Source organism: Lacinutrix mariniflava, from assembly GCF_001418015.1.
In the GTDB taxonomy this organism is placed as follows: domain Bacteria; phylum Bacteroidota; class Bacteroidia; order Flavobacteriales; family Flavobacteriaceae; genus Lacinutrix; species Lacinutrix mariniflava.
Genome location: NZ_LIQG01000015.1, coordinates 57,672 through 115,342, shown reverse-complemented (window position 1 = coordinate 115,342; position 57,671 = coordinate 57,672). Strand labels below are relative to the sequence as shown.

The 57,671-nt window shown below is 31.5% G+C and carries 39 protein-coding genes and 1 pseudogene (2 of these 40 cut by a window edge); 16 read left to right on the top strand and 24 right to left on the bottom strand.

Annotation, left to right across the window (positions count from 1 at the left end):
- From ASC44_RS00570 to ASC44_RS00535, 8 genes are all read right to left on the bottom strand, one after another.
- A protein-coding gene (locus ASC44_RS00570) for a hypothetical protein (RefSeq protein ID WP_055445678.1) crosses the window boundary here: on the bottom strand, positions 1-1,392 show its 5' portion. Its footprint begins 288 nt before the window's first position; 1,392 of the gene's 1,680 nt are visible here — the first part of the coding sequence; the start codon lies at positions 1,390-1,392; its stop codon lies off the left edge, out of view.
- Positions 1,393-1,409: 17 nt separating this feature from the next.
- A complete protein-coding gene (locus ASC44_RS00565) occupies positions 1,410-3,179 on the bottom strand; it encodes a RagB/SusD family nutrient uptake outer membrane protein (protein ID WP_055445677.1) in 1,770 nt (589 codons plus the stop codon).
- 18 nt (positions 3,180-3,197) lie between these two features.
- Entirely contained in the window at positions 3,198-6,236 is a 3,039-nt protein-coding gene (locus ASC44_RS00560) for a SusC/RagA family TonB-linked outer membrane protein (protein ID WP_241491379.1), read from the bottom strand.
- A 60-nt stretch (positions 6,237-6,296) separates the two neighbouring features.
- The gene (locus tag ASC44_RS00555) at positions 6,297-8,183 is read right to left on the bottom strand and encodes an alpha-1,3-galactosidase-related protein (RefSeq protein ID WP_055445675.1); all 1,887 of its coding nucleotides are present in this window, start codon (positions 8,181-8,183) and stop codon (positions 6,297-6,299) included.
- A 155-nt stretch (positions 8,184-8,338) separates the two neighbouring features.
- A complete protein-coding gene (locus ASC44_RS00550) occupies positions 8,339-10,684 on the bottom strand; it encodes a glycoside hydrolase family 2 protein (RefSeq protein WP_055436933.1) in 2,346 nt (781 codons plus the stop codon).
- A gap of 95 nt (positions 10,685-10,779) precedes the next feature.
- On the bottom strand, positions 10,780-12,309 hold the full coding sequence (locus ASC44_RS00545) for a sulfatase family protein (RefSeq protein WP_055436932.1): 1,530 nt from the start codon (positions 12,307-12,309) through the stop codon (positions 10,780-10,782).
- Positions 12,310-12,354: 45 nt separating this feature from the next.
- On the bottom strand, positions 12,355-13,977 hold the full coding sequence (locus ASC44_RS00540) for a T9SS type A sorting domain-containing protein (RefSeq protein WP_083476207.1): 1,623 nt from the start codon (positions 13,975-13,977) through the stop codon (positions 12,355-12,357).
- An 11-nt stretch (positions 13,978-13,988) separates the two neighbouring features.
- Positions 13,989-15,365, bottom strand: coding sequence for a sulfatase (locus tag ASC44_RS00535; RefSeq protein ID WP_241491378.1), 1,377 nt, complete (start codon positions 15,363-15,365; stop codon positions 13,989-13,991).
- A 226-nt stretch (positions 15,366-15,591) separates the two neighbouring features.
- Here ASC44_RS00535 and ASC44_RS00530 point away from each other — a divergent pair, with 226 nt between their 5' ends.
- On the top strand, positions 15,592-15,885 hold the full coding sequence (locus ASC44_RS00530; RefSeq protein ID WP_055445673.1) for a CREC-EF hand family protein: 294 nt from the start codon (positions 15,592-15,594) through the stop codon (positions 15,883-15,885).
- A 119-nt stretch (positions 15,886-16,004) separates the two neighbouring features.
- The gene (locus tag ASC44_RS00525) at positions 16,005-18,737 is read left to right on the top strand and encodes an outer membrane beta-barrel protein (protein ID WP_055445672.1); all 2,733 of its coding nucleotides are present in this window, start codon (positions 16,005-16,007) and stop codon (positions 18,735-18,737) included.
- 1 nt (position 18,738) lies between these two features.
- On the opposite strand, the gene ASC44_RS00520 is transcribed toward ASC44_RS00525, so the two are convergent.
- The 11 genes from ASC44_RS00520 to mgrA form a co-directional block, all read right to left on the bottom strand.
- A complete protein-coding gene (locus tag ASC44_RS00520; protein WP_203458116.1) occupies positions 18,739-20,268 on the bottom strand; it encodes a sulfatase family protein in 1,530 nt (509 codons plus the stop codon).
- 31 nt (positions 20,269-20,299) lie between these two features.
- Positions 20,300-21,640 (bottom strand): hypothetical protein, encoded by a 1,341-nt coding sequence (locus ASC44_RS00515; RefSeq protein ID WP_055445670.1) that lies wholly within the window; start codon positions 21,638-21,640, stop codon positions 20,300-20,302.
- A 96-nt stretch (positions 21,641-21,736) separates the two neighbouring features.
- Entirely contained in the window at positions 21,737-23,248 is a 1,512-nt protein-coding gene (locus ASC44_RS00510) for a sulfatase family protein (protein ID WP_083476206.1), read from the bottom strand.
- A 61-nt stretch (positions 23,249-23,309) separates the two neighbouring features.
- A complete protein-coding gene (locus ASC44_RS00505) occupies positions 23,310-24,839 on the bottom strand; it encodes a sulfatase (protein WP_055445668.1) in 1,530 nt (509 codons plus the stop codon).
- A 5-nt stretch (positions 24,840-24,844) separates the two neighbouring features.
- Positions 24,845-25,741, bottom strand: coding sequence for a sialate O-acetylesterase (locus ASC44_RS00500; protein ID WP_055445667.1), 897 nt, complete (start codon positions 25,739-25,741; stop codon positions 24,845-24,847).
- A 3-nt stretch (positions 25,742-25,744) separates the two neighbouring features.
- Entirely contained in the window at positions 25,745-27,559 is a 1,815-nt protein-coding gene (locus tag ASC44_RS00495) for an alpha-1,3-galactosidase-related protein (protein ID WP_055445666.1), read from the bottom strand.
- A 74-nt stretch (positions 27,560-27,633) separates the two neighbouring features.
- Complete coding sequence (locus tag ASC44_RS00490; protein ID WP_055445665.1) at positions 27,634-29,106, bottom strand: sulfatase family protein; 1,473 nt, start codon at positions 29,104-29,106, stop codon at positions 27,634-27,636.
- A 182-nt stretch (positions 29,107-29,288) separates the two neighbouring features.
- On the bottom strand, positions 29,289-32,129 hold the full coding sequence (locus tag ASC44_RS00485) for an outer membrane protein assembly factor BamB family protein (protein WP_055445664.1): 2,841 nt from the start codon (positions 32,127-32,129) through the stop codon (positions 29,289-29,291).
- Between the two features lie 196 nt (positions 32,130-32,325).
- A complete protein-coding gene (locus tag ASC44_RS00480; protein ID WP_055445663.1) occupies positions 32,326-33,075 on the bottom strand; it encodes a T9SS type A sorting domain-containing protein in 750 nt (249 codons plus the stop codon).
- A gap of 121 nt (positions 33,076-33,196) precedes the next feature.
- A complete protein-coding gene (locus ASC44_RS00475) occupies positions 33,197-37,318 on the bottom strand; it encodes a hybrid sensor histidine kinase/response regulator transcription factor (protein WP_055445662.1) in 4,122 nt (1,373 codons plus the stop codon).
- Between the two features lie 164 nt (positions 37,319-37,482).
- Positions 37,483-38,493, bottom strand: coding sequence for an L-glyceraldehyde 3-phosphate reductase (gene mgrA / locus ASC44_RS00470; protein WP_055445661.1), 1,011 nt, complete (start codon positions 38,491-38,493; stop codon positions 37,483-37,485).
- A 57-nt stretch (positions 38,494-38,550) separates the two neighbouring features.
- On the opposite strand from mgrA, the pseudogene ASC44_RS17655 reads away from it, so the two are divergent.
- A pseudogene (locus tag ASC44_RS17655) lies at positions 38,551-38,835 on the top strand (aldehyde dehydrogenase family protein).
- A 316-nt stretch (positions 38,836-39,151) separates the two neighbouring features.
- Here ASC44_RS17655 and ASC44_RS00465 read toward each other — a convergent pair.
- On the bottom strand, positions 39,152-40,105 hold the full coding sequence (locus ASC44_RS00465) for an ISAon1 family transposase (protein ID WP_055445660.1): 954 nt from the start codon (positions 40,103-40,105) through the stop codon (positions 39,152-39,154).
- A 25-nt stretch (positions 40,106-40,130) separates the two neighbouring features.
- Positions 40,131-40,484: an ISAon1 family transposase N-terminal region protein gene (locus ASC44_RS00460; protein ID WP_055445659.1), complete on the bottom strand. Its 354-nt coding sequence runs from the start codon at positions 40,482-40,484 to the stop codon at positions 40,131-40,133.
- Between the two features lie 67 nt (positions 40,485-40,551).
- On the opposite strand from ASC44_RS00460, the gene ASC44_RS18235 reads away from it, so the two are divergent.
- The gene (locus ASC44_RS18235; protein WP_206542774.1) at positions 40,552-40,713 is read left to right on the top strand and encodes a DNA alkylation repair protein; all 162 of its coding nucleotides are present in this window, start codon (positions 40,552-40,554) and stop codon (positions 40,711-40,713) included.
- Positions 40,714-40,935: 222 nt separating this feature from the next.
- On the opposite strand, the gene ASC44_RS00455 is transcribed toward ASC44_RS18235, so the two are convergent.
- On the bottom strand, positions 40,936-41,235 hold the full coding sequence (locus ASC44_RS00455) for a hypothetical protein (RefSeq protein ID WP_055445794.1): 300 nt from the start codon (positions 41,233-41,235) through the stop codon (positions 40,936-40,938).
- A 346-nt stretch (positions 41,236-41,581) separates the two neighbouring features.
- The gene (msrA, locus tag ASC44_RS00450; RefSeq protein WP_055445658.1) at positions 41,582-42,124 is read right to left on the bottom strand and encodes a peptide-methionine (S)-S-oxide reductase MsrA; all 543 of its coding nucleotides are present in this window, start codon (positions 42,122-42,124) and stop codon (positions 41,582-41,584) included.
- 177 nt (positions 42,125-42,301) lie between these two features.
- On the opposite strand from msrA, the gene ASC44_RS00445 reads away from it, so the two are divergent.
- From ASC44_RS00445 to ASC44_RS00425, 5 genes are all read left to right on the top strand, one after another.
- Positions 42,302-44,740, top strand: a complete 2,439-nt coding sequence (locus ASC44_RS00445; RefSeq protein WP_055445657.1) for a DUF5916 domain-containing protein — start codon at positions 42,302-42,304, stop codon at positions 44,738-44,740.
- A 59-nt stretch (positions 44,741-44,799) separates the two neighbouring features.
- Positions 44,800-45,459, top strand: a complete 660-nt coding sequence (locus tag ASC44_RS00440) for an ABC transporter ATP-binding protein (RefSeq protein ID WP_055445656.1) — start codon at positions 44,800-44,802, stop codon at positions 45,457-45,459.
- A 48-nt stretch (positions 45,460-45,507) separates the two neighbouring features.
- Positions 45,508-47,205 (top strand): DUF8201 family protein, encoded by a 1,698-nt coding sequence (locus tag ASC44_RS00435; RefSeq protein WP_055445655.1) that lies wholly within the window; start codon positions 45,508-45,510, stop codon positions 47,203-47,205.
- The gene (locus ASC44_RS00430) at positions 47,205-47,969 is read left to right on the top strand and encodes a TIGR02757 family protein (RefSeq protein ID WP_055445654.1); all 765 of its coding nucleotides are present in this window, start codon (positions 47,205-47,207) and stop codon (positions 47,967-47,969) included. The genes ASC44_RS00435 and ASC44_RS00430 overlap by 1 nt, the downstream gene beginning before the upstream one ends.
- A gap of 173 nt (positions 47,970-48,142) precedes the next feature.
- Positions 48,143-49,348 (top strand): sensor histidine kinase, encoded by a 1,206-nt coding sequence (locus ASC44_RS00425; protein ID WP_055445653.1) that lies wholly within the window; start codon positions 48,143-48,145, stop codon positions 49,346-49,348.
- Between the two features lie 100 nt (positions 49,349-49,448).
- Here ASC44_RS00425 and ASC44_RS00420 read toward each other — a convergent pair whose 3' ends face one another.
- The gene (locus tag ASC44_RS00420) at positions 49,449-51,356 is read right to left on the bottom strand and encodes a M61 family metallopeptidase (protein ID WP_055445652.1); all 1,908 of its coding nucleotides are present in this window, start codon (positions 51,354-51,356) and stop codon (positions 49,449-49,451) included.
- A 128-nt stretch (positions 51,357-51,484) separates the two neighbouring features.
- Between ASC44_RS00420 and ASC44_RS00415 the strand changes: the two genes are divergently transcribed.
- The 7 genes from ASC44_RS00415 to ASC44_RS00385 all read left to right on the top strand — a co-directional run.
- On the top strand, positions 51,485-52,492 hold the full coding sequence (locus ASC44_RS00415) for a glycosyltransferase (protein ID WP_055445793.1): 1,008 nt from the start codon (positions 51,485-51,487) through the stop codon (positions 52,490-52,492).
- Between the two features lie 51 nt (positions 52,493-52,543).
- Positions 52,544-54,472 (top strand): vWA domain-containing protein, encoded by a 1,929-nt coding sequence (locus tag ASC44_RS00410; protein WP_055445651.1) that lies wholly within the window; start codon positions 52,544-52,546, stop codon positions 54,470-54,472.
- Positions 54,469-55,719: a dihydroorotase gene (locus tag ASC44_RS00405; RefSeq protein ID WP_055445650.1), complete on the top strand. Its 1,251-nt coding sequence runs from the start codon at positions 54,469-54,471 to the stop codon at positions 55,717-55,719. Before ASC44_RS00410 ends, ASC44_RS00405 begins: the two co-directional genes overlap by 4 nt.
- Before the next feature lie 19 nt (positions 55,720-55,738).
- A complete protein-coding gene (locus ASC44_RS00400) occupies positions 55,739-56,020 on the top strand; it encodes a hypothetical protein (RefSeq protein ID WP_055445649.1) in 282 nt (93 codons plus the stop codon).
- A 23-nt stretch (positions 56,021-56,043) separates the two neighbouring features.
- Positions 56,044-56,373 (top strand): hypothetical protein, encoded by a 330-nt coding sequence (locus tag ASC44_RS00395; RefSeq protein WP_055445648.1) that lies wholly within the window; start codon positions 56,044-56,046, stop codon positions 56,371-56,373.
- Positions 56,373-57,020 carry an alpha/beta hydrolase gene (locus ASC44_RS00390; RefSeq protein ID WP_055445647.1) on the top strand — a complete coding sequence of 216 codons (648 nt, stop codon included), beginning with the start codon at positions 56,373-56,375 and terminating at the stop codon, positions 57,018-57,020. Before ASC44_RS00395 ends, ASC44_RS00390 begins: the two co-directional genes overlap by 1 nt.
- A gap of 228 nt (positions 57,021-57,248) precedes the next feature.
- Positions 57,249-57,671, top strand: partial view of a hypothetical protein gene (locus ASC44_RS00385; protein WP_152973238.1) — the 5' portion only. It continues 309 nt past the right edge of the window; the window shows 423 of its 732 coding nt (coding positions 1-423); the start codon lies at positions 57,249-57,251; its stop codon lies beyond the right edge, outside the window.

Here is a 57,671-nt window from a genome sequence, read left to right as displayed (position 1 = left end):
ATCACCCAATGCAACTCCGTTTAAATCCACAAAACTGAAAGCTCTTAATCTAGCATTATTAGGAATACCTGTATCTGGTGTTTCAAACTTCATAGAGCTATTACCATCAAAAGCCATAGATTCATCTCTAAAATAATATACTGGTCCTGCAGCATTATCTGCATTATGAACAGCAAGATATCCTTCTGTATTTGCCTTAGTAAATTGATTACCTTCAGTATTCCATGGAACTTCATAGCCTAAAGTTTCAGGGTTCAAAACACCTTCAACCAGCATCTCTACCATTTCTGGTCCAAAACTTTCTAAAACCCTTGAATCTACAGACACTATATTTCCAGCTGTGTAAGTAACAGTGATTTCATCAGAATTGAATATTGGTTCTGATAACACTAAATCGATTTGCGTAGCATCATCATTATTAACTGTTGCAGATTGAACAGGAATGTTTTGATTAAAACCTGTTTCAGTATTTATAACATTTACTACAAAATTACCTTCTTCACTTGACAATGTTGCAATTTCTCCTGTGACTTTGAAAGAAAGAACTTCTATTGATGATTCTGTTATATCTGTATTTAATACAAAAGGTTGTGTAGATGGTATAACTTCTATTTTAAGAGGAATTAATTTAGTAGCTTCACCATCTGGTTTAGCGTTATCTGTTCTTTTTGAAGTTATGCTACCTGCAGTATAGTTACCTAATCCATTGTATGATAAGTTTACAGACTCTCCACCACTAGTATCCATAGATCCTCCATTAAAGTTCCAAGTTCTAGCATCAGGATCTCCTGTTATTGTTAAATCTATATAAGTCAATTGTTCTCCAGCTTCTAACGTTATGCTTGGCCATGACGCAGCATTAGCTTCACTAGGCATATCTGCTTCACTTATTGAAAGTATTTCATCTGTACCTTTCATAACTTTAAACATAGGTTTAATGTCGTCGAAAACCGTTACTGTAAACACTTTATTTACTTTCCATACACCATCACTAAAAACAGATTCTGCAACAGAATCTCTAAAGGTGTTTCTTAGCTCTATTTCTTTAACTCCTGGTTGTCTAAAAATAACATTAATATGATTTTGACTAGATGCTAATGGTCCTGCAGAAGATATAAAATCTGTATAAATTGTATCTTGCTCTGCATCAAAATCTCCATTTAATAAATTTGTACCTGATGGTATATGCCAACTATGCGTTAATGCATTTTTAGACACATCCCTAAATCCCACATAATCGTTTAAAGCTGAAACGTAATCAGATTCTTCAAAACCTTGAGTTGTAGTCCATAATAGACTTGAAAAATCGCCATAAGGTGCTTCATAATCATCCTTTTCACAACTAACTATAAACGCCAGTATCAATGCCGAAATAATAAATATTTTTTTCATCTTTCTTCTTTTTAAAATTAGTTTGAAACTGAATTGTTACTTAATGTTTCACTTGTTGGTATTGGAAAATATCCATTAGTATAAAACTGTGCAGCTCCTGTATATTCTTGTACCAATTGTGGATCTTCTGTTGAATCTGGACTCACACCTGCTTGTACTAAAGAACTACTTCTTGATAATGTACTAGATGTTTCGTCGTCATAATAATCATAACCTATTACGTAAAACGATTGTGTAGATAAATTGTTAAATCTATCACTAGCAACGTTCCAACGTCTTAAATCTACAATTCTAGTTGAAACACCTTCTACAGATAATTCTAATGGACGCTCTACATACATTAAATGATCCATAAGAGAATCTTCTGTGTATGGTGTACCATCTGCTAAACTTACATTAGCATCTAGTAATTGTAATCCCCAACGTTGGCGAATAGGGTTTATTAGATCGATTGCTCCACTTATATTATTGTCTCCTTTTAGTACAGCTTCTGCGTACATTAAATAGACATCTGCTAAACGATTCATGATTACATTTTTACCAGACTTCCAACTTGTTTCTCCTGTATCATTTTCGTTAGCTGCAATATCATGATTAGTATATTTTTTAAAATAACCATATTTTCTTTGCGAGCTACCAAAATTTTGCGCTATAGCTGCAGATGGTTGTAGGTAGTACTCTGTGTCTTGATCGTTAACGACTGCTATCATTGCAGAAGATCTAAGTGATACACCTCTAGCTCTTGGTAAAGATGTTTCTCTATCAATTACTGTATTTCTTGGATCAGACATGTTTAATGGCTCGTTAGCATAAGCATGAATCAACCATGCCGCTGCTGTAAATTGTTGATTAAAACTAGAACCTCCTGCATCTTGTGGCGCAGAGAATCTACCATTTCTCATATTAAAACTTTCTTCATCAAACTGCGATTCTTCCAATTGCTGATCTACAGTATAATTAATTTCTAAAATAGATTCAGAATTAAAATCTCCAGCTTCTGTAAACATAAGACTAGCGTCTTGAACTAAAGCATAACCATAAGGCCCATTAATTACATCATCGAAATACGTTTTTGCTATTTGATAATCTGCTGGGTTTTGAGATGCTGAATATAAATAACTTGTTCCCAAAATAGTAGCTGCTGTACCTGCTGTTACTCTTGTTTTCTGAGGAAATGTGTTTGGTAAATTTTGGTAAGCAAATACTAAATCGTCTCTAAAAAATGTCATTACTTCTTCTGAAGTACTTAATGGTTTAGAAAAATCTGCTTGTGTTGCTGGTATAACGTCTCTTATTACTATACTTCCTTCATTATATAATGCATGTAAATAAAAGTGAGCTAAGCCTCTAAAAAATCGAGCTTGAGCCATTTGTTCTGTCCAACGGTCTGCTGCTTGTAAATCTTCACCCATACTATTTAAACCATCCATAACTTGATTGGCTCTCCATATTACTTGATACAACGCATCCCAACGTTGATTTATAAAATCATTATCTTCATTAATAACGTGCTCATAAATATTTAATGCATCAGCTCTAATATTTCCAGATCTAATCCCTGGAAAGGCCATATCTGATCGCCAAGATTCTTCTCTAGCAGATACAATCCAAGTATTTAACATGGCTCCATAAACTGAAGTTAATACTGTTTCTGACTCGTCTAAATTTTGAAAAAAGGTGTCTGCCGAAATTTCATTTGGGTTCGTCTCTTCAAGATAATCTTCGCATGATTGTACTATTGCTAGGCAAAAAACAAATGCTACTATTTTTATTAAATATGTTTTCATTTTTCTAAGTTTTTTTGATTAAAAAGAAAGTTTAACTCCTAAACTATAAGTTGACGAAATTGGATATCTTGATTGATCGATACCTCTTCTTGCTACGTTGTTACCACCTACTTCTGGATCATAACCATCGTAACCAGTAATAGTAATTGGGTTTTGCCCGCTTAAATAGACTTTTAATTTAGTCAATCCTATTTTATCGCATGCTTCTTCAGGAAGAGAGTAACCTAAAGTTACTTGTTTCAATCTTAAATAGTCTCCATCTTCTAACCAGTAATCTGTAGTTCCTGCATAGTTTGGATGTTCTCTACCTCGACCTTGAAACGAAGGAATATTAGACGTAGGATTATCTGGTGTCCATTGATTTACTAGGTCTTGATGACGTTGCCAACCGTACATAGCTGCTTTATTACCATTTAAAATCTCGGCTCCTGATGTACCAAACCAATTCATTGAAAAATCGAATCTACCAATATCCCAATTAAAATTAATTCCATATTCAAAATCTGCTAATCCACTACCATGGTATGTTCTATCTTCTGCTGTTATATTTCCATCGCCATTAGAATCTACATATCTTAAATCTCCAACTTCTGCATTGGCTCTTGAAGGAAATTGTCTATAGAGATCTCTTTCTGCTATATTTTTAATTGTCCCAGATGTTTCATGTAAGAAAAATGCACCTGCTTCATAACCTTCCGCAATAACAGTTGTTGCATATAAATCGCTATCACCACTAATTAATGATGAATTACTATTATAAATTATACCATCACCAGCTACTTTAGTTATTTCATTATCGTTAGTAGTAAAAGTTGCACCTATTCTAAACTTACTTTTTCCTATTGATGCTCTATAATTAGCTGCTAACTCTAAACCTTTGTTAGTCATATTACCAACATTTAATATTAGACTTGGATCATAAAGCGCTCCTGAAGAACCTGGAAGTGTTACTGGAAATAACATGTCTTCTTTTTTAGTTATATAGTAATCTGCAGTTAAGGTCACCTTATTTCTAAATAATGAAATATCAACTCCTATATTATTGGATATTGAAGTTTCCCATTTAACATCTCTATTAGCATAAGAACGTATTGAAGAACCAAAGTCTACAGAACTATCATTTTCACTAAAAATATAATCTGCAAATGGTGCAATAGTACTTGCAAACTCATAATCACTAAAACTATCGTTACCTACTTGACCGTGACTTAAACGTAATTTAAATTTATTAACCACTTTCTTTAAAGGCTCCCAAAATGGTTCGCTAGATACATTCCATGCAGCAGCTACAGATGGGAATGTTCCCCATCTAAAGTCTCTACCAAATCTTGATGAACCATCACGTCTCGCTAATGCAGATATAATATATTTACCATCGTAATTGTATTGTATCCTTCCTAAAGTACCAACTCTTTTAGTTGTATAATCAAACCCACTTCCTACATTCTCATTCAAAGTACCACCATTTAAAACGGTAATTGCATTATTTGAGACACCGTTTATAGAAGCAAAAAACGTTTTATTATTATCTTCTTCTAATGTAACTACTGCTTGAGCCGAAACACTGTGCTTCCCAAATTCTTTCTTAAAATCTAGACCAGCATCCCAACTAAACTTTGTAGTTCTTGTTGCCGTTTCTGTTACTCCATTTAAAGTAGGATCTGATTCGGTTGTACCATCATCAATATTAAATAAATCAAATTTTGGACGAAAAATACTTCTACTATCATTTGTAATTGAGGAACCAACATTGGTTATAAAATCTAAATTCTCCACTAGTTTACGTCTAATTCCTAAACTAACATTCGTTCTATCTCTATTACTATCATCTTTTCTTTTAAGCGCTTGCCCTAACGCTATTGCTGGTGTTCTAGTTCCTCCAGAGCTATTTACAACTGCAACATCGGCATCTGGATTAATTTCAGGAAAATAAGGTCTGTATCTACTAGCAGTTACTATAAGTCCTTCACTTGCTCTTCTTCTATTTTCGTTGGTAGTAGCTATACTTCCATTAATTTTCCATTTATCAGTATTGTACTGTGCTGAAATACGTCCATTGTAGCGTTTAAAATTTGAATTGACTAATGAACCATCTTGATCATACAAGCTTCCTGAAGCATTATAAGAGAATTTCTCTGTACCTCCAGATAAATTTAAATTATACGTTTTTACTTCGGCAGCATCGACTAAAACATAATCCTCAAAATTATTATCGTTACCTAACCACTCTGGGTTATTAACTGTCGCTGGATCAATACCTCCAAAATAGTTAGCTGTATTAATCTCATAAAATAATTGATCTGCTGTGTTCATTAATGGTGTACCAACGCCAAGAAATTGTTGTCCCACAGTATAATCAAAATCCACACTCATTACGCCATCTCTACCAGTCTTTGTTGTTATTAATATTACACCTGCTGCTCCTCTTGACCCATAAACAGCTGTAGATGCTGCATCTTTAAGTACATCTATAGTTTCTATTTCGTTAGCCGATAATCCTGGATCTCCAATTTGTGGTATTCCATTAACAACAAACAATGGTGTATTACTTCCACTTAAAGAAGTAATACCACGTATTTGAATATTTGAAGCTTCACCAGGTTCTCCAGAGCTAGCAGATACACTTACACCAGCAATTTGCCCTTGTAATCTTGATGCTATATCTGAGGTTACAAATTGCTCAATATCTTTAGCTTTCACTCTGTTAACAGCACCAGTAACTTCTTTCTTTTTAACCGATCCATATCCTACTACAATAACTTCGTCTAGGCTTTCTGCATCTTCTTCCATAGAAATATTAGCAGTTGCAGAGCTTACTATTAAAGTTTGTGACTTTAAGCCGATAAATGTAAAATTTAGAACATCACCTGTTTTTGCTTCAATGGTGTAATCTCCATCAAAATTTGATGAAGTCCCAACATTTGTACCTTGTACAATTACAGTTACACCAGGAATAGGCATCCCATCTGATGCGTCTGTAATTTTACCACTTACTTGAGCATACCCAAAAAATGACACACCTAAGGTCATCAACAGTAGTAGAGAAATAGATCTCATAAAATTTAGTTTTTTGATTAATATTTTGCTTTTCATATGGTTGGTTTTGATTGATATATTCTATTTAAAGTTTAAGCTAGTTAAAGATTCGTCTGTCTCTAGGATTTCTTTTGCTTTTCCTTGATACGTGTTATTTTCTAATGTAATATTCTTTGATGCTTCAACTCTTATTGCTGGATTATTGGGATGAAGCTGAGGAAATGTACCAGAATTAGTAATCGTGTTTCCTTTAAAAACTAATCCATCTACATTGGTTACTTCTAAAATTAAATTATCGAATTGGTTGAAAGTATTGTTAGTAATTTCAATATTTTTAAAGGCTATATTTTTGTTATCATCATCTGTATCAAAACGAATAACACCTCTATTTTTACCTCCATGTTGACAGTCTTGAAATGTATTTCCTTTAATAACAACATTTGCTGCATTTCCAGATTCGTACCAATGACCACTTTCTACAGGTATTAAAAGGGCTTCCATTTCTGTACTAAAAAAATTGTTTTCTATAACCGTATTTACAGGATTAGAAATTAACAAACCTCTAGCTCTATTATTTCTTATTTTACAATTTTGAACTAATAAATCTGGATAACCATCAAGATTTTCTACTAAATCTCCTGGTTTTACATCTTCTGGCAATTTTTCATTTAATGTAATAATTTGATATCTATTATTAATGTATTCAATGCTTTTGATAGTTGATTTTTGATAGGCGAAAAATGAATTACTCAATCTTACAAAACCTAAATTATCATTTGGTTGACCAATAACAAATGCCTTTTGTTGATGATGTCCCATTCTTACTCCTACTCTATAATCGTCTAAAACATCTACAATTTTTTGATACGTGCCATGAATATTTGATGCATCGTCTAGTTGATTTTCGAACGTGCAATTTTTTAATATCACTTTACCACTACAACCTACAAAATGTGTAGCATCTGCAGTGGTAGAAACCATGCGTCCTTGAGAAGGTGTTACATTAAAATTATCCAGTATTAAATCTGAAGAGTTTTCTGCTATAATTCCCATGCCTCCAGCATGATGTACATTTACATTCAAGGCATTAAAACCATTTGTATGTGTTACTCTAAATGCTGGTGCTACTCTATTTAAACCTTGTTCTCCTTTCATGGATAAGACAAAACCAACTGGTGGCATTTTTTTAGTATGACCGTGAATTCTTATTAAGCCTGGTTTTAATTCTTCGGCAGTTACACGATTTTCGACACCTATATCTTTATAACCAACATCGCGTCTATCGTATTCATACTTATAGCTTATATTTTTTAGGTTACGTTTTACATCTGCTTTCTTTTTAGTTGTAATACTTGTATAAGCTTCGGTATTAAAAGCAATTGCCTTTCTTTCTGGATCGTATAAAATAGATTGTCCGATAGTATGCTGATAGTATTCTTTAACAAAAATTAATTCACCATTTGTTATATAATAAGGATATTTCTCATCGATTTGCATATCGAAAGTTTTATTTTTCGCATCATTAGCTACAATTAAACCTTCACTATGAAAAGACTGAAACCAATCTATCGACACATTCTTTACACTAATATTTTTACTACCTTCAATTAAAAATGGAATGATAACACCATGGAAAATAAAAGTAGAACCTTGTCCATCTATTGTTAAGTTTTCCATATTGAATAATGGAAAAGGTGTATTTATCATTAAATCTCCATGGTTTGAGATATAACTAAACTTCTCGAAACCTTTATCTGGATAAAAATGATATGTTCCTTTTTCAAATGTAATTTCTGAAATAGGATTATCGTTAGCCTTTAATATTCTAGATACTAATGCTGGTGTTGCATCTTCTGCAATTTCTAAACCAAACGTAACAACTTCTGCTTTTGGCATTGCTTTACTAAAGCATCCTAAATTTAAGAAGGATAGTGCTAATAGAAATAATATGAAACTATTTTTTTGCATAGAGGTTTAAAATTGGTTTGTTACAATGGTTAAATTTCAGTTAATTATATAAAGTGTTTGTATATATGGGTAAATTATATGTCCTTAACAGTAAATTAACATTTAAAACCAAGCCATACGCGGCATTGTTTGATTTATTGAATACATTAAAAAACTTATTTTACTTCAAACTCTAAGTTACCTTTTAACGATTCGGAACTTGCAGATACACTAATAACCTCTTTAGTGTTTCCTAATTGTAAGATTGCTGATGCAATTCCTGCTTCTGCTTTAACAGCATCAAGATTCATCACTTTTACATTACCATTGATGCTTAAAGTAATGGTTTCAGAAAATTCTGGATTAACTGTATCGTTATCATCAATTGCAGCAACATAAAGAAACATGGTGTCGCTTTGACCTGCAGTTGGAGCTTTACCACTTTCGTCTAACCAAACTTTTAGTTTCGTTGCTTTTTGAGGCGTTATAACAACGTCTTCTCCTATTGCTTTCCCATCAACTAAACCTACTGCTTTTAAAGTTCCAGGTTTAAAAGTTTTTAGACTGAAGGTAAAAGGTGGATGATTTAAATGTGTTGTATTTTTATTAGCATTAGGCTTTTGTTTTCCTACTAATTCATCATTTAAATACAACGCTACCTCATCTGCATTAGAATACACCATAATATCTGTTGGTGATTTATCATTCCAATAGGTTGCTAATTCAACAACTTTTAATTCATCTATATCACGCTGGCTTTGATAAAAATAATAGGCGAATTTTGGTAACCTAAATAAGTCCATTAAACCAGAACGCTCGATATCATCGTGGTAACCTCGGTTATAATCGTACATTACCCAATAACTATCTGAATACGCTCGCATACTTAAATTATCGTTATGCGCTTCTTGGACATTGTAGGCTTGACGCATCATACGTTCTTCTCCAAAACCACGAGCTTGACGACTACTCTTTTCTGTTCTTATATCCTTAGGCATTTTATCTTGATTTAAACCCGCATTTTTCGAGTAGTATTCCCAATCACCATATTCTGAAACTGTAATTGGTTTTTCTTTATAAGGATGTGGCCTTAATATTCTATGCTGACGTGCTTCTAAATAAATATCGTAAACATCGTCCTTCCAACCACAAGAATATACATTCTTACCTGGATATTCGGCATGTGTAATGTTGTTTAATTCTTCCATGAAATAAACTGGCATTGTCTTAGTTTCGTTTAAGGATACTTCCCAAGCCAAAACTGATGGATGATTTCTATCTCTTCTAATTAAGTTTGTTGCAGATTTATAACAATAGTTTCTAAAATCTTCGGTATCATTATAAAATTGCCAACCCATAATGGCATCTATAACAACTAATCCTAATTCATCGCAAGCATCCATAAACGCTGGAGACTGTGGATAATGTGATAACCTGATATAATCGAAACCTCCGTCTTTTATTTTCTTAGCATCTCTATATTGTGCATTGTCTGATAGCGCGTAGCCTATGTATGGATATTCTTGATGACGATTAACACCTCTTAAAAACGTTTTCTCTCCATTGATATACAATTGATGTTTATCATCAAAAGTAAATTCTCTAATACCAAAACGCGTAGTTTGTTGATCTATAATTTTGCCATCCTGAAGTACTTTGGTTTCTAAACTGTATAAATTAGGCAGTTTTGGTGACCATAATTTAGCATCTACAATGGTAATTTGTTTTGATAATTCTATATCTTTTTCTCCTTCTATTCTCACATCGGAAGACTTTATCTCTTCCACTACTTTTCCGTTTCTTAAAACTGTTTGAACTAGTTCAATAGATTTTGAATCTTTATATTCATTAACTAAATGTGTTTTTACATGAACTACAGATTCAGCTTTAGATACTTTTGGATAGGTAATAAAAACACCTCCACCTGCAACTTTATTGGCTAGCACAGGATGTGAAATATAGATTTTTTCTTTTGTAAATAAATTGGCTTTTCTATACAAACCTCCATACATATTAAAATCTAATCGATTTAATGGTTTTGGCCCAGTGACTAAGTTATCGGTATTATCTAAACGTACAGCAATTATATTTTTATCACCAGCTTTTATGTATTTTGAAATATCTACAATAACTGGTAAATAACCGCCTTGATGCTCATTTACTTCTATTCCGTTTATGTACATTTTAGAATAATTCATGGCAGCTTCAAGCTCTAAAAACACTTTTTTATCGTTATCACTCTTAGGTATTGTTATAGTTTTACGATACCAACATATGCCTTGCCACTGGTCGTTTACTGTTAAAGGCTCAATATTAGCTGTATGTGGTAAACTAACCGTTTCCCAAGCCGAATCGTTAAAATCTACAGTATGAATTTTACTATCTAAATCTTTAGATTCTTCTACTTTACTAAATTTCCAATCTTCATTAATTTTTATCTCTTCATTGGTAACAACTTCTTTACAAAATTGAAAAACTATAACAACAACTATTAGTAATAGTACTATTTTTAAATATTTCATATGCCTATATTTATTATTTTATATCACGTGTTATTCTCTATTAGTCATTCTCTTTGACTATATAATTTTGAGCAGCTCGTTATATTAATTAGTTTTTATTTTTGATTCTTTAAATAATTTCTATACTCCTTTCCCCATTTCTTAAAACCTACTTCTACTCCTTCCTCCATTTGTTTTTGAATTTCTGGATGCTCTGTTTTTATCCATTTAACCAAACCAATAGTTTGGTCCATGTTTTTTGGATTATAAATAATGCTTACTGGTTTCATTAGGTTGTCAAAACCTATTGTTTTTTCTCTTAAATCAGCTAACAAACCCTCGTATTGAGGGTTGTCTGCTAGATTCACTAATTCAAAGGGATCATTTATTAAATTATATAATTCTTCTACTGGTTTAGAATCTTCAAAAAAGAATGCTTGTTCTTTAGTTAGCTTTCCTTCTTTTTTCAACGTTCGCATAACATGAACTGCTGGTCTGTAAAATTCTAAATATCCTTGGTGTGCATCGAAAGGAATTTCTGGTTTATCGTTTCTTATATATTTCCACTCATCAGAAGTTATTCCTCGAGATTCTTCTGGAATTTCATCCCATAAATCTCTTGCTCCATAGACATATTCTCTATTGAAATTTTCATTGAACATAGGCTGACCTGTCATGTATTCAGGAATTTTAATATTAGCAAATTCTAAAATACTAGCTGTTATATCTGTAGCACTCACAACATCTTTTCGAACTTCTCCACCTTTAAATTGTTCTGGATAATAGACTATTAAAGGAATACGTAATCCTGGATCGTGTAAATAGCCTTTACCACGAATATTGCAACGACCATTATCTCCAATAAAAATGACAACTGTATTATCTGCCATTCCCTTATCTTCGAGTTCTTTAAAAATCATGCCGACTTCATTATCCATATATTCGATTTGGTCTAAGTATTTAGCCCAATCTAATCGTATAGCAGGATGATCTGCCATATATGGTGGCATTTCTACTGTATCAGGATTTACAGGATGTTTAGATTCACTTCGTACTTGGTCCCACCAATCTCCTCTATGCGTTACAGCTAATTGAATTTGAGCAAAGAAAGGCTCGTCTGCTTTTTCAAAAGTATCATACTTATCAAACAGACCAAATTTTGATTCTCCATCCCACTCTCCTAAAGCTTCATGCTTAAAATTAACGTCGATTTTACGTCCTTTTTTCATGACCGCATGGTTACCCAAAATAGTGGTGTATCCTGCTTCTCGTAATTTCTGAGTAAATGGAGTAAATTGTTTATCTAAAGGAACTTCTCTATTACTTCTATGATGATGCGTATTTGTTTTAACTTGATGTGTTCCAATTATCATAGCAGATCGACTTGGCGAACATATTGGATTGGTTACAAATGCATTATCAAACCTAATGCCTTCTGTAGCCATCTTGTCTAAGTATGGTGTTTTTACATTTGGTAAACCATAGCAAGCTAAATCTGTGCTCATATCTTCTGCCATAAGCCAGATAATGTTGGGTTGCTTCTTTTCTATAATAGCTTCTTTTGTTTGTGACTTTGATTTTTCACATGCTGTAAGTATTAAACTTAATGCTATAATAAAAATGAAGTGTTTTGTATATATTTTCATAGACTAAAAACTTATGTTCTAAAATTAAATTTTATGGTTGAAGCATTAATTAATTACAACTTTCTTCACCATACCAGTTTTACCAAATTTTAAAATATAGACTCCATTACTTAAATGCGAAACGTCTATTTTATTTTGTGATTGCAATTGGTAACTACCAACCCGTTTTCCTAGAATATTATACCACTGAACAGCTCCACCTTCCATATTATTTGGTAGTATAATGTTTAAAATATTAGTTGTTGGGTTTGGATAAATAACGATACTTTCTAATGCAAGATTAGTAACTGATAGTGTTCCATTTTCTAATGGATTTCTAGGATTAGGTGTGTTTTGATAGCCATTAGGTATAAAAAAGTTTACTCCGTTTACAGATTCATTACAAACCTCATAATCATCAACACTGCTTTTAAAAATAGCATTTGTAGGCAAGTAATGTGCTGCAATATTGTACCCAATTGCAGTAACTTCTGTATCTGGAAAATCTAATGTATAATATCCTGGCCTGTCCTCTTCGCTAAGTACTGCTCCCGGAGAAGGCGCAGTTCTGCTTTCTCCATCTGTGTTTAAGGCTGATGCTACACCAATACCTCCAGATCTTTCCACTCTTAACTGACAAGGAATATAACGCAATCTAGAATCTCTCATTTGAGCATTTTGTCCAAAAGTTGCGGTTACATTTCTAATTTTAGAAGTCTCATCAAAAGAACCTGGTATTAAACCATCTGTCTCTTGTGTATTTGTAGCAAACCCTGCAGCCCAAACTACAGCCATTTCGCAGCTAGTTGCAGTAATATTTTCAGCATTAAAATATCCTTGACTTAAGGTGTGTGGAGACAATTGCAAAGCACTTTGTCCATTGGTACATGCGATATTTCTAGCCCAAATATTATCTAATTTTATATCATTAAAATTATAAAGCTCTGTGTATTGTAATAAGTTGAATCCTGTTTCTAGTCTGAGTGTAGCACCACCAACCGTTGACAAATTTCTAAACAACAAATTTTTACCACCTTGTGTTTGTACTAATCCAAAGCCATAATGTCCATTGGTCATAGATATATTTTCGATAATTCCTCCATTAGGAATACCTCTAATATTATTAATTCTTGTGCCTGATGCTGTAGATGTGGTCGTGTAATTACTACCAAAAGCTAATGAAGAAAACTCAGTATAATTATCTATTATATTAAAGTTAGAGACTTTAAAATTGCTACAATATTTGAAAGAAATAGCTCTTATCCTGATGGTAGCTGCTAATGCTGTAAAATCTATAGTAAAATTACCTCCAATACCAATAAGACTAAAATTATTTATTCCGGTATTTAAATCTGCATTAAACAAAGCATTATTTGCCGAAGCTGAAGGATTAAATGGTAAAAACGTAACACCAGAATTAACTTCAAGATGCACATTAGACCGTAAATTAACTTCCAAAACTCTATAAATCCCTGCGTTAACAATTACTTTTCCACCACCTGCAGTATTTACAGTATTAATAGCGTTTTGAAGTGTTTGCGAATCGTCTCCCGTTCCTCCAGATGCAGAAATAGTTTGTGTTTCAGCTCCTATAGTTGGATTAAAAAATGTGTTATCTAAAGGTAAGGTTTGCGAATAAACATTTGTAACCAACAATAGACCTATAGTGATTTTTAAAAATGATCTCATCTCGTTATTATTTAGTATTCCGGCACTGCTTCAGCTTCCCATGCAGCAATATTCGTTTTTAATTCTTCTTCAATTTTTAATCCTGTTCCAATTAAATTGTTTTGTTCGCTAATATCTTCAGCAACATTAAAAAGTTGAAACTTTCCGCTATGGTATTTTATTAATTTCCAATTCCCATTAATAACTGCTGCATATTGGTCTTCATAACTTCGGAAGAAGTATAGACTTCGGTTCTTAATAGTTTCACCTTTTAAAATTGGCATTAAACTCACGCCTTGAATGTCTTTATTATCGTATTTTTTTCCTGAAGCTATTTCCATTAACGTTGGATATAAGTCTATAGATTGTACAGGAATATTTGTTTCTGTGTTTGCTTTTGTTATACCTGGATAGTTTATTAACAATGGTACTCTTGCGCCTCCTTCGCCTAAAGCGTTCCCTCCTTTTTTACCTCCACTTAATGGCGCATTTGTATAAGCACCTCCTTGATCTGACATTATTATAATTACTGTATTATCGGCTATTCCTTTAGCTTCTATTGCTTCTCTAACACGACCAACAGATTCATCCATCGCTTCTACCATTGCAGCATGATGTGCGTATTTCCCTTTTAATCCTGCATCTTGGTATTTTTTAAGTAAATCCTCTCTTCCAATGGATGGACCATGCACTGAATAATACCAAAAAGACAACATAAACGGTTCGTCTTTATCATAATCTTTTATAAAGTTGACGGCACCATCCGTCAAGACATCTGTAAGGTAGTCACCTTCTTTAAGTCCAGATTTTAAAAATCCTTTTGGATCGTCTTTAGCTTTAAAAAACGGATAGTAATAACTTTTTGGATGTCCAGCATCTGTTGTGCCATAATCTGCATCAAAACCTTGATCTGTAGGATAGCGACCTTGATGGCCTAAGTGCCACTTACCAACAAACATGTTGTAGTAACCAAGCTCTTTTAAACGTTCGGCATAGGTAATCTCTTCTAGTGGTAAATAATTTCGAGATGGACGTTGCACAGGATCTTTAGGCCATAAATTATATTCTGCACCTGGATTTCCTGGATCAATTGCAATATGTCTTGGCATACCTAACCTAATGGCTTCCTTTCCTGTTAAAATAGACAATCTGCTTGGACTACAAGTTGGTGTTGGTATATATGCACGATTAAAATCTAAACTCTCCTTTTTAAACTGATCTAGATTTGGTGTTTGAAATACATCATTACGATAACCAATATCCGACCAACCGTAATCGTCTATAAATAACAAAATGATATTTGGTTTATCAAGACTTACAACTAGTTTATCTTCCTGACTTTTACAAGAAAACAAAATCATAGTAAATAGCACAATACTACTTTTTATAAATACATTTTGGATGGTCATGTGGCTATAACAATTAATGTTTAATGTAAATATCGAATGAAACTACTAAAAAATTGTTGTTATTGGTTTAGAAAATGTCTTTAGCAGTAAATTTTATAAATCCACTGTTGATGGGCTTAAAAAATGGCTCTTATTTATCTAAGCGTACATTTTATTTACCTACAAAAACATATTCTGGTACAATCTTAGATATATTTATACTATAATTTTAATACACTTAAAAAAAATGAAATACTTAAAAATAACATTGGCAGTAGCAGCATTATTTACTTTTTCTCAAACTTATGCACAGGATATTGACACTAAAGTAGAAAAGCAATTTAATAAGGCTGACGCAAATAGTGATAAGTCTATTAGTTTAGAAGAATTAACTGCTTTTTATCAAGGAAAGGAAAATAAAAAAGGTGAAGCATTTGATGCAGCAAAAATTTTGAAAAGAAAAGATGCTAACGAAGATGGAGCTTTGTCTTTAGTTGAATTTGCTACAAAAGGAAAGAAAAAAGGAAAGAAGAAAAAATAGCCTCAAACAATTAGTCTGCTAAAAGTCAAAACCGTTTGTGTTTTGACTTTTTCAGTTTAGCTTAAACCATTTTACTTTGACTTAGTCCAAAGTAAATTACATGTATACTCAACCAACCAATGCAGCAAACCAAATCTAAAATATTATTGTCTCTTATTACTTTTATAATAAGCATAACATTTACATTTGCTCAAGATAATATTGCTATAAAAGGTAAAATTCTTGGTTATGGTCAAGAACCATTAGAATACGTATCAGTAGCTGTTTTACAACAAAGTGATTCTACTTATGTTAATTCTATAACAACAGATGTTAATGGCGATTTTAGCCTTTACGACCTTCCTAAGGATTCCTTATTACTTCAACTAAACTATATTAGTTATAAGCCTTATTTTAAAAGTTTCGTTTATAATAATGAGCTTATAGATTTTAATACTATTACACTAGAAGAAGATAATAATGATTTAGACGAAGTGGTTATTACTGTTTCTGCTCCTATTCAAATTAAAAACGACACTATAGCTTATAATGCTAATTCCTTTAAAGTCAATCCCGGTGATAATATTGAAGGATTATTAAAAAAACTACCCGGAATTGAGTTAGATGCAGACGGAAAAGTACTTGCGCAAGGAGAACCTATAGCTAGAATTTTTGTGGATGGAAAAGAGTTTTTTGGTGGTGATCCTTCCATTGTATTAAAAAATTTATCAGCAGATGCCATTTCTAAAGTAGAAGTTATTGACAAGAAAAGTGATGAAGCCGAACTCACTGGGGTAGATGATGGTAATAAGGAAGTGGTTATTAATTTCACTTTAAAAAAATCTAAAAAGAATCGTGGCTTCGGGAAGCTATCTGGAGGACTAGGGTTGGATAGTCGCTACTTTGGTAATTTAAATTACAATCAGTTTTCTTCAAAAACACAATTTTCTATAATTGGCAAATTCAATAATATTAACGTTACAGGTTCTAATATTCAAAGTTTTCTTGAAAATGCCGATGGTATTGATGACGACTCTGGAGAGGATGAAAATAATGCTAAACGAAGTAAAAGTTTAAATGGCTTCTTAACTACTGCAGTTACAGGTATACATATTGGTCATGAATTTAAAGATAAAGAATCTTTTAATGCTGATTATTTCTTCAATTTTTCAGACAATGATGGTGTTTCAAATTCTAAACGTATTTCTTTCTCCAATAATAATAATAATAATTTTGATTATAACTCACTTAATCAAAATGTAAAAACTATAAACAAACATAATCTTAATTTTAATTACATTAATAAAGCGTCTAAAACAAAAAGTCTAACTATAAAAGGTCGAATTACTTCAGACAAAACATTTACAGACACCAATAGAGACGAAACCTATATTAACGATTTAGGAGCATTAGCAACAACAAATAATCAAAAATTTAATAACGATTTTAAAAGAACATACGGTAATTTAAAAATTGACTATTACCAACGCTTAGCAAAAGTAGGACGAAGCTTTAAGGTTGGTTTAAATACAAGATTAACTGATTTAACAAAGAACAATAATCAGAATACATTTAACATTAGAAACATTGGCAATACTAATGAATCGACACGAAATATTTCTGCTTTAAGAAATGAAGCCTTTAATACCTCTATTATAGATTTCAATTTTAAATATACAGAACCGATAGCCAAAAATCATTACTTAAAATTAGACACGTATTTTACAAATAAAGTTGAGAAAGAAGACGTTAATCAAACAAGACATACTCAAACCACAACTAGTACAGAAGATACACTTGCTTTTAAATATGCTACTAAAGAGTTAAGTGCTCAAACAAGGCTTGGCTATAGTTATAACAATAAAAAATTCAATTTTTATTCTGCTTTAGGTATGCAAGATCTTAATCGCTCTTATGGTGTGGTTACGGAAAACTCAATACGAAAAAACAAATATTATTTTAATCCTATTGTATTTGCGCAATACAAGCCAAAAAGAGGGTATAAATACAGGATAAATTATAGTAAATCTGTTAAAGCACCTAATTCTTCGCAAAATTCTACGGTAATTAATGATTTAAATCCTAATTTTATTAGAGTTGGAAATCCAGATTTAAAACCCGAAAAACTGCATAATTTGGCACTACTTGCTGTGCTAAATAATTACAAATCTGGTGTTAGCTTTTGGTCCAAATTTCAATATCAATATGCTACAAACGCTATTATACAAAGCATATCTATAGATGATAACTTTATAAGAACAAGAGGTTACAAAAATGAAGGTAATAGAAGATTGCTAAATGCCAACATAAGATTTAGTAAAAAAATTAAAACTTTAGGGTTGCGCTACTCCCTTAAAAACAACACGAGTTATAGCACGACAAATTCTTTAATTAATCAAACTCTTAATGAAGTTACCTCGCAAGATTATAGATTTAGTACACTTATTGAAAATACCCGTAAAAACAAAATAGATATTAAAGTTGGTACCGAATATAGTATTAACAACACCTCTTTTTCTATAGAACAAGATTTGAATAGAGAATACTCCAAACAACAGTATTTTACTTCTATAGATTACAACTTCACAAATCAGTTGAATGTTAACTCACAGTTTGATTATATTCTGTTTTCTGATGATGCCTTTTCTTCAAATCAAAAATTATCACTTTGGAATGCAGCAATATCTTATTCCTTTTCAGAACAAAGAAATAGTATTGTAAAATTAGTACTTATAGATTTACTAAATAAAGATGTGGATATATACAGAAACAGTACAACAAACTACTTTGAAGAAACTACGTCTCAAAGTTTAGGTCGCTATATTGTTTTAAGCTATACTTACAAGTTGAATGGCTCTGTAAAAAAATCTTAACTTATTTTTTAAACTGATCATACTCTGGGTTAACCTTCGCGTTTTTAAAACGAGGTCTGTCTTTCCACAAATTATAAGTTGCTTCTAATTGCGCTGCATCTTCAGGATATTGCCCTTTATCATCCGTTTCTTTAATCCAGTTTTCTAATACATCTCTATGTTCTTTAAGAATTGTAGCAAATTCTAGATTAGTAGCAAGATTGTTTATTTGATGTGGATCTGCTTTTAAATCGTATAATTCTTCAATAGGTCTTACTCCAAACCAATGTTCTGCTTGATATGGTGTTAGTTTTCCTTCTTTGAAAGCCTTTTTTAAATCTTTTACAATTGCTTTTTTATCTCTGTAACCAGCTTGCATCATTGGTCTGTTAGGATAAAAGTTTTTAATATATCGATAATCTTCAGAAACTACAGTTCTAATTCTATCAATAGTATAATCGCAACGATCTCTTGCTCCAATTACATATTCTTGGTTGCTAAACGTTTCTGAAAATAAATCTTGACCATCTAAATACTCAGGCATTTTGGCTTTCCCCATAGCTAAAGTAGTTGCCGAAATATCTAAAAGCGACACTAAATCGTTTCTAATTGTTCCAGATTTTAAAGCTGGAAGATTTCCTTTAATCATTAATGGTACTAACATACCACCTTCGTAACAAAATTGCTTGTGACGCAATGACACTGGACTTCCGTGATCTGAGAAAAAGAAAATAATAGTGTTTTCTAATTCGCCATCTGCTTCTAATTGTTTTAAAATGGTTTCTACATTAACATCTGCACCACGATTGGCATTATAATGATCTGTCCATGCACTTTGCTGTGATGGAATGTTTGGAAAATATGGAGGAACAGGAACGGCATTATCAGCTAAAACTTCTCCTTCTCTAACGTATTTAGCATGCGCTTTTCCTCCATCTATTTGAATTTGTCCAAACCAAGGTTGGTTTTTATCTGGTCTTGAACTCCAAGCATCTTGGGTTGCAGACATTTTATGCTTAGGAAAGTTTCCTTGCCATCCATTCATTCCTGGTTTATAATCGTCTTTTGTACTTACAGTGTATAAATCTCTTCTATTGTAATGAAAATTATAATCGTCTTTTCCATTATTAAAGGTGAAATATCCTGCTTCTCGCATCAATTCAGGTATTGTTTTCATGCCATCAGGCAGATTTATACGTAACGCTTCTGGCACAACCACATCTGGCACTCTACTAGACCTGTGGTTATGTGTTCCAGTTGTTGTTTGCATAACCCCAGTAATTAATGCCGAACGTGCTGCAGAACATACAGGAGCTGTTGTGTACGCACGATTAAACAGTACACCTTCTGAAGCTAGTTTATCTATAGCAGGTGTTGCATTTTTATTAATTGAATCACCATAACATCCCATAAAAGGCGATAAATCTTCCGCAAAAATCCAAAGAATATTTGGTTGCTTTTGTTCCTTTACTTTCTCTTTTTGTGTATTACACGAAAAAAGCATTGAATTAATAACTAAAAAAAGAATTAATTTATATGATGTAATTTTCATTATTTACGTTTTTTATTTTTATCCAGTTGTACTAGCAATTTATTTTCATACTGTTAATTATGTAATCTGCTCCATTTTCAAAATCATCGTTAGTTATATTAATATTTTCAATATTAACCTCATAACACCCATCTTCACATCCACTTGCTTGGCTTGAATTGTCTCTAAAAACACCAATGGATTTACCTGATTTACTTTCTTCATCTACATTCCATGGACTATCAATTATAATCTGTCTATCCACACAGTTAAAAAACGGATAATCTTTAGATTTTATTTGTGCTCCATTTCCACCTGTACACGTAATATTCCCAACGTAAGACAAATTGTTAAAAGTCCCAATATTATCTAATGTTCCTGAATTATCTAAAAAACCAGCAGCCAAACGTACTGCATAAGTTGAATTGATTGCCACAATATTTTCTACATCCACACGACCTTGATCTACTCTATGAGGAGAAAATGTTAACACACCATCACCAAATCGACCTATTATATTACGACCAACAACATCGTCAACAGTTAATTGATTGTCCATATTAATGGTTGATACACCAGTTTCTACTCTTAATGTACTTCCACCTTCACCATCAAGATTTTTAAACAAAATTGTTATTCCTGCTTGAATTTGAACAATCCCATATCCAACATGACTATCTGTAGCTATAATATCTTTTATAATGCCATTGTTAGAAATTTCATCTTTGCTATTACTATCTGATAGATTTAACACAATACTCGAAAAAACAGAGTTAGTGTCTTCAATTTTTAAACCAGACATTTGAAAATTATGAGCATAACTAAACTCAGCTACTCGCACACCTCTATAATCTCCTGTTGGAATAACCACTGTAAACCATGTGCTTGAATCTACGCTATTTTGTTGGCTATTTGTAATCGCTGAATTTTGAACCAAAAACTCGTTTCCAATGTCGAAAATATTTAAGTTTTTATTTAAGGTATTTCCGCTTAAATCTGGTTGAATAATAACATCTGCATCAAATTTAAGTTGCACATTCGATCTTAATTTTACATCAAGTAAGTAATATGTTCCTCCTGTAATTTTAATTATTCCACCACCTGCATTTGAAAGATTTAAAATTTCTTGATTTAGCAAATTACTATCTGCTGCGCTATGGATACCACTTAGTTGTAGTGTGGTTTCGCTATTAGGAATGTTATCTGTATAGAAACGATCTTCGTTATCTGTTAATCTGGGAAAATTGTTTTGTTCTACCTCTTCTTCCTCTTCTTGTACAATTTCTTGTTGTGGAGCAACTTCGTCTTTAGAACAAGATGATATACTTAAACACAAAGAAAAAAATAATATTTTAAAACCAAAAACGTGATAATTCAATTTCTTTTTAATCATAATAAAACTAATTTTTAACTAAGATAATATGACAATAGATAAATAATGTGCTTCTCGATTTATTCAATGTCTCCTAGAATAAATACATTTTGTTTTTTATTCAGTAACGTACCCTTGTTTCGCCTTTAATCCAGGCTCATCATACTTGTTTAATTGTTTAAACAATTCTGTTTGCATCATTTTTGCTATTTCTGAATACGCTTTATCGTAGTAAAAGTTTATTAGCTCATCTGGATCTTTTTCTAAATCGAATAAATACGGTTTCTCATTTTTATCAATAACCAATTTATAACGATCACTAACAGCTGTTACCCACCAACCACCTGACTTGGCGTAATATGTAATTCTATCGCTATTTACTACTTTTTCTGAATTTGTAAAATCTTTAGAAGTATCTAAACCATGAAATTCCACATCTGTTTTTACATCCATCAGGCTTAATATTGTTGGTGTAAAATCTACATTTGTATATGCGGTGTTAATCACTTTTTCAGATGGTATTTTTTTAGGATAACGAATCAAAAATGGAATTCTAGAAGACGCTTCATATGGCACACCTTTATTTCTTCGGTTGTGTTCAAAAAACATATCTCCATGATCGGAAGTGAAAATAATTATGGTGTTCTCTACTAAATTATTATCATCCAAAAATTTAAGAATACGTCCAACACTATCATCGATATGACTCACCATTCCAAAATATTGCTTTAAGGCATTTTTTTCTTTATTATTTTCAAAAGATTTACTGCCAATAGTTTCGTTCTTGGTTTTATCTGTTGCCCAAGATGGTTTAATGGCTGTGTATTCTGGCGACATTGTTTTTGGTGCTTCAATCTTTAAATCCTTGTACATAACATCGTAAGGCGGACGCGCAACATCTGGTGTGTGCGGATCTGGAATAGATAACATGATAGCAAATGGTTTGTCTTTATCGCGCTCAAGAATTTCGAGTGTTTTATCTGTAAAGAAGTCCGTTACATGAATGATTTCTTCCTCAGGTAATTTAGCCGCGACTTTTTCATTAATTCCTGTTATAACGGAACCGTCTTTAGAAAGTTTGAAATATGGTGCATGACCACCACGCATCATAAAACGATTGTCTTCAAATCCTGCTTTATACTTTATTCCGAAACTATATTTATCATGACCTGCCAAATGCCATTTACCAACATAAGAAGTGGCATAACCTTGGTCTCTTAAAATGGTTGCAAAGGTTGGAACATCCTCACTTAAATGTAATCCGTTTTTTGGAGCACCAGTTGCTTGTGGATATAAACCTGTAACCAATGATGCTCTTGAAGGTGTGCATACTGGCGAAGACGCATAATAACTTGTACTTATTGCTCCTTCATTCGCTATTCTATCAATATTTGGTGTCGTGGTATTATTCCCTTTTCCCCAAACAAAAGCTTGCTCTTCTGATAATAATTTTTGATACGCACTTATGGTTCTAAAATTATGCTCGTCTGTATGGATAATGATAAGGTTAGGTTTCTTTTTAATATTTTTCTCTGTTGTTATGGTTGTTTTATTTCCTTTTTGTGCATTACAAGACAATACCATGAAACAACAAACGAAAACTGATAATTTTAAAAACTTTGAATTCATATTATTCTAATTTTACACAAGATTATGTTCTTTTGACTTATAATTCTAAAATTGGTTTAATTTAAAACTCTAAAACAGAATTTGGTGGTAAAGGCACGTTATTTGCTTTTCGCCATGCTACTAATTCCGACAGCAATACTTTAGATTTTCCTAACTCCATTTCTGAAAGGTTTTTACTTTCTGAAGCATCATTTTTCAAATTGTATAATTCTAATTTTCCATCAGTTAAAAATTGAATTAATTTATAATCTCCTTTTCGTATTACAGAACAGGTTCCGTGTTTATAACGACTTGCCAAATGCCAAAATAATGGTCTTTCGTTAAGTGATTTATCATCACTTTTAAATAATGGTATTATTGAAGCTCCATCTAATTCAGAACTATCGTAATCTTCCGTTTTAGATAAATCCATTAACGTTGGAAAAATATCTAAAGCAGTTACCGCAACATCACTTCGTCTTGGTGTTACTTTTTCAGGCCAGTTCACTAACATAGGTACTTTTATTCCACCTTCGTAAATATCGCCTTTTGCACCTCTTAATTGCTTGTTTGCACTTGCCATCCTGTGGTAACCATTATCTGATGTGAAAATGATAATAGTATTTTCTCTTAGACCACTTTCATCTAAAAAATCTAATACACGTTTTATATTATCATCAACAGACTCCACCATTGTAGCATATTTTATGGCTAAATCTCTTAGTTTAGCATTTCTACCAATACCTTGACCTAAAACAGAATCGACAGGTTTGTTTTTATATTTCTCGTACAAAGCGTCACTTCTAGACCTAATGGCTCTGTGGACTGCGTAATAATTTAAGTTGATTAAAAACGGTTCGGTTTTATGCGATTTCATAAAGTCAATAGCCTCGTCTGTTAATCGGTCTGTTAACCAATCATCATTTGCCTTTTCTCTTATAAATGGATTACTAAAAGGTGCCCAATAACCACCAGCAACACTTTTGTAACCACCTTCCTCAAAACCTGGATCACCTCTAAAAGTACCTCCAACATTTTTTATAAAACCACGTCCTTCTGGATAATATTGAGCAATTTCCGGTTTTTTATGTGTTTCTACCCAAGAATAATCTCCTGGTTCTGGTTGTGTTAGTTTTTGTTGAAACGGAAACGGCATGGCTAATTCTTTTTCAGGATATGGGCCAACGATATGATATTTTCCAATATGAATAGATTTATAACCAGCTTCTGCTAAAGGTTCTGCATAGATTGGATGTTCTTTTCCGACTGTCCATCGTGAAAAAATATTTTCTTCGGCTGTTCCTTTTTCTAAAACCGGAACGGTATAAACGCCTGTTCTAAACGATTGTTTTCCTGTAAAAATTGCAGTTCGAGATGGAGAACAAGTTGGATACATGTAGGCATTATCTAAAACTAAACTTTCTTTAGCAAGGGCATCCAAATTTGGTGTTTGAAAATATTTAGAACCGTTAAATCCGACATCTGCATAACCCAAATCGTCTACTAAAACGAAAACAATATTTGGTTTTTTAAAAGTTTCAACATTAGAAGATTTTTCCGTTTTACACGAGAAAAAAGCAATAATTATTACAAGTAGTAAACCCTTTTTCATTTTATCTATTTGTTTAAAATAATTAATTTCTCTCCAAATGCGATTCCCAAGCGTCTTTGTCCTTCTGCATTGTAATGCACATTATCTGTATGTTTTGGATAATCGCTCCAATTAGCATCTGTCGTTGTTTTAATAATGTCTGCGTTTGCATCTAAATTAACAACATCCTCCATTGCTTTTCTTACCATTGCAGGCCCTAGTTTTTTAAACTTACCATATCTAGAGTTAATTTGTCCGATAACAAATGGCATATTTTCGACACCAAATTCATCTCTATAACTTTGGGCTAATAGTTTTAGATTTGCTTCATAGGTTGTTGCGCTAATCTCTTTAGCCGCATCGTTTTCACCTTGCATCCAAGCCAAACCAATAATTTTATAGGTTTTATTTTGAGTTTCTAATGCTTTTAGATTGGCCCTAACATCTTGAATATGCATATTATAAAGCTTAATATTTTGTTTCTTTGGTTTTTCAACAGCTTTTGCTTTTTCGGCTGTCCAATTAGGATTCCAAGCGCCATATAAAGCCGTTCCGCCTTGTGAACATTTTATTAATAAGAATTCTTGGTCAGGATTATTTTCAGCTAAGGTTAAACCTATAAAAATTTCTGGCCCAAAGCGTTTTGTAAACTCATATTTTTCTGATGGTTTATTATCATAATAAGATAATGGTTTTGCCTTACCACCATTAAAACTTAGTGAAACTCGACTTGAAATCTTTTCAATTCTTTTAATTTCTGAAGGATCTAATTGATCAAAATCTCCTGCACCTTGCATGTTTGATTGTCCTGCTAATAAAACGACTTGCACCTCTTTTTTATCCTCAGTTTTAGTTTCAACATTCTTTGTTTTACATCCTGTAAAAATGAATACCATTACAAAAATGAAAATATATTTTTTCATCGTTTATTTTTTTAATCCTTTATTGCTATTAAACTTTAATGTCTTTTGTGAAACCGCATCTGCTTTCAATACATTTTTGGAATTACCTTCGTATGTATTATTACTAATTTCGACATTATTACAATTAATTAAATCGAACATAAACGCATCAGGATATTGTTGTTTTTCAGTAAAGGTTTGTTTAATAGTATTGTTTCTCACTATTAATCCATCTACTCTATCTGCCCAAATAATTCGGTTATCGAAAGTTTCAATGGTGTTGTTTTCAAAGATTATATTTCTATCGTAAAGCACAGAATCATCAAAGGTTTTGCCTAGTCTTGGTGACACTTTTAAAATGGCATGTTCTGCGCCACCATAAGCGCAATGGATAAATCTATTATTTCTAATTAGCACATCTTCGACATTACCAGACTCGTACCAAAAAAAAGTTTCTCCTCGTAACATAATTGAAGACATCATTGATGACAAATCATTGTCTTCAATAATTATTTTCTTTGGTGTTTTAATAATAATATTTCTTGCCCTATGATCCCTAATGGTATTTCCGCGCATTGTAAAGTTTGGATTCCATGTTTTATTTTCTAAAATATCTCCTACTTTCAAATCTGTTGGGATTTTGGAAGTAAAGGTTAAATCTGTATAATCATCATTAATAACTTTAACTTTTGTTACAGAATTGGTTTCTCTTCGTTGCGGATTTGGTTGTTTAATAAACCAAACCTCATCATTAACTCCTGCAAACTGAAATCCCTTTTGCTGTTTGTGCTTTAATGCAACTCTCACCGTTTTACTATCGATAATTTTATCTACTGCTACATAGGTTCCATGGACGTTTGTACCATCGTCGTACATACCTTCTATTCGGCAATTTTCTATTAAAATATCACCTTTACAATTGGCAAAATGTGTAGCATCTGCAGTTGCAGATATCATTCGGTCTGAACCTTCTCTTATATAAATTCCAGAGTTTATGATTTTAATGTTTTCCGATCTTTCAAACAAAAAACCCATTCCTAAAGCGTGATGAATTATTACTTTATCAAATACAATGTCTTTTGAATTTCTGGTTAAAAATGCAGGTGCGTATCTATTATTATCATGATCACCTTTAGATTGTAAAATAGAACCTACGCGAGGATAATGTTTTATTCCTTTAACGTAAAAACGCAATAATCCGTTTGGTTGTTTTTCAACAGAATCTGGATGTAGAGACATGTCCCAAGCACCATAATCGACTGCTTTGGTTTCTTTATTGTGTGATAATGTGCTTCCTAATTCTGAATAGCTAAAACCATTAATATTTGGAAATGTAATTTTACCTTTTTTTAGTTCCCAAGAAAATCCTTCGGTATATGGTTTTAAATCGAACCATTCTTCGGCTTTATTAATTTCAATAATATCACCTTGAAAACTGAAAGGAATATCCCAATCTATAACAATATTGCTAACTCTAATTTTATTACACTCCTCAAAATCGAAAGGCATGGCTTGTCCATTAAAAATAAATTCTGACCCATTTCCTTCAATTTCAACAGAGTTAAATCCATCAAAATTGAAAATTATTTTTTTGAACCCATTACTATGATTTGTAACATACATGTACTTACCAATAGCGTAATCTGTTTTGAAGGTGTAAGTGCCTTTTTCGAAAACAAGTTTGATATCTTTTTCTTTGGCGTTTTTAATAGCTTCTCGAATTGTCATTGTCATGTCTCCTTCAGAATGAACTATGTCAATAATTTCCGTAGCGTTTGAATTACATGACATTAATAGACTGAAAATGATAAGTAGACTGATATGTTTAATTTTTTTCATATTATATTTTAACGATAAACTATTTTTTTCTAAAATACCTTACAGGTTTTGGAAACCTGTCAGGAAAAATAAACTTATAAATTCACTCCACTTCCTTGTAAGGATGCATCATGACTCCACATAATCATCCAAGGATCTTTAGTTTTGGTTTGAAAGGCTTTCATTTTGGTTTGCATAGTTTCTAACACCTCTTTAAAAGCTTCATTTGTTGCTAGATTATTAGATTCGTTTGGATCTTTACTTAAATCGTATAACTCAAACTCTGGTCTGAATAAATAATCTTTTACTTTTTTAGGTCCAAAATACTCGATGTCATTTCTGTAAATAGCTTGCCATGTAGACGATGCCCACAAATCTGATGCAAATGGGTATTCTAGTTGGTATGCTATGTTCCAAATAAGTTTATAATTATCACTTCTTACCACACGCATTGGGTAATACATGGTGATTTCGTGGAACGTGTGTGAAGCATAAATTTCGTCCCAACCTTCAACTTTTTCTTTTCCTATGACATCGTTAAAAGAATTTCCATGAAATTTATTTCGCTCAAAATCGACCTTAGCCATATCTAGAATGGTTGGTGTTAAATCTACCCAAGAAATCATAGCGTCACTAGTAATTCCCTTAGCATCTTTAGTTGGGTCTTTTATAATACATGGTAATTTAATTCCTGGTTCGTGCACTGTAGTTTTTGCTCCAGGAAATGCCATTCCGTTGTCTGATATATAAAATACAATTGTGTTTTCTGCTTTGCCAGTGTCTTTTAGCATTTGCATTAGTTTCCCAAAACCTTGATCAATTCGCGATACACTTTGATAATATTCTGCAATTTCTTCTCGTGTTTGTTTGGTGTCTGGTAAAAATGCTGGCACTAAAACGTCTTCAGGTTTGTAAGTAATTGTTTCAACATCTTTATACCCTTGTTTTTTGTTTCCAAAACTGTTTGGTGCATCCCAAGGATCTGGAGTAAATGGATGACCTCTATGTGGATCGTCTGTACAGAAATATAGGAAGAATGGTTTGTCTGAGTTTAGCACATCTGCACATTGTTCTGCCATTTCAACGGTGTTTCTTGGATCTGCCTCTAATACTTGATTAAAATGATATACTTTTTCTGGTGCAACATGATATTTTCCAATTCGAGCTGTTTCATAACCAGCTTTACTAAGTAATACGGGAAGTGATTTAATACTATCATAAGTACTAAAATGATGATAATCGTGTACATGCCCATAAGAACCTGTGGCATGACCAAATTGACCAGATAATATAACAGAACGACTTGCTGCACAGCTTGCACTGGTACAATAGGCATTTGTAAATTTGGTGCCCTCAGAAGCTAATTTATCTAAATTTGGTGTTTTAATGATTGGATTACCGTAAGCTCCTAAAGCATCTGTTCCGTGGTCGTCTGATACAAAAAGGATGATGTTTGGTTGATCTCTATTGTTCGTGTTATTTACAGCTACTTCCTTTTGCTTGGTATCACAGCTATTGAAACTGATAATTATTGCAAGTAGAATTATTTTGAAACTATATGTTTTCATTTGGTTGTTTTAAGAGATTTCTAATGAAATAAAAAGCCGGAATAGCGTAATGTTATTTCGGCTTTAATGCTGAATCAATTTAGACTAATTCATTAATCTTTAAATTGTTCTATAAATTAAGTAAAAGATTAAGCAACATTTGTATTTACTAATACATAAAATGTATCTATCAATACGAACTTTTATAATTCGTTTTCAAGTTCAATATCAATAAAACGAAAGCCTCCTAGTGGTATTTCAATTTTAATTTCAGAATTTGCATTCGCTTTAAACTCTTCATTATTTAAAATATCTTTAATTTTCACCACTTTAATATTATTAATCTTAACACTAGCTGTTGCTGCATTGGGATTAATATATCCATTTTCAACAATGGTTAATCGTAAATTTTTGGGCCCAGTTTGTGCTACAACCCAACCTACATTTCCTGAAACTGATAATGGTAGTTTAGACGCACTATTTTTAATATCTTCTTCTATTACTTTGTAATATTCGCTTGGCTGAAAAGTTTCTGTACCATCTGCCGACATATAGTTTTTACCATCAGTATGATATTCTTTCATAATATCTTTATACCATGGATGAATATTTTCAACTAAAGGTTTTCTAACTGCTTCTTTGTCTGCAAAAACGCCGTTTTGAGGTGGTGTTATTAATACCATACCATTATTATACTTCGGAATAAAATTTAAGCGTCTCTCCTTTGCTCCTGCAGCATACCTTGAAAAATCCCATTCGGTTAATGGTGCACCTGGCCAAGTCCCATTTAATCTACTAAATGCAAAGTCATCTAAATTATCTCCTTCCTTTTTAAAAAACGTTAACCATTTTACATTGCTTGAGCTTGTTACGTACTCTTCATTAGGATTATTAATACTTAAATGTACAGGCGAAAAACTTAAAATATCAGAACGTTCTGGAACGTATAATGCACCTTCGGCTATTAAATCCCAAAGTAAACTCATATACTCTTGATCTACTGGAAAGTTATCGATATACTGTGCACCACTGGCAATAGAATATACCATGGTTCTTAAAAAATGGTTTGGCAACGTTTGGTTAGAATGCTGACGTAAACGATCAAAACTAGTATTATCTCTAGCACCACGTGCACCCCAACTATCTACAGATCCACTAGCCCAAAGTCCTAGTCTTGAAGTAAAACTTAGCTCCATAGACTTATCTGTTGTTTCCTCCATTGCTGGCACAAATACGTTTGCATATTTACCAGAAACTAAAGGCTTCCACATTGGCATGTAAACATCTGCTTGCCAAAACAAATGCTTGTTACGCATGTACAAATTACCATTTCTGGTCTTAGCATGATTTGCTAAAGGCCAATACATTTCATTCATAACATATTTAAATTCCTCTGAAGCATCAACAACTTCTGGGTAAATTAATACTGTTTTATTTCCATTGGCAAAATCCATACCTTTTTTAGTAGTTTCTACTTGATACATAAATGGATCGTTACCGTGTCCTCCCCAATATGAAATACCTTTACCATTAGATTTTTGATGCTTTTTCTTAATAATTTCTAACACTTCGTTTTGAGATAAAATATATTTCATTCTTCTATCTCGCTTATTTTTATATTTCTCACTTGCCATTGCAGAACGATCCCATTTTTCTTTATCAAAGTTTCCTCCCGTTAAGAAAATTGGATTATTGTACTTGGCTTCAATTCTTTCAATAGGTTCTGCAGTACCATTTTTTCTTCTGTTTTCTGACATGAAATAAACTGGAGCAGATTCTTTTTGATATGAAGGCTTTTTAAAGCTTTTTAAATTTTGTTTAATTTCTGCTGAATTAGATAGAATCTCTTGAATTTTTCCTGGTGGATTCAACTTCTTATAAGCGCTTTTCCAATCTTTATTACTAAAATCAATAATATGGACAGCGCTTCCACCACTTTGTGCACTTGCTAATATTACTTTGTTAGCATTAGGATCTTTATACATATCGTTAAAAGAAAATCGTGTTGGTATTACTTCAGCATTAGCTTGTGGCTCTCCAATATTTGAAATAACAATGTTACTTCCAAATAAAGCCATGTAAGCTGGTTTGCCGTTGTTATTTATAACTTCTGGTTGAATTACACGATACATGCCTCTTTTTAATGATGTTTTGTCTTTAGCTTTATTTAGATCTTGAATGCTTTGATTATTTGGAGATTTTGTATCAATAATACGAAAAGTCATTCCTTTTGCCTTAGCTCCAGTTCGTCCTAATAAAATTTCACTACTGCCATCTGCATTAGCATCAACAACTCTTAAGTCTCCATAAGGTCCACGTTTTTTTACACTAACAGTTTCAAAAGGTAACTTCTCTAAAGGATTAAATAAATAGATTGAACCATCTCCATTCATACTGTTTTGAACGCCATTAACAATTAATATCTCTTTTCCATTAAGCTTTCCTGGTCTTAAAAAATTGGTAACATGTAAACCAGATGGCGGTAATTCTTTATGTGATTTACCAAATGGTTTTTCTATAGAATACGTTTTTGAAGCTATTTCGTTTACCAGTTCTCCTTTTGGAGATACATAGTAGAAACTATTATCAAAACCACCACAAATTACATACGCTTTGCTGTCTTTATTAACAACACATACTGAATACATTGGTGCGTCATTCTGTTTAAATTGCCAAAGTAAATTACCTTTATTATCTAAGCAATACACAGAACCATCTGCATTGGCTGCTAAAATCTCATCGTTACCATCATTATTAATATCTGCTGCCCAAATATCATGGTTCATATAACCAGACAGTTTGTTTTTCCATAAAACATTTCCACTATAACTTACTGCTACAATAGTGCCTTCATAACTAGTTGCTGCTATATAGGTTTGATTTTTGTTTACTGCAGTTCTTACTTTGGTAATTGTTAAACCAGTTTCAATACTAAGCAGACCTTGTTCTGGACTTTTAGCAGTATGCTTGCTATCTTGTGCAGAAGAACAATTAATTAGCGTAAGTGAAATTACAATTAAACAAAACTGTTTTAACGTTTTCATGTTGCAGGATTTTATCATTCGTAGTGTTATTAATTATGAATTGAACATATAGATTGTTATTGTAAATGTCTTATTACAAATTGCTTTTCATGTATGCTTAAATAAATATAATGTCTTTGTGAATAATTTTACATTAAAAATAAAAAAAAGACCACTGTACAGTGGTCTTTTAGATAAAATATAATGTTAAAAAAAATTACTCCTTAACAAATTTCTTTGTTGCAACTCCTTTATCAGATGTTAATTTAATAACATAAACACCATTAGATAATGTAGATACATCCAAAGTATTTTTAACTGTATTAGAAGATATTACTTCTTTACCAAGTAAATTGTAAACAGTTACATTACTAATAGCATCTTGAGATTCTATGTTTAATGTGTTTTTTACTGGGTTTGGATATAAGCTAAATGCACTTAACGTGTTTTCTTCAACACTTAAAGTTGCTGGATCTACAATTTGAATTCGGTTAACCTCTATTGATCCACCATCTAGATTACCTGCTGTATTTACAAAACGTAATCTTAATTGAAAACTTCCAATCCATGTTGTGCTTCCTGCAGGAACATCAATCTGGTAAGATTGTTCAGCTGTATCTGCAGCAGTAATAGCTATTGTTTCTATAGTAGTTGTACCACCAGAAACTGTTTGAAGCACTAAACTGTTTGCATTAGAGTTGTTTTTTAAGTCAATAAAAACAGTTGTTAAAGTTGTTGGATCACCAATATCGTTAGCATTTTTTCTAAGCTGCAAGTTACTTCCTCCACTGCCTGTTGTTGCTGTTAAAACACCTGTAGTTGCAGAGTGACTTGATGAACTACCTGGACCGGTTACTGAAAAACCTTCATCGTCAGTATCGAATGTGTAATCAATTTGAGCAAAAGATGTAGTACAAACTACAAGTGCTAATGCCATAAATGTTTTTTTAAGTAAAGTTGTTTTCATAATATTTGTTTTAATATGGTTATTAATTAAATCAAATGTATTTATGAATAACAAAAAACATGTTCCTTATGGTTAATTGTTTGTATTTATGAGTAAATTTATACAACTATAAGCAAAGTAATTAGTAATTTTTCTTTGACTCTGAGGCATACTTTCCAGGAGATGTTTCGTACTTCTCCTTAAAGACTTTAGTAAAATGTGTTCTGCTTTTAAAACCCGTCATTGTAAAAACTTCGTTTACAGATAATCCTTTTTGAGCTAAAAGGTCTGCCGCTTTTTTAAGTCTATACATTTTTAACAACTCGAAAGGCGTTTGATTAGTAAGTACTTTTACTTTTTGATAAAAGTGTGTACGATTAAGATATAATTCTCTAGCAAGATTATTTAAATCGAATTCTTGATTATCTAAGTTTTCTTCAAATAAGCTATAGAGTTTTTCTAAAAATGCATTATCATTTCTGTTGTTCTTATTATTCTCTTTAGTTAATGGAATACCAACTTGATAACGCTCTCTTAGTTGCTTTCTAATGGTTAATAATGATTCTACATTAGTAATTAAATGCTGAACATTAAAAGGTTTTTTAATATAAGCATCCGCTCCATCTCTAATGCCTTGAAGATGGTCTTCTATGTTTGTAAGTGCTGTTAATAAAATAACAGGAATATGACTAGTTTTTAAATCTGATTTAATTCTTAGACATAGGTCTAATCCGTTCATTTCTGGCATTTGCACATCACTAATTACAATATCTGGCCACTCATTTTCCATGGCTTCAAAACACTCTTTACCGTTTCTAAATGATTTTACCACAAAATAATTAGCGAGTAAATTAGAAACAAAATTTCTCATCTCTAAATTATCTTCAGCATAAAAAATAACAGAATCTTTAAAATCTCCAGAACTAACAATATCTAACGCTGTATTTTCCTGAATAATTGTAGAACTTACAGATACCTCTTTTTCTTTTGGTAAATCTATTTCATCCAACACATCTGTAGGTAGATGTTTCTTTACTATTGGTAATCGAACAGTGATAGTTGTTCCTTCGTTTTTAATACTATCTGCAGTAATAAAACCGTAATGCATTTCTACTAATCGCTTTGAGAATGCTAAACCAATTCCGGACCCACTAATATGTGTATTATCCTTATTTTGCGATTGATAAAAACGTTCGAAAACATGCGCCAGATCTGCGCTATCTATTCCTTTTCCTGTGTCTGTAACTTTTAAAATTAAGTCTTTGTCGTTTTCTTTGGTGTACTCTACCTTTATTAAATCGTCTGTACTTGTATACTTAAAAGCATTATTAAGTAAATTATTAAATATTTTTTCTAACTTATCTCTGTCAGCTGAAACAATAGTTATAGAGTCGTCACCAATAAACTCTATTTGCTTACTGTCATTATCCGCCAAAAACTTAAAATCTACAATTATATCTTTAATAAAAGTATCAAAATTAAATCGCGAATAGTGCATTTTAAGCATATTTGCATCTGCTTTTCTAAAATCTTGAACCTGTTCTATTAACTGTTGTATTTTTTTAGACTGCCTTGTTATTAAATCTAACTTTTCATTAGCATCTGGATTATTTCTAAAAGATTTTTTAAGTAAATCTAATGGCCTTGAAATTAGCGTTAAAGGTGTTTTAATTTCGTGAGAAATATTTGCAAAAAACCTTAATTTGGCTTCATTAACTTCTTCTACTTTATCTTTTTCAAATTGTTCTATTTCTACCTTATGATTTAAGCTTTGAATTTTAACAATAACCCGAACAATAGTATATGCTGCAAGTAGTCCTAAAAAAGCATAAACCAAATAAGCTAAATTAGTATTCCATTTTGACGGTTTAATTTCAATATTCAAGGTTTTTGGTTCTGTCCAATCGTTTAATGAATTAGAAGCCATGACGCTTAATTTATACGAACCAGGTTGTAAACCGTTATAAGAGATTGTTTTCTGGTTTGATGGCACCTCTATCCATTGCTCGTTAAAAGGGAGTAATCGGTACTTTATACCATGGTTTTTTGGATTTAAAAAATGTAAACTTGTAAAATCTATAGAAAAAACATTTTCGTTATGCTTTAGGGTGATTTTATCAACTTCAGAAATACTTTTAGAAAGCAACACTCTTTTATTAATAGTATTTCCCGGAATAATTTTTTTATTGAAAATTTTAAAATTTTCGAATGTAATCTTCGGAAGTGGTTCTGCATTTGGTACATCATTTGGATTAAAGCTAATAACCCCATCAAGACCAGACAACAATAACATACTATTTTCTTGACGACTAGAAGCATACCAAAAGTCCTCAAAAGCTAAGCCATCTGAATTATTGAATTTTCTAAATTCTCTTTTTTGAGTATTAAATAAGTTTAAGCCAATATTTGTAGCGACCCACAAATTATAATTATTGTCGTAAACTATACTTTTTACTACATTATTAGACAATCCATTTTTTTCTGTAAACGAAATAAAAGTTGGTGTTGTATTAGAATTTAGCACTTTACAAATTCCACCACCTTCTGTACCTATCCACAAGTCGTTATTAGGTAATCTTATTATTGAAGTTACAAAGTTACTAGAAATAGAATTCTCGTTTAATTTATCATGTGTAAAAGACTCTACTTTAGATGCTTTTACTGATGCGCCTTTATTATTTTCTATTTTAATTAAACCTTTAGACTGAGAACCTACCCAAACATAATCATAAACAGGATCTGCGTAAACACGTCTAGTAATGAGAGTAGTTTCACCTTTAAAAAATTTATTATCACTTAATTTTTCAAACGTTTTTAATGTATTATTGGCCTTTAATACAATTTTATAAACATTAGTGTTAGATGCAATCCAAATGTTTCCAAATTTATCTTCAGTAAATGATCGTAATGCAAAATTAGTGTTGTTGCTAAAAACAATACCCTCTACTTTTTCTATAGTCTTACTTCCATTAGTAATTCGTCTTAATCCATTTTCATCTCTAAACCTTAACCATACATTTTCTTTAGAATCAACATATACTGCTGATATTAAAGACAAATCGGTTTTAGAAATTTGAAATGGGAGCCTTTCAAACGTATTACTTTGGGTGTTTAATATCGTTAAACCTCCAAGAGAAGAAGTTAAATAGACTCTATTTTTATCGATTGAAGCAATATGAGTCACACTAGCTGAACCTAAACTAGTAGTAAAACTAGAGTTAGTACGAAAATTACAAAACGGATTTTTATTGGTATCAAACCTATATACACCTTCATTAAAAGTTGAAAACCAACAATTATTATTTGAAGTTGACACTAGACTACTAGCTCTTAAAATAGGTAAACCGTCATTAAAGGTTTTTATATTAAAATTGTCCTGAGATTTAAAATCCTCAACATCTTCAATAGAAATTAAACCTTTATTTAAAGTCCCTAACCACAAGTTGTTTTTTGTATCTACAACAGCACTATTAAACTGGTAGCCAATTAAATCTTTCCGTTTTAAACGGAATAATTCATCTTCAGAATTCTTGTTTTTTTCAATAATAGCGACACCATTTAAAAGTGTAATAAGGAAAGAATTATCATCAATCTTTGTAATAGAATTACTATAAGTAATGTCTTTTTCTAAAATATTTTTAAATGTTTTGGCTTCAAAATCAAAAATCAATAAACCTTGTGAAGTACTAACTAAATAATTAGATTTACCTACTTGCAAGCCTTTAAAAAAGGTATAATCACTTTTCTGCTCTGGAACATAATGCCCTATAAATGTGTAATCCTTGCTATTAAAAACAAACAAGCCATTACTTTCTGTTACACAAATACTAAAACCATTAGTCTTATTAATGATTATATCTCTAATTTTTGAAGATTGAAAACCAGCCTTGTTTAATGCGTTAGACGCGAGTTTTCTATAATTATCTAGATCATATTCATAAATTGTAACGCCCTCATCCGTACCTATCCAAATATTATTTTGTGCGTCTTGATTTAATGTTCTAACTCTATTACTTGTTAGAATATTATTATCTACAGTGTTCTTAATTGTTTTTAGCTCGTAACCGTCATACTTATTAATACCCTCGTAAGTACCAAACCATAAAAAACCTTTAGAATCTTCTAACATTGAAGTTACTCCATTATGAGCTAAACCTTCGGTTATTGTTAGTTTTTGATGATAATTAAGCTCACTATTTTGAGACGTTACACCAAAAACAACGCAGATAAACAGGACAATTAATAAACAATGTTTTTTTAGCATATATCTTTTCCAGGTTTACAAGAATAGTACAAAGTTATTTATAATTAAAATAACTTAATTGCTAAAAATAAGTATTACAAAACTAATCCGCTAATAAAACCAACCAGTAACTATTTTTTTTTATTAGTAAGAATTCATTTTCGGAATTTAAAAAACAGAAAAGACTAACCTTTATTAATAGCTTTAATCTTAGTCATTTCTTCTACCGAAAAATTAATATTATCTAATGCTTTTACATTTTCCTTTAACTGATTGGTAGAGCTAGCTCCAATAAGAACTGAAGTAATCTCAGGTTTATTTAACAACCATGAAATTGCCATTTGCGATAATTTTTGACCTCTTGCTTCTGCGATAGTATTTAATGCTTTTACTTTATTGATAGTCGCATTTACTTTATTAATGTCTAAATGCCTACTTTCTTTTGCTGCTCTAGAATTAGGAGGAACACCATTAATATATTTATCTGTAAGCATACCTTGAGCCAAAGGTGAAAAAGCAATACAACCTAATGCTTCTTGTTTTAAGGCCTCTAATAAACCGTCTTCAACCCAACGGTCTAAAATAGAATAGCGTACTTGATTTACAATAAAAGGCACTTTTAAATCTTTTAATAATTTTGAAGCTTTTACAGTCTCTTCAGGTTTATAATTAGAAATACCTACATAAAGCGCTTTCCCTTGCCTTACAATATCTGCCAAAGCACCCATTGTTTCTTCTAAAGGTGTGTTTGGATCTGGTCTGTGATGATAAAACACATCTACATAATCCAACTTCATACGTTTAAGACTTTGGTCTAAACTTGATATTAAATATTTTCTAGAACCCCAATTCCCGTATGGTCCAGGCCACATATCGTAACCTGCTTTTGTGGAAATAAACAACTCATCTCTGTATGGCTTAAAATCTTTTTTAAAAATCTTACCAAAATTCTTTTCTGCAGAGCCATAAGGCGGTCCATAATTATTGGCCAAATCATAATGTGTTATTCCTAAATCGAATGCACATTTTAAAATGTCTCTTGCGTTTTTAATATCATCTACAAAACCAAAGTTATGCCATAAGCCTAAAGATATAGCTGGTAAAAGCACACCACTATTTCCACATCTTTTATAGATCATTTTATCATATCTATCTTCTAATGCTTTGTAGTTTTTACTTTTAGATTTGTCGCTCATGTTAAAAATATATTACTTAGCCAAGATACATTAATCTAAGCTAAATGTTTTCTCAAAATGAGGCATGCCATCTGCTTTCCATTCGTTGATACAGACGATGAAGTTTTAGAATTAGCAAATGATACAGAATATGGTTTAGCCTCTTACATTTTTACCAACAACCATAAACGAATATAGCGTTTTACTGAAGATTTAGAATTTGGTGAAATACAAATAAATGGTGTAAAGTATGCCATTTACTTACCACATGGAGGTATAAAAAACAGTGGTATTGGTCACGATTGTTCTCATTTAGCACTAGATGATTACTTAGTAAAGAAACGTGTTTCTACTGCTATTTAAAAGAATTTAAGTAAATCCTTAAAATCAATAATTCCACTTAATGTTACTAAAACATATCAACTACAGTCAAATCTTATGAATGATGTTAAATAATTGTTAAAAAGGGACTAATTAGGGGTCACTACATTTTGAAGATCCTCAAAACACCTATAAACATTAATAAATCAGCAATTATGGTTAGACCCTTACTCTCCGCTTAGAACTTATTAAGTTCTAACAAAACCCTATAAACACTATGTTTATGGGGTTTTTTGATTATATTAAATACCATTTAAGCACAAAATGGGTCAATACCAAAAGTTGTGGGATTTAAAAATTAAGCAAAAATAGTTGTTAGTCTAAATAAGAAGAATTCTACGTTTCTAACACCTCTAAATTGTGCTCTAAAGGCTTTTATTTTAGCATTGAAAGATTCAGCAGAAGCGTTAGTACTTCTGTTATCAAAATAGTTGAGTATATTTTTATAGTGTATTGACATTGTTCTAGCAATGGTATTGAAGCTTTTAAATGCTGCTTGTCTTACTTTTTCATCCCATTTAGCTAAACGTATTAAAGCAGAAGTTTTTCCTTTAATATTATTAAATATCCAAGATAAGTTTTGACACAGCTTATATGCTTTTTCTAAATCTGGATAATGTTCAAAAAGTATTTTTGCTCTTTTTTGCTGATTTTTAGTCCATTTACTATTTGATTTGTATAGCAAGTAGCGGCTTCTAGCCAATAATTGTTTTAGTGTATCTCCATTACTAAACAGTATTGGAGTATATTTTTCATTATTATTTCTTGCCTTTTCTATAGCACTGTTCTCAGCATCAAGTGCATCCCATCTATGCTTAATTCTAATCTCTTGTAATGCATCTAACGCAAGCTTTTGAACATGAAATCTATCAATAACTAATGTTGCTTCTATAAATGATTTTTTAACTATTAATCCCATGTTTCCAGCCATATCTAAGGTCACTTCTTTTACTTTTCGTCTTTGTTTTAATGGAATTTTACTGAGTATTTCTATAACAGTATCAGCTTTAGTTCCTTTAACAATACACACTATAGCTCCTTTTTTACCTTTTGCTTTTTTATTAGTTAGTATAGTGTATAAATCGCCATTTGAAAAAGCTGTTTCATCTAACGAAAGATAGCTTCCTATATTCTTTGGAAATAGTAGCCATTGCTTTGCATGTACTTTTTGATTCCACTGCTTGAAATCACTTAAATAATCTTTGTATTGCCTTTGTAAATTTCTCGAATTTACACCGTAGAATTTAGCTATAACTGTTGTGTTAGAAGCGTTATTACTAATAGAGTTCTTTTAAAAAAGCAGCAAAATCACTAGTTATTCTAGTTCCTTTTGCTACTAATTGCCAATCTCTTGTAACTACTTTTCCTGTAGCTTTGTTCAGCCATCTACGCCTTGTTATGTGTAGAAATACATTCTTTCCACGTATAGGAAAATCTTGAACAGTGGCTTCGGGAAAGAAGCCTTTAGAATGAAGAGTAATACTTTTAAATTCTTCTGGAGTTTCATTTAATTCGGTAAAGTAAAAATGAATACCTTCACCTTTAGTATAATGTTTAGTCATCTCAAAATACTTTACAAGTACTTCTGGAAGTAATAAATTCGCTATAGCTAAGAATCTTTCTGAGGACATCGAAATTTTTAATCCAAAGTTCACTTATTTTTTGCTATCCAACAACTTTTGGTATTGATCCCACAAAATGGCACGAAGAAGCGCTATTGTAAGCACTTACTATTTCATTAGAAAAAACAAAATTGAACACACTTTTAAAATCGCCGAAATTCTTGTAAACGACACAGATGAATATGTCCAAAAAGTTGTAAGAAGTTGGATTAGAAAAGCCGGAAAATGGAACGAATAAAAATTAAAAGACTTCCTTAATAAATAGGCTTCTAAAATGCCAAGAATTACACTTAAAAACGCAATTGAAAAATTTGATAAGGAAACCCGGAAGTATTACTTGAATTTGAAATAGTATAATTCAATTTAAAGAAACCTTCATGTTTTCAAGGTTAAACGCTTAACTTTAAAACAAAAAAGCCCACCTTAGTGTGCTTTTTTAATTTATCCTTATCAGAGAGTATTAATTTACTTCTATAACTGATTCTTCGTCTGTTTTAAAAACGTAGGTATATAACCACATTAGTGTAAATGTTGGTATTACGTCTAATCCCGGCATCGCTTCTTCAATAAAAGAAACTGCTGCGCCTACTTTTCCTGCAGTGCCTTTATAAAGTTTTGTCATTAAATAAGCAGAAGCTGGAGCCCAAATAACATCTATTATTTCTCCTATTCCAGGAATTATAAAGCTCGCGTAACCTACGGCATCAAAAATGATACTCGCTGCTAATATTTTATACTTGTTTGTATTTTCTAAATTCATTGTGTCGTGTTTGTTAATACTTGTATTAAAGCAAATAGTGTTCCATATTTTGTTATAATCAAAAAAAACAATCAATATATAACAACGCAAAACTAATCTACTTAACTATATGTAAGTACATTACACCTTTTGTTACAAAAAAAAGAGAAATTTAACAATTTCTCTTTTTTCTATAAATAGCATTAACTTAAACTAGAACTTGTGTGTTTTACAAATTCTGTACAATTTTCACTATTTTCAAACGCACCTCCAAATCTATAAATAGAGGTTGTAGCGTTTTAATTTTACACGTTATCATGCACATGCACGATACTTTAATCCCAACTGTACTATTTTCATCGTGGTATTACTTTAGTTTATCACTGAAATAGGTATCCAACTTTTTGAGTTTTGGATGAATAACAAATTGACAATAAGAATTCTCCGAATTACGCTCATAATACTCATGATGGTCTGCCTCTGCTTTGTAAAAAACATCGAAAGCGGTAACTTCCGTTACAATTTTAGTATCGAACATATGCTCCGAATCTAAAAATTGAATAAAGGCTTCAGCCTGATGTTTCTGTGCCTCAGAATTATAAAAAATTGCAGATCTGTATTGCGTTCCAACATCATGCCCTTGTCTGTTTAAAGTTGTAGGATCATGCGTTGCAAAGAAAATCTCTAATAATTCAACATAACTAATTTGTGCTTCATTATAAAAAACCTGAATACCTTCTGCATGACCAGTTCTTCCTGTTGTAATTTCACGATATGCAGGATTCTTTATATTTCCACCAGTAAAACCAGATATCACTTTCTCTACTCCTATTACTCTATTAAACACAGCCTCTGTACACCAAAAGCAACCGCTTGCGAAAATTGCTGTTTTTAAATTATTATTTTCCATTATCTAAATTTAATTAAAATAAGTCCACTTAATAAGAAATACCTTACTCAAGGATGCTTTTTTAACTTTTAATTATGATAATAAAACATTCGTAAAAGTAGTTTTGTCCTCGAAAACTGTAACAAACAAAAAACATTGAAGTCTTTAGGCTATCAATCACTAACTAACAACCATTACATGAAACTTTTTTCAATAATCGCTTTAACATTTGTTTTAACGCTTCAAGTTACCGCTCAAGATAAAAAAACATATAATATTTCACGAACAGATAATGCCCCAAAAATTGATGGTGTATTGGACGACGAAGTATGGAAAACAGCACAAATAGCTACAGATTTTATTGAGTTTAAACCTACTGTTGGTAAAACAATGCCAGAGAATAAACGTACTGAAGTTAAAATGACTTATGATGATTCTGGTATATATATATCGGCTTACTTATATGATAACCCAGAAGACATGATGAAGCAATTTACGCAACGTGATGATTTTGGACAATCAGATTTTTTTGCTGCTATATTTAATCCAAATAACGACGCACAAAACAATACAGAATTTTTTGTTTTTAGTTCTGGAACACAAGCAGACGCAAACGAAAACCCAAGTAGCGGTGAAGACTTTGGGTGGAATGCTGTTTGGGAAAGTGCAACAAAAACGGTTAGCGATGGTTGGGTTTTAGAAATGAAAATTCCATATAGAGCTTTACGTTTTACACAACAGGACAATCCAACTTGGGGCATTCAGTTTCATAGACATTATAGAGATACCCGAGAACAAACAACATGGAATGCTGTAGATATTACAAGTGGCGCTGGAATTGGTTTTTTTAATGGACAACTAAAAGGTTTAAAAAATCTAGAACCACCTACGCGTTTAAGTTTCTATCCTTTTGCTTCTTTTGTAAGTGATCGTTTTGATGGTGAAAAAATTAGCGATTTTAATGCAGGATTAGATATAAAATACGGAATTACAGAAAACTTTACATTAGATGCAACGCTTATTCCAGACTTTAGTCAAGTTGGTTTCGATGATGTACAACTTAATTTAGGTCCTTTTGAACAACAGTTTTCAGAGCAAAGACAGTTCTTTACAGAAGGAACCGATTTATTTACCAAAGGAAACCTATTTTATACTAGGAGAATTGGTAGCGCACCAATTGGAAATCCAACTCTTGGAACAAACGAAGTTATTGATGGTAAATTTCCACAAAAAACAGCATTATTAAACGCCGTAAAAGTTTCAGGTAGAACAAAAAATGGTTTAGGTATAGGCTTTTTTAATGCCATTACCGAAAAGACAGATGTTGACATTTTAAATACTTTAACTGGCGAAAAACGTAGAGAAACTGTAGAGCCTTTAACAAACTATAATATTCTTGTAGTAGACCAACAATTTAATAAAAACTCTTCTGTAAGCTTAATTAACACAAATGTCTCTAGAAATGGAACAAACTCTAGAGATGCTAATGTTACTGGTTTGTTATTCGATTTAAAAAACAAGAAGAACACTTACGGTGCAATTGCCCAAGTTAAAATGAGTAATTTAAATCTTGAAGACGGTACACAAACCGGACTGAGTACCAGTTTAGGTTTAGGTAAAAACAGTGGAAAATACAGATGGAGTGTATCTCACGAATTAGCTGATAAGGATTACGATATAAATGATATGGGAATCCAGTTTAGAAATAATTACAGTAATTTTAGTGCAGATTTTAGTTATCAAATTTTTGAACCAACCGAAAAACACAACAATCTTAGCTTTAATGCTTGGACAAACTATAACAGCTTATATAGACCTGGAAATTTTACAGGATTCAATTTCGGAGGTGAAGTAAATGCCGTTGGCAAAAAAAGTTTAATGTCTTATGGTGGTAATTTTAATGTTCAGCCTGGTAAACAGTTTGATTATTTTGGCCCAAGAGTAGATGGACGTTATTTTATAACTGAAGATTGGTTAAATACAGGAGTCTATATATCTAGTAATTATAATAACACTTTTGCTCTAGATGTTAATCTTGGATACGAAACGCTATTTGAAGATAGTAGAGACTATGAAAGTGTGTTTTTTAGAGTAAGTCCAAGGATTAAATTTAACGAAAACTTTATTGTTGTTTATTCCTTTAATTGGGATCAAGAGCTTCGAGAGCGAGGCTTTATAGACTTTATTGGAGATGAAATTATTTATGGCCAACGCGATCAAATCACTATAGAAAACAGCATATCTACGAGCTATAATTTTAACGCTATGAATAGTCTAACTTTAAGTTTTAGAAACTATTGGAGTGCAGTACAATATGAAAATAACATTTATGCTTTAGGAGAAAATGGAAGATTAAACAGAGACGACAACTACACTAAAGACGATATCGACGATCCCGATGTTAACTTTAGTACCTGGAATTTAAACCTAACCTATTCTTGGCAATTTGCTCCTGGAAGCTTTTTAACGGCACAATACCGTAATCGTATCTTTAATTTTAACGATAATGGAGCTCAAGCCTTTGGAGATAGCCTAAATGAACTGTTCGAACAACCAAACGGAAATACCTTTTCGCTTAAAATGGTTTACTTTATAGATTACAGTAATTTAAAAAGTGTTTTTAAAAGGAAATCTTAAACAACATAAAGTTGTGCATTAGTTTGTAAAGTAGTATTTTCAACTTCTTATTTTTTTATATGATTAAAGCTGAAAACATCCATAAGTATTACGAAGATTTACACGTTTTAAAAGGCGTAAATGTCCACATCAAAAAAGGAGAAGTCGTTTCTATTGTTGGAGCCTCAGGTGCAGGTAAGACGACCTTATTACAAATTTTAGGAACTTTAGATAGAATCTCTAAAACCGATGGTTCTTCTCTAATTATTAATGGTGAAGATATTAGCTCGCTTTCAGAAAAGCAATTAGCAAAATTCAGAAATGAACATATTGGTTTTATTTTTCAATTTCATCAATTATTACCAGAATTTACAGCATTAGAAAATGTATGTATTCCTGCATTTATAAAAAAAACACCTAAAGCTGAAGCCACAAAACGTGCTAAAGAATTATTAGACTTCTTAGGCTTATCCCACAGATATAACCACAAACCAAACGAATTATCTGGAGGAGAACAACAACGTGTTGCTGTTGCCAGAGCGCTAATTAACAATCCTAGTCTTATTTTTGCCGATGAACCTTCTGGTAATCTAGATAGCGAAAGTGCAGAAAACCTTCACAGTCTCTTTTTTAAATTAAGAGATGAGTTTGGGCAAACCTTTGTTATAGTAACTCACAATGAAGAGTTGGCCGATTTAGCCGATAGAAAATTAGTGATGATAGATGGGAAGATGGCCTAAAAAAAAATTCGATTTCTATTAGTCAATTCGTTTTAACTAAAACCAATTATGCTTCTCATTCTACTGTCTTGGATTTTTATATTTGCTACAACATTAGTTGTTGGTACAAGTTTTTCAAAACTATTTAGAATACAAGCTATAGATACTATAATAGTTACACTATTTGGTTGCTTCTGTATTAGTTTAATTGCTGGTTTCTGGGCTGTTTTTCTTCCAATTAACGAGATTTTTTATCTATTTATTATTTTACTTACTATTGTTTTACTCTTAAAAAATAGAACAGATGTCTATTACAAGTTGAAACAGTTAAAGACTGCTTTTATTAATTTAACGCCAATATTTAAAGCCTCTTTAGTTTTTATTGCTCTTTTAATTTTAGCAAAATGTGCCTCTGCTCCATTTTTAGTAGACAATGAAACTTATTACATACAAACTATTAAATGGCTTAACCATTATGGCTTTACAAAAGGATTAACAAACTTACATCCATTTTTAGGTCAAACATCTGGTTGGCATTTACTACAAAGCGGTTTTAACTTTGCTTTTGTTTACGATAGATTTAACGATTTAAGCGGTTTCTGCCTCTTACTTGGTAACATATATGCACTAGAGAGATTAAACGATTATATTAAGCAAACTACTAAAAACAGAATGGATTTAGTAATTGGCTTGTTTCCTGTTTTTAATGTGTTTTTATTTCAGTTTATTGGAGCTCCTTCGCCAGACATAGCCATTTACGTTATTGGAATTATTATTTTTTACGAGTTTGTAAGTTGTTATAAGCAATACAATATGTATTCGTTTTACGCTGTTTTTATACTTTCTATTTTTGCAACGTTTATAAAACTCACAGGATTAGTGTTTTTTATTTTTTCGCTTACCCTCTACTTTCATTTCTATATATACACACGAAAAAACACTAAAGGTTTAATAGCTGTTTCGTTAATTACTTTTGTTCTATTTGTTACAAAAAATACAATAATTACTGGTCATCCTTTATATCCTTTACCTATTTCATTTTTAGAGCAAGAATGGAGTCTTCCATCTATTATACATAACTATTTGTCTCAATACGAAACTGCGGCAAGCTATGGTTTAACAATTGATGCTTACAATAACACTTCGCTATTTAAAAGACTATTACATTGGCTAATACAAGGTAAGCTAGATAGCATCTTTAATATTCTATTTTTATTATGTTTAGTTATTGTGCCTTTTACTTTAAAAAAACAAAAAACGAGTGAACCTTTTAAAACTATCTATTTTACAGGTATTGGCTTTTTTGTTTTTCTATTTATATTTTCACCGCAATACCGTTTTTACTTTCCATTTATAATGTTTTTTGTGTTGCTTATAGCTTCGATTTTATTTAAAAACAAAAAGTTGCTAATTACTATATTCTGTGTCAGTATTTTACTAACTATTATTCCTTTAATTTTTAATGTGAATGCCTCTGCACTTTCAAATAATGCTAATCATCAAAATACAAGTACATTTTCTATAGGCTACATCCTAGAACCACATAGTAACTCTATATACAGTAATACTTCAAACAAAATTACTATTAAAAACACTACAATACATTCGTTATCAAAAGGAAGCGGATTAATTTGGGAAACTGGAGATGCACCTTTACCTGCTTTAAGTAAAGCACAATTAGAGTATTTTAAAACTTATTTTGAAATAGTTCCGCAACAATACTCTAACAATTTAAAAGATGGTTTCTATTCTAAAACACTTGAATAATGACAAAAACAGAACTCAAAGAATTTTTAGACGCTAAAGTCGAACAATATAACAGACCCGATTTTATTACTAGCGACCCAATACAAATTCCACATCAATTCAGTAAAAAGGAAGATATAGAGATTGCAGGTTTTTTAAGCGCTACTATAGCTTGGGGAAATAGAAAAAGCATTATTAATAACGCCAATAAAATGATGGTTTTATTAGAACATTCTCCTCATGATTTTATAATAAATCATCAAGAGTCTGATTTAGAAAAATTAGAACCTTTTGTACATAGAACTTTTAATGGCTTAGACTTTATTACGTTTATAAAAAGCCTTCAGCATATTTATACAGTCCATAATGGATTGGAAGCTGTTTTTGCTAAACATGCAGAAAAAGACTCATTACAAAAAGCAATTCACCTATTTAAGCAATCTTTTTTCGAAATTGAACATTTACAACGTACTCAAAAACATGTTAGCGATCCTCTAAAAAATTCGGCAGCAAAACGCATAAACATGTTTTTACGCTGGATGGTTAGAAACGACAATACCGGAGTAGACTTTGGTTTATGGAAATCAATATCACCTTCGCAACTATCATGCCCGCTAGATGTACACTCAGGAAACGTAGCAAGAAAACTTGGTCTTTTAAAAAGAAAACAAAACGATGGCAAAGCTCTAGCAGAATTAGATATTGCACTTAGAAAATTAGATAAAAATGATCCTGTAAAATACGATTTTGCCTTATTTGGTTTAGGTGTTTTTGAGTCGTTTTAATTTAATAAATGATGCTTTATTCCTATAAATAATTTCTTATCTCAACTTTTTTTAACTCAATCTTAAAAAAATTAAATCTTAAAATTATTTTTTGCTTAACTTTGAGCAAAAGGATAACACTTTAGAAATTAGTTTAATCCGTTAATATTAAATCATTTAACTATAATTTTAATTTGATAGCTCCTAAATACCCTGAAAATGAATCTGCTCGACTTAAAGCGGTTAAGTCCTACTTATTACTAGACACCTTACCAGAAGAAGATTTCGATAATATTACAAGTCTAATTTCAAATGTTATAGATGTTCCTATCTCATTGGTAACACTTATAGATAGTGATAGAAACTTTCTAAAATCTTATCATGGTGTTCCTTTTAACGAGTCTCCAAGATCCACTTCTTTTTGTGGCCATGCCATTTTAAGTGAAGACGATTTGTTTATTGTTGAAGACGCTAGAAACGACGTTAGATTTAAAGATAATCCTTTAGTTAAGGAACATAAGGCTATTTTTTATGCAGGAGCACCTTTAGTTAATGCTGATGGTTTTGCACTAGGAACGCTTTGTATTTTCGATACGAAACCAAGAGTTTTAAACAAGAAGCAAAAAGAAATGCTAATTGTATTAGCAAAACAAGTGGTACAACTTTTCGAACTTAGAAAGAATAATTTAGAACTTAGAGAGGTACGAGAAGAGCTCGTGCAACAAAACGAAAAATTGAAAAATTTTGCAGGTCATGTATCCCATGATATGAAGATGCCTTTGGCAAATATGATAGTAACCTCTGATATTCTAAAGAAAAAATACGAAGAGAAACTTGACGACAAAGGCATAGAGTATTTAGGTTATTTAAAACGTGCTTCATTTACTTTAAGCGAATACATTTCTAATTTACTAGAACATTACGAAAGCGATAAAATAGAAGCTAGTTTTGAATCTTTTCATGTAAATCACCTATTAGAAGACTTGGTAGATTTACTTCAAATAAATACGAATTGCGATATTAATTTCCCTGAAGAAGATATTGTAATGGTTTGCAACCACGTAGCATTAGAGCAAATATTACTTAACCTTCTTGGTAATAGTTTAAAATATAATGATAAAGAGAACACAGTCATTGATATATCATGTTTTATGACTGATAATTTTTACAATTTCTCTATTACAGATAATGGTGTTGGTATACCAAAAGATAAATTAGAATCTATTTTCGATTTATTTTCTACCGTTGGAAACTTAGATAGAAATGGCAACAAAGGTCATGGTATTGGTTTATCTACAGTACAGAATTTAGTAAAATCATTAGGTGGAACAATATCAGTAGCCTCTAATTTTGGAGAAAAAACAACTTTTAATTTCACGGTAGCTAGACCAGAAATTTAGTCCTTTTTTAGTAAAGTTTTAAAAAACAAAAAACCTGTTGAATATTGTTATTCAACAGGTTTTTTATTTTATAAGAGTATCCTACGCAAGCAGGTCTTTATTATCCCTTTAACCAAGCTTCACGTAAAGCATTTTGTTTAGGTGTTGCATTTGGATCTACAGCTAAGCTAGAACCAGTAGTATAAGATTGTGTTAATGTTGTTTTAACAATAACTTCTTTACCTTTTCTATCTAATACAACATCTACATCTCTTCCAGGTTTCCACATAAAAACCTCTGTTAACATTTGTTGAGCATTAGCCATTGTTAATTCTTTACCATCAATAGTTTTAATAACATCTCCTGGTAAAACTCCGTTTTCTGCCCAGAAACTATTGTTCTTTACAGCTTCAGAGAAAGGCAACGTCATTGTTGCCATATCTGGAGCAAAAATTAAAGTGCCATCATTCTGTATGTAGTTTGTTTTTACTTTTGCTTCAGCTAAAGTTAAACCAGCTTTTGCAAAAAAGTCGTTATAATTAATTGGTGTTCCACCAACAACATGAGTGTTTAAAAATTCGCCAACAGATGGATACGTCATTGCAGTAATTTCAGCAATTAAGTTATCATCTTCAAAAGGTTTGTTTTTACCGTATTTAAGCGATAATTCTTTCATTAAAGATAGAATACCTCTATTTCCATTACTTTCTTCACGTAAAATAATATCTATGCACATACCAATTAAAGCACCTTTAGAATATACGTTTCCGTATTGTGGAGCATAAGGCTCGTCTAAAATATTCTCACTCATTTCAGTAAAACTCATAGCATCATTCATGTTTGACGCTATTTTAATTTTACCCATTATTTTAGAGTAAAACTCTTCTTCTCCAACTAATCCTTGATCGACTTGAAACAACGTTGCAAAATATTCTGTTACACCTTCATACATCCATAAATGCTTAGAGAATGTTGGTTGGTTGTAATCAAAATAATGAACATCTTCAGAGTGTACACTTAAAGGTGTTACAATATGAAAAAACTCGTGAGAAACAATGTCTATTAATTGTGCTGAAAGTGCTTCAAAAGGCATCTCTTCTGGCATTACAACCACTGTAGACGTATGGTGCTCTAATGCTCCAAATCCTTTTGGAGACTCTTCTTTACCTTCAGATAAATATAAATAGATATCGTAACGAGACGTTGTATTTATATCTCCTAAATATGCCTTCTGTGCTAACATCATTTTTTGCATTACTGCTTTAATTTTTTCAGCAGAATGTACTTTGTTTGGAGAATAGACACTTAATACAATTTTAATATCTCCAACCTGAAACTCTTCAACATCTAATGCGCCGTAAAACATTGGATTATCTGTAATATCAAAATATCTTGGTGCAAAATAACTAGAAGTCATAGACACGCCATCGTCATTCATTTTTGTTCCTGTTTCTTGTAATGCAGATGTTTTTAACATTGTTTTTGGTGCAGTAACATCTAAATTATATTGTGCTGTTTTTAAAGAGTCAAAATAGCCAATAAAACCGTGTAAATTTAATACATAATTTGTTGTTTCAATATTAGTTCCTGCAGGAGAAAATGGGACTTCTAGTCCTATTCCACCTCCATTTGCTTCCATATCAAAAGTATCGTTAACATTATACGTTACCTTATCTAAATTAACAGCGTTTGCAATGGTCCATGTATTAGTATCTGTTTTTACAACAGGTAATTCGTTTCCTTTATAATCGATTGCTTTAAAATCGTCTACATACTTTCCAAAATCACTAACAGAGTATGTTCCTTGCACTACTCTTGGTAATCTATACGTTACAGATTCTGTTGTAAAACGTCCAGGATTTATTACAACTGGTGCTTTATCATCGATTACTTTAGTTAAATCTAAAGTGGTTTGAATTGGATTTAAAGAGGCTAAATCGTTAGTGTTTTTTCCGCCTGCAGTTTTTGTAGAGTTACAACCTACTAGTAAAACTCCAGCAAAAGCAACGCTTAAAAGATGTTTTTTCATTATTTATTGGTTTTTGTTAATGGTCTAAAATGGTAAGACGTTCAAATTTACAATCTGTTACATTGATAAATTGTTAAATTTTGTTAATATCTGTTAAATGCAACGCTACAGAATATTATATTGCGATTATGCAGCAACCATTAATTAGTATTTTAGTTCCTTGTAAAAACACTCAACTGTTTTTAAACGAATGTTTAGATTCTATTATTAGTCAAACCTATAACCGTTGGGAATTATTAATTATAGACGACAACTCTACAGATAATAGTTACAATTTGGTTAACGATTATGCAAAAAAGGATAATAGAATTAAGCTGTTTAAAAATGAAGGTTCTGGTATTATTGATGCTCTAAAACTCGCTTTTTCAAAATCTAAAGGCGACTATATTACTAGAATGGATAGTGACGATATCATGCCAGATATTAAACTAAAAACACTGCTTAATAACTTACAGCTCCACGGCAAAAAACATATTGCAACAGGTTTGGTTAGTTATTTTTCTGCGGAAGGCATAAGCGATGGCTATAGAAAGTACGAACAATGGCTTAACAGTTTAACAGCAAACGGTAGTAATTATACCGAAATTTATAAAGAATGTGTTATCCCTTCGCCTTGTTGGATGATTGCTAGAGAAGATTTCTTGGCTATCGATGCTTTTAATCCTACTCGTTATCCCGAAGATTACGATTTAACTTTTAGGTTTTACGCAGCGAATTACAAAGTTATTTCCTGTAACAAAGTCCTTCATTTGTGGCGAGATTATGGCACGCGAGCGTCTAGAACAGATGCTAATTATGCCGAAAACAGTTTTATAGATATAAAATTACATTATTTTCTAAAATTAGATTTCGATAGTTCTAAGCCATTAGTTATTTGGGGAGCTGGCAACAAAGGAAAAACAATAGCTAAAAAATTAAAAGCTTTAAATATTAAATTTGAATGGATTTGCGATAATCCTAAAAAAATAGGAAAACATATTTACGATGTCGAAATGAAACCTTTTCAATATTTAGAAACATTAGCTCATTTTCAAACTATTGTAAGCGTTGCTAATAAAGACGAACAAGCCAATATTAGAGCTTACTTTTCTAAATTGAATGCAAAATCAATGCAAGATTATTTTTTCTTTTGTTAAAGGCTCTCATATTTCAGTATTAGTTTTATATTTGCTTAATCAAAATTAGCAATGCAGTTTAAACATCCAGAACTTCTTTACGCCTTATTCCTACTGCTAATACCAATTATTGTTCACTTATTTCAGTTGCGTAAATTTAAAACAGAAGCATTTACTAATGTTGCTTTTTTAAAGAAAGTGTCTTTACAAACACGTAAAAGCGCTCAAATTAAAAAATGGTTAACTTTATTTACAAGAATGGGTATTCTTGCAGCCATTGTAATTGCTTTTGCACAACCGTTCACTTCAAAAAACAAAACTTTTAATACCAAATCTGAGACCGTTATTTATCTTGATAACTCTTTTAGTATGCAAGTAAAAGGAGATAAAGGCGAGTTACTTAAACGTGCTGTTAGCGATATTATTAGTCATGTGCCTGAAGATGAAAACATCTCACTTGTTACAAACGATAATAGCTTTAGAAACACAACCATAAAAGCAATTACTAACGACTTATTACAGCTTAATTACTCTACAAACCAGCTCCCTTACGATGCTGCTTTATTAAAAAGTAAGAAGTACTTTTCTAAAAATGATAATACTATTAAAAACCTTGTGTTTATTAGCGATTTTCAGCAAAAGAACTCAAATTTTAGTCCTAACAAAAACGATAATACAACTCTTAATTTAGTACAATTAAAACCTGTTAACACTAACAATGTTTCTATAGATAGTGTGTACATTTCTAAAAGAACTTCTAGCAATATAGAATTAACCGTTAGCATTAAAAATACGGGTAATACTATAGAAAATCTTCCTGTATCTTTATATAATAATGGAAGCTTACTAACTAAATCCTCAGTTAAAATAACAGATCAAGCCACTACTATTTTCACCTTACCTACAAACGAACGTATTGATGGAAAAGTAACTATAGACGATGTTAACCTTCAGTTTGATAACACCTTATTCTTCAATATTAATAACAATTCTAAAATAAATGTTTTAGCTATTAATGAAGCTAAAGACGATTATTTAAAAAGCATTTATACTGCTAACGAATTTAATTATAAAGCAACCAAATTCAATCAATTAAACTATAGTGAAATTGCTAGTCAAAATCTTATTGTTTTAAACGAGCTCGAACAAATACCAAGCACTTTAGTAACAGCCTTAAAAGCGTTTACTGGTAATGGAGGTATTTTAGTTATTATTCCTTCAGAAACTATCGATATTAAAGAATACAATAATTTGTTAGTGAACTACAACTTTGCTCCTTTTTCTAAACAGTCTGAAACAGAAAAACGCTTAACGACTATTAATTATTCGCATCCTTTATATAGCGATGGTGTGTTCGAGAAACGTATTTCTAATTTTCAATATCCTAAAATAAAAACATACTATCCTCAAAATTTAGTGAACGCCTCTGCAATACTTCAATTTGAAGACGGAAAACCTTTTTTATCTGAAAACAATAATGCTTTTGTATTTACTTCGGCATTAAACAGAAAAAACTCTAGTTTTCAAGATATTAATTTAATTGTACCAACATTTTATAACATCTCTAAACGTAGCTTAAAACTGTCTAATCTTTACTATACCATTGGTGAAGAAAATACTTTCGATGTGGTTACAGATTTACAACAGGATGCCGTTTTAACTTTGGTAAATCAAGACTCCAACATAATACCACAGCAACAATACTTTAATAATAAAGTCGCAGTCACTACAACAGATACTCCTGAAAAAGCAGGAATTTACAACATAAAAAACAAGGTTGAAATTATAGAAAATGTAAGCTATAATTACAATAGAAACGAAAGTAATTTAAATTACCAAACCTTTTCTAATAGCGATAATGTAACCGTTAGCAACTCTATTTCTGAGGTTTTTAACACCATAAAAAATGAGAATAAAACAAACGAACTCTGGAAATGGTTTGTTGTTTTAGGACTACTATTTTTAATTTTTGAAATGCTCATCTTAAAATATCTAAAATGAACGTACTAATAAAATCGGCAACAATAATTGATTCTAAGAGTGATTTTCATAACACTACTCAAGACATTTTAATTGAAAAAGGCACCATTTCTAAAATTGCCGAAACAATTAAAAATACGAACAACTACAAAGAGATAAATCTCGAGAACTTACATGTATCTCAAGGTTGGTTTGATAGTAGTGTATGTTTTGGAGAACCAGGTTTTGAAGACAGAGAAACAATAGAAAACGGATTAAAAACGGCTGCGAAATCTGGTTTTACAACCGTTGCTATGCAGGCCAATACGCATCCTATTATCGATACAAATTCGGCAATAGCTTTTATAAACATGAAAGCCCAAAACCATGCTGTAACCTTATTACCTATTGGAGCGTTAACTAAAAATAGTGAAAGTGTAGATTTAGCCGAGTTGTACGATATGAGTACCGCTGGAGCGGTTGCTTTTTCAGATTACAAAAAGCCAATCACTAACCCAAATCTTTTAAAAATTGCTTTACAATACGCTAGTAATTTTGATGGTTTAGTTTGTTCTTTTCCTCAAGAAAATCGAATTTCGGGTTTAGGTGTAATGAACGAAAACATTACAAGTACGGGCTTAGGTTTAAAAGGAAACCCAAGTTTATCTGAAGCATTACAAGTGGCTAGAGATTTATATTTATTAGAATATACCGGAGGAAAACTACACATTCCTACAATATCTACTGCAGAATCTGTAGATTTAATTAGAAATGCCAAGAAGAAAAAATTAAACGTTACCTGTAGTGTTGCAATACATAATTTGTGCTTAACAGATAGTGAGTTAGAAGATTTTAATACACATTACAAAGTGCTACCGCCTTTAAGAATACAAAGCGATAATGATGCTTTAATTGAAGGCCTAAAAGATGGTACAATAGATATGGTTACTAGTGATCACAATCCTATAACTATAGAAAACAAAAAAGTAGAATTCGATTATGCCGATTATGGGACAATAGGTCTTGAAAGTGCTTTTGGAGCTTTACAAACATTATATTCTACTAAAAAAACAATACAATTACTAACCAAAGGAAAATCTAGATTTAGCGTTGAATCTTCAACAATTACAGAAGGAAATAAAGCTGACTTAACACTTTTTAATCCAGACATAAAATATACATTTACTAATAACAACATACACTCTACCTCTAAAAACAGCCTCTTTTTAGATAAAGATTTAAAAGGGAAAGTTTATGGCATTATAGCAAACAATAAAACTGTTTTATAACCTATAAAAAAACGAATCTATGATAGAAATACTTGCAATAAGCTACTTTATTAAACAAATTAAAAAAATAGCTTTAGAAAAAGGAATAAAAGCAACAAAATGGATTATTGCAACTGTAGCCTCATGGTTTATATTAGAAATTATTGTTTTTATACTTGCCTTTACAGTGTTTAATGTTAATGAAGACGACATACTAATAATAATTGTTCCTGCGCTATTAGCAGCAGCTACATCGGCATTTTTAATTTTAGAAATGTTAAAAAAGCAACCCAAAGTTGAATCTCAGGAAATTCAATCTTAATACAAACGCATTAAACAAAACAAATGACTAAAGAACATATTGAAGAAGGAAAAACACTTGCCATAATTAGTTACTTAACCTTTATAGGCACTTTTGTTGCTGTTTTTATGAATTTTGAGAGAAAAAATGCTTTTACAAACTTCCACCTTCGCCAAATGATAGGTTTAATAATTATGCTTATTTTATCTAACGTTGTAGAAAAATACGTTAACAGTATGTTTGGATCTGTTCTATGGGCTGTTACATTTTTAAGCTGGCTATATTCAATAATCTTTGCCATAAAAGGTGAAGCAAAATTAATTCCTGTTGTTGGTGAGAAATTTCAACAATGGTTTAAAGACTTAGGTAACTAATGAAAAATTTATCCCTTTATCACGTAATACGCGAATCTTCATTAAAAGACAATGCGCCACTTCTTATTTTATTTCATGGTTATGGTAGTGATGAAAACGATTTGTTTTCTTTTGCTAGCGAATTACCAAAAGAATTATTTATCATTTCGGCAAGAGCTCCTTATCCTATGGAACCATATGGTAACGCTTGGTATGCCATTAATTTTGACGCCGATAAAGGCAAATGGAGTGATAACGAACAAGCTATAAAATCGAGAGATTTAATTGCTAAATTTATAGACGAGGTAATAGTTGAATATCCTGTAAATAAAGACAATGTAACGCTTTTAGGCTTTAGTCAAGGTACCATTTTAAGTTACGCAGTAGCACTCTCCTATCCTGAAAAAATTAATAATATTATTGCTTTAAGTGGTTATATTAATGAGGATTTGTTCGAAACGCAACCAGAAGCCAACTATAAACATTTAAACTTCTATTGTTCTCATGGATCGGTAGACCAAGTTATACCTGTGGATTGGGCTAGAAAATCACCAGAATTTCTTACTGCATTAAACATTAAACATAAGTACTCTGAGTTTCCTGTAGGTCATGGAGTTGCTCCACAAAATTTTTACGAACTTAAAGAATGGTTGATTACGTTAATTTAACGTACTTGATTTTAAGGCACACCTTTGTATTATATTCAATTAATTTTGATTTTTATTACAAAATATTAGATAATACCGTTGTTTTATGTAATTTAGTTGAATAATATCTAAAATACTTGTAAATAATCGTAATTACTATTGTCCCTTATAAAACTTACTTTACTTAGTAAAAAGCCAGTTTTCCAATAGAATAGTTATGTTATTTCGATAACCTAAAAGATAACGCTATTGAAAACTACTAACCTTTACTGCTGGCTATTCGCCTTACCCTTCTTTATTTCTGCTCAACAAACTAGTTCTGAGTCTGAAATGCTGCAAACCTTTGACAATATTATAGGTTTAGAGAATACTAAACTCTATAATGGAAAACGTCATTATAACATTTATAAAGCAACCGAAGACAATCATAACTTCTTTACTTCTCCTAATTTTATAAAAGGATCTGTTAATTATGATGATGCTGTATTTTATAATACAAACCTAAAGTACGATACTTTTAACGATCAATTAATTTTTAAGCCAAATGGAGACAAAGGCTTTATTAATATCGAACTCATTCAAGATAAAGTTCTAGAGTTCAATTTTAAAAATCATCACTTCATTAATTCTAATACTATTGTCGAAAACAAGAGTTTAGTTTCGGGTTATGTG

Bases quoted from the DNA above. Each gene is read 5' to 3' on its own strand.
- ASC44_RS00420 (WP_055445652.1), bottom strand. From the start codon at position 51,356: ATGAAAAAACATCTTTTAAGCGTTGCTTTTGCTGGAGTTTTACTAGTA.
- ASC44_RS00455 (WP_055445794.1), bottom strand. From the start codon at position 41,235: ATGAATTTAGAAAATACAAACAAGTATAAAATATTAGCAGCGAGTATC.
- ASC44_RS00485 (WP_055445664.1), bottom strand. From the start codon at position 32,129: ATGAAAACGTTAAAACAGTTTTGTTTAATTGTAATTTCACTTACGCTA.
- ASC44_RS00565 (WP_055445677.1), bottom strand. From the start codon at position 3,179: ATGAAAACATATTTAATAAAAATAGTAGCATTTGTTTTTTGCCTAGCA.
- ASC44_RS00430 (WP_055445654.1), top strand. From the start codon at position 47,205: ATGACAAAAACAGAACTCAAAGAATTTTTAGACGCTAAAGTCGAACAA.
- ASC44_RS00435 (WP_055445655.1), top strand. From the start codon at position 45,508: ATGCTTCTCATTCTACTGTCTTGGATTTTTATATTTGCTACAACATTA.
- ASC44_RS00500 (WP_055445667.1), bottom strand. From the start codon at position 25,741: ATGAAAAAATATATTTTCATTTTTGTAATGGTATTCATTTTTACAGGA.
- ASC44_RS00550 (WP_055436933.1), bottom strand. From the start codon at position 10,684: ATGAAATATTTAAAAATAGTACTATTACTAATAGTTGTTGTTATAGTT.
- ASC44_RS00520 (WP_203458116.1), bottom strand. From the start codon at position 20,268: ATGAAAATTACATCATATAAATTAATTCTTTTTTTAGTTATTAATTCA.
- ASC44_RS00515 (WP_055445670.1), bottom strand. From the start codon at position 21,640: ATGATTAAAAAGAAATTGAATTATCACGTTTTTGGTTTTAAAATATTA.
- ASC44_RS00560 (WP_241491379.1), bottom strand. From the start codon at position 6,236: ATGAGATCTATTTCTCTACTACTGTTGATGACCTTAGGTGTGTCATTT.
- ASC44_RS00495 (WP_055445666.1), bottom strand. From the start codon at position 27,559: ATGAAAAAAATTAAACATATCAGTCTACTTATCATTTTCAGTCTATTA.
- ASC44_RS00395 (WP_055445648.1), top strand. From the start codon at position 56,044: ATGACTAAAGAACATATTGAAGAAGGAAAAACACTTGCCATAATTAGT.
- ASC44_RS00400 (WP_055445649.1), top strand. From the start codon at position 55,739: ATGATAGAAATACTTGCAATAAGCTACTTTATTAAACAAATTAAAAAA.
- ASC44_RS00480 (WP_055445663.1), bottom strand. From the start codon at position 33,075: ATGAAAACAACTTTACTTAAAAAAACATTTATGGCATTAGCACTTGTA.
- ASC44_RS00460 (WP_055445659.1), bottom strand. From the start codon at position 40,484: ATGTCCTCAGAAAGATTCTTAGCTATAGCGAATTTATTACTTCCAGAA.
- ASC44_RS00525 (WP_055445672.1), top strand. From the start codon at position 16,005: ATGCAGCAAACCAAATCTAAAATATTATTGTCTCTTATTACTTTTATA.
- mgrA (WP_055445661.1), bottom strand. From the start codon at position 38,493: ATGAGCGACAAATCTAAAAGTAAAAACTACAAAGCATTAGAAGATAGA.
- ASC44_RS00555 (WP_055445675.1), bottom strand. From the start codon at position 8,183: ATGCAAAAAAATAGTTTCATATTATTTCTATTAGCACTATCCTTCTTA.
- ASC44_RS00475 (WP_055445662.1), bottom strand. From the start codon at position 37,318: ATGCTAAAAAAACATTGTTTATTAATTGTCCTGTTTATCTGCGTTGTT.
- ASC44_RS00440 (WP_055445656.1), top strand. From the start codon at position 44,800: ATGATTAAAGCTGAAAACATCCATAAGTATTACGAAGATTTACACGTT.
- ASC44_RS00445 (WP_055445657.1), top strand. From the start codon at position 42,302: ATGAAACTTTTTTCAATAATCGCTTTAACATTTGTTTTAACGCTTCAA.
- ASC44_RS00530 (WP_055445673.1), top strand. From the start codon at position 15,592: ATGAAATACTTAAAAATAACATTGGCAGTAGCAGCATTATTTACTTTT.
- ASC44_RS18235 (WP_206542774.1), top strand. From the start codon at position 40,552: ATGGCACGAAGAAGCGCTATTGTAAGCACTTACTATTTCATTAGAAAA.
- ASC44_RS00410 (WP_055445651.1), top strand. From the start codon at position 52,544: ATGCAGTTTAAACATCCAGAACTTCTTTACGCCTTATTCCTACTGCTA.
- ASC44_RS00510 (WP_083476206.1), bottom strand. From the start codon at position 23,248: ATGAATTCAAAGTTTTTAAAATTATCAGTTTTCGTTTGTTGTTTCATG.
- ASC44_RS00505 (WP_055445668.1), bottom strand. From the start codon at position 24,839: ATGAAAAAGGGTTTACTACTTGTAATAATTATTGCTTTTTTCTCGTGT.
- ASC44_RS00540 (WP_083476207.1), bottom strand. From the start codon at position 13,977: ATGAGATCATTTTTAAAAATCACTATAGGTCTATTGTTGGTTACAAAT.
- ASC44_RS00545 (WP_055436932.1), bottom strand. From the start codon at position 12,309: ATGAAAATATATACAAAACACTTCATTTTTATTATAGCATTAAGTTTA.
- ASC44_RS00415 (WP_055445793.1), top strand. From the start codon at position 51,485: ATGCAGCAACCATTAATTAGTATTTTAGTTCCTTGTAAAAACACTCAA.
- ASC44_RS00490 (WP_055445665.1), bottom strand. From the start codon at position 29,106: ATGAAAACATATAGTTTCAAAATAATTCTACTTGCAATAATTATCAGT.
- ASC44_RS00535 (WP_241491378.1), bottom strand. From the start codon at position 15,365: ATGACCATCCAAAATGTATTTATAAAAAGTAGTATTGTGCTATTTACT.
- ASC44_RS00405 (WP_055445650.1), top strand. From the start codon at position 54,469: ATGAACGTACTAATAAAATCGGCAACAATAATTGATTCTAAGAGTGAT.
- msrA (WP_055445658.1), bottom strand. From the start codon at position 42,124: ATGGAAAATAATAATTTAAAAACAGCAATTTTCGCAAGCGGTTGCTTT.
- ASC44_RS00390 (WP_055445647.1), top strand. From the start codon at position 56,373: ATGAAAAATTTATCCCTTTATCACGTAATACGCGAATCTTCATTAAAA.